At 44.4% G+C, this 57,671-nt stretch carries 51 protein-coding genes, 1 tRNA gene and 3 pseudogenes (1 of these 55 running past the window's edge); 40 read left to right on the forward strand and 15 right to left on the reverse strand.

Annotated features, from left to right (window positions below; translation table 11 throughout):
• Positions 1 to 75: 75 nt before the first annotated feature.
• From AWH66_RS24155 to AWH66_RS24180, 6 genes are all read left to right on the forward strand, one after another.
• A tRNA-Gly gene (locus AWH66_RS24155) sits at positions 76 to 151 on the forward strand.
• A gap of 122 nt (positions 152 to 273) precedes the next feature.
• A complete protein-coding gene (locus tag AWH66_RS24160) occupies positions 274 to 996 on the forward strand; it encodes a riboflavin synthase (protein ID WP_063603743.1) in 723 nt (240 codons plus the stop codon).
• A gap of 502 nt (positions 997 to 1,498) precedes the next feature.
• Positions 1,499 to 4,396 carry a pyridoxal phosphate-dependent class III aminotransferase gene (locus tag AWH66_RS24165; RefSeq protein WP_063603744.1) on the forward strand — a complete coding sequence of 966 codons (2,898 nt, stop codon included), beginning with the start codon at positions 1,499 to 1,501 and terminating at the stop codon, positions 4,394 to 4,396.
• A gap of 25 nt (positions 4,397 to 4,421) precedes the next feature.
• Positions 4,422 to 5,666, forward strand: coding sequence for a carboxynorspermidine synthase (locus tag AWH66_RS24170; RefSeq protein ID WP_063603745.1), 1,245 nt, complete (start codon positions 4,422 to 4,424; stop codon positions 5,664 to 5,666).
• A 51-nt stretch (positions 5,667 to 5,717) separates the two neighbouring features.
• Positions 5,718 to 6,851, forward strand: a complete 1,134-nt coding sequence (gene nspC, locus AWH66_RS24175) for a carboxynorspermidine decarboxylase (RefSeq protein ID WP_063603746.1) — start codon at positions 5,718 to 5,720, stop codon at positions 6,849 to 6,851.
• 125 nt (positions 6,852 to 6,976) lie between these two features.
• Positions 6,977 to 7,534, forward strand: coding sequence for a YceB family lipoprotein (locus tag AWH66_RS24180; RefSeq protein WP_063603747.1), 558 nt, complete (start codon positions 6,977 to 6,979; stop codon positions 7,532 to 7,534).
• 57 nt (positions 7,535 to 7,591) lie between these two features.
• On the opposite strand, the gene AWH66_RS24185 is transcribed toward AWH66_RS24180, so the two are convergent.
• From AWH66_RS24185 to AWH66_RS24195, 3 genes are all read right to left on the reverse strand, one after another.
• Positions 7,592 to 8,605: a LacI family DNA-binding transcriptional regulator gene (locus tag AWH66_RS24185; RefSeq protein WP_063603748.1), complete on the reverse strand. Its 1,014-nt coding sequence runs from the start codon at positions 8,603 to 8,605 to the stop codon at positions 7,592 to 7,594.
• Positions 8,606 to 8,623: 18 nt separating this feature from the next.
• On the reverse strand, positions 8,624 to 10,027 hold the full coding sequence (locus AWH66_RS24190; protein ID WP_167360990.1) for a glycoside hydrolase family 32 protein: 1,404 nt from the start codon (positions 10,025 to 10,027) through the stop codon (positions 8,624 to 8,626).
• 146 nt (positions 10,028 to 10,173) lie between these two features.
• Positions 10,174 to 11,547 carry a PTS transporter subunit EIIC gene (locus AWH66_RS24195; RefSeq protein ID WP_063603750.1) on the reverse strand — a complete coding sequence of 458 codons (1,374 nt, stop codon included), beginning with the start codon at positions 11,545 to 11,547 and terminating at the stop codon, positions 10,174 to 10,176.
• Positions 11,548 to 11,862: 315 nt separating this feature from the next.
• Here AWH66_RS24195 and AWH66_RS24200 point away from each other — a divergent pair, with 315 nt between their 5' ends.
• Entirely contained in the window at positions 11,863 to 12,804 is a 942-nt protein-coding gene (locus tag AWH66_RS24200; protein ID WP_063603751.1) for a DUF3179 domain-containing protein, read from the forward strand.
• A gap of 70 nt (positions 12,805 to 12,874) precedes the next feature.
• Here AWH66_RS24200 and AWH66_RS24205 read toward each other — a convergent pair whose 3' ends face one another.
• The gene (locus AWH66_RS24205; RefSeq protein WP_063603752.1) at positions 12,875 to 13,546 is read right to left on the reverse strand and encodes a type 1 glutamine amidotransferase domain-containing protein; all 672 of its coding nucleotides are present in this window, start codon (positions 13,544 to 13,546) and stop codon (positions 12,875 to 12,877) included.
• Positions 13,547 to 13,665: 119 nt separating this feature from the next.
• Here AWH66_RS24205 and AWH66_RS24210 point away from each other — a divergent pair, with 119 nt between their 5' ends.
• The 4 genes from AWH66_RS24210 to AWH66_RS24225 all read left to right on the forward strand — a co-directional run bounded on the left by AWH66_RS24210 (position 13,666) and on the right by AWH66_RS24225 (position 17,141).
• Positions 13,666 to 14,550 carry a LysR family transcriptional regulator gene (locus AWH66_RS24210; protein WP_063603753.1) on the forward strand — a complete coding sequence of 295 codons (885 nt, stop codon included), beginning with the start codon at positions 13,666 to 13,668 and terminating at the stop codon, positions 14,548 to 14,550.
• Positions 14,551 to 14,629: 79 nt separating this feature from the next.
• A complete protein-coding gene (locus AWH66_RS24215) occupies positions 14,630 to 14,881 on the forward strand; it encodes a DUF2999 family protein (RefSeq protein WP_031497056.1) in 252 nt (83 codons plus the stop codon).
• Between the two features lie 203 nt (positions 14,882 to 15,084).
• Positions 15,085 to 16,533 (forward strand): winged helix-turn-helix domain-containing protein, encoded by a 1,449-nt coding sequence (locus tag AWH66_RS24220; protein ID WP_063603754.1) that lies wholly within the window; start codon positions 15,085 to 15,087, stop codon positions 16,531 to 16,533.
• Positions 16,534 to 16,664: 131 nt separating this feature from the next.
• Positions 16,665 to 17,141: a hypothetical protein gene (locus AWH66_RS24225; protein WP_063603755.1), complete on the forward strand. Its 477-nt coding sequence runs from the start codon at positions 16,665 to 16,667 to the stop codon at positions 17,139 to 17,141.
• A gap of 114 nt (positions 17,142 to 17,255) precedes the next feature.
• Here AWH66_RS24225 and AWH66_RS24230 read toward each other — a convergent pair whose 3' ends face one another.
• Positions 17,256 to 17,903 carry a glutathione S-transferase family protein gene (locus AWH66_RS24230; RefSeq protein ID WP_063603756.1) on the reverse strand — a complete coding sequence of 216 codons (648 nt, stop codon included), beginning with the start codon at positions 17,901 to 17,903 and terminating at the stop codon, positions 17,256 to 17,258.
• A gap of 107 nt (positions 17,904 to 18,010) precedes the next feature.
• Between AWH66_RS24230 and AWH66_RS24235 the strand changes: the two genes are divergently transcribed.
• The 6 genes and pseudogenes from AWH66_RS24235 (at position 18,011) to AWH66_RS24260 (ending at position 22,549) form a co-directional block, all read left to right on the forward strand.
• Complete coding sequence (locus tag AWH66_RS24235) at positions 18,011 to 18,823, forward strand: LysR family transcriptional regulator (protein WP_063603868.1); 813 nt, start codon at positions 18,011 to 18,013, stop codon at positions 18,821 to 18,823.
• Positions 18,824 to 18,915: 92 nt separating this feature from the next.
• Positions 18,916 to 19,809, forward strand: a pseudogene (locus tag AWH66_RS24240) (molybdopterin dinucleotide binding domain-containing protein); the annotation flags it as partial.
• 10 nt (positions 19,810 to 19,819) lie between these two features.
• Positions 19,820 to 20,434: a DMSO/selenate family reductase complex B subunit gene (locus tag AWH66_RS24245; protein WP_063603757.1), complete on the forward strand. Its 615-nt coding sequence runs from the start codon at positions 19,820 to 19,822 to the stop codon at positions 20,432 to 20,434.
• A 1-nt stretch (position 20,435) separates the two neighbouring features.
• Positions 20,436 to 21,278: a DmsC/YnfH family molybdoenzyme membrane anchor subunit gene (locus tag AWH66_RS24250; protein ID WP_063603758.1), complete on the forward strand. Its 843-nt coding sequence runs from the start codon at positions 20,436 to 20,438 to the stop codon at positions 21,276 to 21,278.
• 68 nt (positions 21,279 to 21,346) lie between these two features.
• Entirely contained in the window at positions 21,347 to 21,955 is a 609-nt protein-coding gene (locus AWH66_RS24255) for a molecular chaperone TorD family protein (protein WP_063603759.1), read from the forward strand.
• 15 nt (positions 21,956 to 21,970) lie between these two features.
• Entirely contained in the window at positions 21,971 to 22,549 is a 579-nt protein-coding gene (locus AWH66_RS24260) for a 4Fe-4S binding protein (protein WP_063603760.1), read from the forward strand.
• Positions 22,550 to 22,606: 57 nt separating this feature from the next.
• On the opposite strand, the gene dbpA is transcribed toward AWH66_RS24260, so the two are convergent.
• Both dbpA and AWH66_RS24270 read right to left on the reverse strand, forming a co-directional pair.
• Positions 22,607 to 23,989, reverse strand: a complete 1,383-nt coding sequence (dbpA, locus tag AWH66_RS24265) for an ATP-dependent RNA helicase DbpA (RefSeq protein ID WP_063603761.1) — start codon at positions 23,987 to 23,989, stop codon at positions 22,607 to 22,609.
• Positions 23,990 to 24,097: 108 nt separating this feature from the next.
• Positions 24,098 to 24,574: a WbuC family cupin fold metalloprotein gene (locus AWH66_RS24270; protein WP_063603762.1), complete on the reverse strand. Its 477-nt coding sequence runs from the start codon at positions 24,572 to 24,574 to the stop codon at positions 24,098 to 24,100.
• 229 nt (positions 24,575 to 24,803) lie between these two features.
• On the opposite strand from AWH66_RS24270, the gene AWH66_RS26045 reads away from it, so the two are divergent.
• The 9 genes from AWH66_RS26045 (at position 24,804) to AWH66_RS24310 (ending at position 33,973) form a co-directional block, all read left to right on the forward strand.
• Positions 24,804 to 24,977, forward strand: a complete 174-nt coding sequence (locus AWH66_RS26045; protein WP_167360991.1) for a hypothetical protein — start codon at positions 24,804 to 24,806, stop codon at positions 24,975 to 24,977.
• A 176-nt stretch (positions 24,978 to 25,153) separates the two neighbouring features.
• Positions 25,154 to 25,801, forward strand: coding sequence for a GTP cyclohydrolase II (locus AWH66_RS24275; RefSeq protein ID WP_006074877.1), 648 nt, complete (start codon positions 25,154 to 25,156; stop codon positions 25,799 to 25,801).
• Between the two features lie 182 nt (positions 25,802 to 25,983).
• Positions 25,984 to 27,243 (forward strand): imelysin family protein, encoded by a 1,260-nt coding sequence (locus tag AWH66_RS24280; RefSeq protein WP_063603763.1) that lies wholly within the window; start codon positions 25,984 to 25,986, stop codon positions 27,241 to 27,243.
• Between the two features lie 65 nt (positions 27,244 to 27,308).
• Entirely contained in the window at positions 27,309 to 28,706 is a 1,398-nt protein-coding gene (locus tag AWH66_RS24285; RefSeq protein ID WP_063603764.1) for a di-heme oxidoreductase family protein, read from the forward strand.
• A 10-nt stretch (positions 28,707 to 28,716) separates the two neighbouring features.
• Positions 28,717 to 29,748 (forward strand): imelysin family protein, encoded by a 1,032-nt coding sequence (locus AWH66_RS24290; RefSeq protein ID WP_063603765.1) that lies wholly within the window; start codon positions 28,717 to 28,719, stop codon positions 29,746 to 29,748.
• Positions 29,729 to 30,817, forward strand: coding sequence for a DUF1513 domain-containing protein (locus tag AWH66_RS24295; RefSeq protein ID WP_063603766.1), 1,089 nt, complete (start codon positions 29,729 to 29,731; stop codon positions 30,815 to 30,817). Before AWH66_RS24290 ends, AWH66_RS24295 begins: the two co-directional genes overlap by 20 nt.
• Before the next feature lie 91 nt (positions 30,818 to 30,908).
• On the forward strand, positions 30,909 to 32,555 hold the full coding sequence (locus tag AWH66_RS24300) for a L,D-transpeptidase family protein (RefSeq protein WP_063603767.1): 1,647 nt from the start codon (positions 30,909 to 30,911) through the stop codon (positions 32,553 to 32,555).
• Between the two features lie 155 nt (positions 32,556 to 32,710).
• Positions 32,711 to 33,256 carry a peptidoglycan L,D-endopeptidase MepK gene (gene mepK / locus AWH66_RS24305; protein ID WP_063603768.1) on the forward strand — a complete coding sequence of 182 codons (546 nt, stop codon included), beginning with the start codon at positions 32,711 to 32,713 and terminating at the stop codon, positions 33,254 to 33,256.
• Positions 33,257 to 33,319: 63 nt separating this feature from the next.
• Entirely contained in the window at positions 33,320 to 33,973 is a 654-nt protein-coding gene (locus tag AWH66_RS24310; RefSeq protein ID WP_063603769.1) for an MBL fold metallo-hydrolase, read from the forward strand.
• Positions 33,974 to 34,025: 52 nt separating this feature from the next.
• Here AWH66_RS24310 and AWH66_RS24315 read toward each other — a convergent pair whose 3' ends face one another.
• Positions 34,026 to 34,688, reverse strand: coding sequence for a DUF2982 domain-containing protein (locus AWH66_RS24315; protein ID WP_063603770.1), 663 nt, complete (start codon positions 34,686 to 34,688; stop codon positions 34,026 to 34,028).
• A 210-nt stretch (positions 34,689 to 34,898) separates the two neighbouring features.
• Between AWH66_RS24315 and AWH66_RS24320 the strand changes: the two genes are divergently transcribed.
• The 8 genes from AWH66_RS24320 to AWH66_RS24355 all read left to right on the forward strand — a co-directional run bounded on the left by AWH66_RS24320 (position 34,899) and on the right by AWH66_RS24355 (position 43,321).
• A complete protein-coding gene (locus tag AWH66_RS24320) occupies positions 34,899 to 35,261 on the forward strand; it encodes a MarR family transcriptional regulator (RefSeq protein ID WP_038225886.1) in 363 nt (120 codons plus the stop codon).
• A gap of 388 nt (positions 35,262 to 35,649) precedes the next feature.
• Positions 35,650 to 36,744 carry a TRAP transporter substrate-binding protein gene (locus tag AWH66_RS24325; RefSeq protein ID WP_006073745.1) on the forward strand — a complete coding sequence of 365 codons (1,095 nt, stop codon included), beginning with the start codon at positions 35,650 to 35,652 and terminating at the stop codon, positions 36,742 to 36,744.
• Positions 36,745 to 36,850: 106 nt separating this feature from the next.
• Entirely contained in the window at positions 36,851 to 37,393 is a 543-nt protein-coding gene (locus AWH66_RS24330) for a TRAP transporter small permease subunit (RefSeq protein WP_062457260.1), read from the forward strand.
• Between the two features lie 10 nt (positions 37,394 to 37,403).
• On the forward strand, positions 37,404 to 38,687 hold the full coding sequence (locus AWH66_RS24335; RefSeq protein WP_063603771.1) for a TRAP transporter large permease: 1,284 nt from the start codon (positions 37,404 to 37,406) through the stop codon (positions 38,685 to 38,687).
• 110 nt (positions 38,688 to 38,797) lie between these two features.
• Positions 38,798 to 40,147, forward strand: coding sequence for a cache domain-containing protein (locus tag AWH66_RS24340; RefSeq protein WP_063603772.1), 1,350 nt, complete (start codon positions 38,798 to 38,800; stop codon positions 40,145 to 40,147).
• Positions 40,147 to 40,782, forward strand: a complete 636-nt coding sequence (locus tag AWH66_RS24345; protein WP_063603773.1) for a response regulator transcription factor — start codon at positions 40,147 to 40,149, stop codon at positions 40,780 to 40,782. The genes AWH66_RS24340 and AWH66_RS24345 overlap by 1 nt, the downstream gene beginning before the upstream one ends.
• A gap of 195 nt (positions 40,783 to 40,977) precedes the next feature.
• On the forward strand, positions 40,978 to 41,454 hold the full coding sequence (locus AWH66_RS24350; RefSeq protein ID WP_063603774.1) for a MarR family winged helix-turn-helix transcriptional regulator: 477 nt from the start codon (positions 40,978 to 40,980) through the stop codon (positions 41,452 to 41,454).
• Between the two features lie 295 nt (positions 41,455 to 41,749).
• A complete protein-coding gene (locus tag AWH66_RS24355; protein ID WP_006073732.1) occupies positions 41,750 to 43,321 on the forward strand; it encodes a BCCT family transporter in 1,572 nt (523 codons plus the stop codon).
• A gap of 76 nt (positions 43,322 to 43,397) precedes the next feature.
• Here the strand turns inward: AWH66_RS24355 and AWH66_RS24360 are convergent, their stop codons facing one another.
• On the reverse strand, positions 43,398 to 44,030 hold the full coding sequence (locus tag AWH66_RS24360; protein ID WP_063603775.1) for a CatB-related O-acetyltransferase: 633 nt from the start codon (positions 44,028 to 44,030) through the stop codon (positions 43,398 to 43,400).
• A 460-nt stretch (positions 44,031 to 44,490) separates the two neighbouring features.
• Between AWH66_RS24360 and AWH66_RS26335 the strand changes: the two are divergent.
• Both AWH66_RS26335 and AWH66_RS26340 read left to right on the forward strand, forming a co-directional pair.
• Positions 44,491 to 45,147 (forward strand): annotated as a pseudogene (locus tag AWH66_RS26335) (cache domain-containing protein); the annotation flags it as partial.
• A pseudogene (locus AWH66_RS26340) lies at positions 45,148 to 46,317 on the forward strand (methyl-accepting chemotaxis protein); the annotation flags it as partial.
• A 45-nt stretch (positions 46,318 to 46,362) separates the two neighbouring features.
• Here the strand turns inward: AWH66_RS26340 and AWH66_RS24370 are convergent.
• The 6 genes from AWH66_RS24370 to AWH66_RS24395 all read right to left on the reverse strand — a co-directional run bounded on the left by AWH66_RS24370 (position 46,363) and on the right by AWH66_RS24395 (position 54,229).
• Positions 46,363 to 47,079 (reverse strand): 3'-5' exonuclease, encoded by a 717-nt coding sequence (locus tag AWH66_RS24370; RefSeq protein ID WP_063603869.1) that lies wholly within the window; start codon positions 47,077 to 47,079, stop codon positions 46,363 to 46,365.
• Between the two features lie 9 nt (positions 47,080 to 47,088).
• On the reverse strand, positions 47,089 to 48,978 hold the full coding sequence (locus AWH66_RS24375) for a putative nucleotidyltransferase substrate binding domain-containing protein (RefSeq protein WP_063603777.1): 1,890 nt from the start codon (positions 48,976 to 48,978) through the stop codon (positions 47,089 to 47,091).
• A 134-nt stretch (positions 48,979 to 49,112) separates the two neighbouring features.
• Positions 49,113 to 50,303 (reverse strand): amino acid aminotransferase, encoded by a 1,191-nt coding sequence (locus AWH66_RS24380; RefSeq protein ID WP_063603778.1) that lies wholly within the window; start codon positions 50,301 to 50,303, stop codon positions 49,113 to 49,115.
• A gap of 264 nt (positions 50,304 to 50,567) precedes the next feature.
• On the reverse strand, positions 50,568 to 50,876 hold the full coding sequence (locus AWH66_RS24385; RefSeq protein ID WP_063603870.1) for a hypothetical protein: 309 nt from the start codon (positions 50,874 to 50,876) through the stop codon (positions 50,568 to 50,570).
• A gap of 208 nt (positions 50,877 to 51,084) precedes the next feature.
• Entirely contained in the window at positions 51,085 to 52,485 is a 1,401-nt protein-coding gene (gene asnS, locus AWH66_RS24390; RefSeq protein WP_063603779.1) for an asparagine--tRNA ligase, read from the reverse strand.
• Positions 52,486 to 52,609: 124 nt separating this feature from the next.
• A complete protein-coding gene (locus tag AWH66_RS24395) occupies positions 52,610 to 54,229 on the reverse strand; it encodes a methyl-accepting chemotaxis protein (protein WP_038225872.1) in 1,620 nt (539 codons plus the stop codon).
• 334 nt (positions 54,230 to 54,563) lie between these two features.
• On the opposite strand from AWH66_RS24395, the gene AWH66_RS24400 reads away from it, so the two are divergent.
• The 4 genes in view from AWH66_RS24400 to queD are tightly spaced (at most 59 nt apart) and all read left to right on the forward strand, a layout consistent with a single transcriptional unit that may run on beyond the window.
• Positions 54,564 to 55,178 carry a hypothetical protein gene (locus AWH66_RS24400; RefSeq protein ID WP_063603780.1) on the forward strand — a complete coding sequence of 205 codons (615 nt, stop codon included), beginning with the start codon at positions 54,564 to 54,566 and terminating at the stop codon, positions 55,176 to 55,178.
• Positions 55,168 to 56,193: a glycosyltransferase family 2 protein gene (locus AWH66_RS24405; RefSeq protein WP_063603781.1), complete on the forward strand. Its 1,026-nt coding sequence runs from the start codon at positions 55,168 to 55,170 to the stop codon at positions 56,191 to 56,193. Before AWH66_RS24400 ends, AWH66_RS24405 begins: the two co-directional genes overlap by 11 nt.
• Positions 56,186 to 57,319: a hypothetical protein gene (locus AWH66_RS24410; RefSeq protein WP_063603782.1), complete on the forward strand. Its 1,134-nt coding sequence runs from the start codon at positions 56,186 to 56,188 to the stop codon at positions 57,317 to 57,319. Before AWH66_RS24405 ends, AWH66_RS24410 begins: the two co-directional genes overlap by 8 nt.
• 59 nt (positions 57,320 to 57,378) lie before the next feature.
• Positions 57,379 to 57,671 carry the 5' portion of a 6-carboxytetrahydropterin synthase QueD gene (queD, locus tag AWH66_RS24415; RefSeq protein WP_006073712.1) on the forward strand. 70 nt of this gene lie beyond the right edge of the window, so the window shows 293 of its 363 coding nt (coding positions 1-293); it begins with the start codon at positions 57,379 to 57,381; its stop codon lies off the right edge, out of view.

Below are 57,671 nucleotides of genomic sequence, written 5' to 3' on the forward strand. Positions count from 1 at the left end.
ATCCCTCGGCGTTCGCGCTGTGCCGGTTCAAGTCCGGCCCGGGGCACCATCTCAAATTAGTCTGAAAAGACAAATGCGACACTAGCTCAGTTGGTAGAGCGCAACCTTGCCAAGGTTGAGGTCACGAGTTCGAACCTCGTGTGTCGCTCCAAACAAGAAAGCCCAGCATAATGCTGGGCTTTTTCGTTTTTCCTTTCTACTCTCTTTATCTTCTTGATTCTTTTTGTAATGATGTCCGTACTAAAGGCACTTCACTAGTGAAATGAGGCATCTATGTTTACGGGAATTATCCAATCTGTCGCGACAATCGACAAAATTACTGATCTTAACGGTATTCGTACCTTTGAGATCGATTTTGAATCTGGGTTTTGTACCGATGTTGAAATTGGTGCCAGTATCGCTGTGGATGGGGTATGTTTAACGGTCACTGAAATCCAGAGTGAGACGCGTCTCTCTTTCGACGTCATGCTTCAGAGTCTGAACATCACGACATTGAGTACGTTTGAAGAAGGCCAAAGAATCAATGTGGAACGTGCGGCAAAAGATGGCGCAGAGATTGGCGGTCATCCGCTTTCAGGACATGTGGACTTCAAAACACCATTGGTGGCTATTCATCAGCAAGAAGATAACTACCGTATACAATTTCAGTTGCCAAAAGAGTGGAAACCATACGTGTTCCCTAAAGGCTACATCGCTATAAACGGAGCAAGCTTGACGGTTTCAGAAGTCGATAAACAAGAAGGGTGGTTTGATGTGTGGCTGATTCCAGAAACTCGCCGTATGACGACGTTTGAAGGCAAGCTGGTGGGTGATGAGGTTAATATCGAGATTGAGCGTGGTACTCAAGTTGTTGTTGATACTGTGCGCGATACAATTGCTGACACTTTAGGCCCACTGTTACCGATGTTTGAAAAATTCTTGGAACAAAACGGCGTTGATGTAGATACTATTGGCCAAGCGACCACCAAACGCCTAAGCGATCAAAAAGATAAGTAGCAAAATAAAATATCGCCGCCTCCCACGAGGCGGTTTTTTTATCTAACCGATTTCATATTTTTGGTCGTTGTTTCCATAAGTTAGACAAAACGTTACTGGAGAAAACGGTTGCGATGATAATGAGTTCTATGTTACTTTCCCGCGCAATCTCGGAATGAATCTGGGGGAGACGCGTTGTGACCATTCAAGCTGATTGTGACACAACGTAGGGTAGGTACTGGTTATGCCAATAACCAGTAGACGGGATACTGATGCCTAGAAGGGCATGTTAATGGGAAACCCAACATTGAAACAGATTAACTCACACTCAAAAATCAGCTTTGTACTTCCAAACTGTGTATTGCGCTTAAACCGTAGTATCACAGAGCCTTGATTTCAAAACGCTAATACCTTTCTAAATGAAGCAGTTCATTTAGGCTTTTGTCACATCTGAAATACGGTGGGACTTGTTTTGCTATGCGCGTAGCGAGTGATTTCGCACGCCTAATCTAGGTTACAAAAAATGAGTACAGCATTCGAATTTGATTCCAAAGAATTCGCGTCTTCAATTTCGGTACACGTTCCACACGTTGAAGGCACTTATGACCTGACACCTGATCAGGTTCTACTTGACCAAGCGGAGCACGAATCAGAAGTTCGTTCCTATCCACGTCGTCTGCCTATCGCCATCAAGCGAGCGTTTGGTGCTTTGGTGGAAGACACTCGTGGGCAAATCTTTCTTGATTGTCTTGCTGGAGCAGGCACGCTTGCGATGGGTTACAACCATCCTGAAATCAATCAAGCTCTCAAAGAGCAGCTTGACTCAGGTTTGCCTTACCAAACTCTTGATATTACGACAGCAGCGAAAGATCGTTTTATCAAACGAGTGAAAGCGTTCTTACCGCAAGAGTTCGCTGAACAATCGGTGATTCAGTTTTGTGGCCCTTCGGGTGCCGACGCTGTTGAAGCCGCTATCAAATTGGCGAAGCAAACCACGGGTAGAAATACTATGTTTGCCTTCCGCGGTGCTTATCATGGTATGACGAATGGTACCATGGGCATGATGGGCAACCTTGGCACCAAAGCGCGTCGCACAGGTTTGATGTCTGATGTGCATTTTATGCCATTCCCCTACAGTCTTCGTTGTCCGTTTGGTCTCGGTGGTGATGCAGGCGCGAAACAAAGCATTCGTTATATCGAAAGACTATTGAACGATGATGAAGCAGGTATCATGAAACCAGCTGCCATTATTGTTGAGCCAGTTCAGGGAGAAGGTGGCGTTATCCCTGCTCCTGCGTTTTGGCTCAAAGAACTACGCAGACTCTGCGATGAGCATGAGATCTTGCTTATTTTGGATGAAATCCAGTGCGGCGTAGGCAAAACAGGTTACCGTTTTGCGTTTGAAGAAGCGGGGATTAGTCCAGATATTCTCTGTTTATCCAAAGCGATTGGCGGCGGCCTACCGATGTCGCTACTGGTATTTAACAAAAAAGTGGATACGTGGAACGCAGGTGAGCACACGGGCACATTCCGCGGTAATCAACTTGCCATGGTTTCGGGTGAGAAAGCGCTTGAGATCATCGAGCGCGACAACCTTGTTGAGCATGCCAGAGTTGCCGGAGAGTATTTACGTCTTGGCCTCAACAAAATAAAGCAACGTGTAAACTGTATTGCTGAGGTTCGCGGCAAGGGATTGATGTTGGGCGTCGAAATTGTCAAACCAACGAGTGAACACAATAAGTTTGGTGAACCTGTTGCCGATGGTCAACTTACACTCGACATACAACGTGCCGCGCTAGAGCGTGGTTTGATGGTCGAAAAAGGCGGGCGCGATGGTGCCGTTATTCGCTTTCTTCCTCCACTCATTATCAGCCTTGAGCAGATCGACTTTGCATTACGCACCATTGAAGAGGCTATCGTTGTAGCTGGTGGCGGGCAAAAGTCACAGCAAGATGAGAAAGCAAGTTCGTGGAAAAAGCACTTCATCCACACGGGTGTGCAAGGTGCGACCGAATTTTCTCAGGTAATGAATCACACTACTCAAACTATGAAAGAAGTGTTTGAGGGTGTCTCGAAACCGTATTCCGGATTAGATCCAAAAGTGCTTGAATCGGCAATTAACAATGTCAATCTTGACGGCAGTCATCACGATCTACAACGTGTTGTTGATGAGACAGCAAGTTTGGTCGCAGACCATTCAATATTCACTCAGCACCCTAATTGTATTGCTCATTTGCATACGCCACCTTTAATGCCAGCTGTAGCTGCTGAGGCGATGATCGCGGCGTTGAATCAATCTATGGATTCTTGGGATCAAGCATCAGCAGCGACTTATGTTGAGCAGAAAGTATTGGATTGGCTTTGCGAGCGCTATGAGCTTGGTGAGTCAGCTGATGGTATTTTCACCAGTGGTGGCACACAGAGCAATTTAATGGGTCTTCTGCTGGCACGTGACCGAATTGCGGATGTGATGGATGGTCATTCTATCCAAAAGCAAGGCCTTCCGAGTTATGCCGATAAGCTTCGCATTGTCTGTTCCGACAAGTCGCACTTTACGGTTCAAAAGTCAGCCTCATTGTTGGGCTTGGGTGAAAAAGCCGTGCACTGCGTTGCTACCAACGACAACGGTACCATCAAAACTGATGCGCTTGTCGCTGACTTACAAACGATGAGAGCAGAAGGCTTAATACCTTTTGCTTTAGTCGGTACAGCAGGAACGACAGATCACGGGGCTATCGATGATCTCAACTCTCTCGCCACCATTGCTGCCGAAAACCAGCTTTGGTTCCACGTTGATGGTGCTTACGGTGGCGCACTTATTCTAAGCAGTCACAAACACAAGCTTAATGGTATTGAGAAAGCGGACTCCGTCAGTGTCGATTTCCATAAATTGTTCTATCAAACAATCAGTTGTGGCTCGTTGCTGGTAAAAGATCGCAGTAACTTTAAGTACCTGCTTCATCATGCTGATTACCTCAATCGAGAGCACGATGAGCTGCCAAACTTGGTCGATAAATCCATTGCTACAACCAAACGTTTCGACGCTCTAAAAGTCTTTATGACGATGCAAAACGTTGGCCCAGAGGCACTGGGTGATATGTATGACCATCTGATGGCACAAACGCAAGAGGTGGCAAAACTTGTTCAAGTGCATGAGCGATTTGAGCTATTGGCACAGCCATCATTATCAACGGTCTTATTGCGCGTCACTAATCATGACGTCAACGATTTGAATGAGCTGAATAAAGCGATTCGTTTACAAGCCCTAACACGTGGCGTTGCGGTGTTAGGGGAAACGGTAGTGAACGGTCAGTCGGCACTGAAGTTCACCATTCTAAATCCATGCTTAACGCTCTCAGATTTCAAGAGCCTACTGAATAACATTGATCAGTTAGCACTTGAGCTAGCTAACTCGTACTAACCGATAAACAGAATAAGGAAAGAAAATGGCAGTTTTACAGATTGGCGCAGGTGGTGTTGGTTGGGTAGTCGCGCACAAAGCGGCTCAGAATAACGACGTATTGGGTGATATTACGATTGCGTCACGCACTGTCGCGAAGTGTGAAAAAATCATTGAATCCATTAAAGGTAAAAGCAACTTAAAAGACGCGACTAAAAAGCTAGACGCTCGTGCCGTTGATGCTGACGATGTTGAAGCGCTGGTTGCTCTGATCAATGAAGTGAAGCCAGACCTAGTAATTAACGCGGGTCCTCCTTGGGTAAACATCACTATCATGGAAGCGTGTCTGCAAGCGAAAGTCTCTTATTTAGATACTTCTGTAGCTGTCGATCTATGCTCGGAAGGTCAGCAAGTTCCTCAAGCTTATGATTGGCAATGGGGTTTCCGTGACAAATTCAAAGAGGCAGGCATAACGGGTATTTTAGGCGCAGGTTTTGATCCTGGTGTGGTAAGCGTATTTGCAGCTTACGCAGTGAAGCATTTATTCGATGAAATCGACACCATCGATGTTATGGATGTCAATGCTGGCGACCACGGTAAAAAGTTTGCCACTAACTTTGACCCAGAAACCAATATGCTAGAAATTCAAGGTGACTCTTTCTATTGGGAAAACGGTGAATGGAAACAAGTTGAATGTCACACTCGTATGCTTGAGTTCGATTTCCCATTAGTCGGCAAACACAAAGTTTACTCAATGGCACATGATGAAGTTCGTTCTATGCAAGAGTTCATCCCTGCAAAGCGCATCGAGTTCTGGATGGGCTTTGGCGATAAATACTTGAACTACTTCAATTGCATGCGCGATATTGGTCTACTTAGCCCTGACCCTCTAACTCTACATGATGGCACTGTGGTTCAGCCACTACATGTCTTAAAAGCACTGCTTCCTGACCCAACTTCTTTGGCACCAGGTTACACAGGTAAAACTTGTATCGGGACTTGGGTTCAAGGTAAGAAAGACGGTAAACAACGTTCAGTATTTATCTACAATAATGCAGATCATGAAGTGGCTTACGAAGATGTAGAGCATCAAGCGATTTCTTATACAACGGGTGTTCCAGCCATCACGGCGGCACTGCAATACTTCCGCGGTCAATGGGCAGACGCAGGCGTGTTCAATATGGAGCAATTGGACCCTGATCCGTTCCTAGAAACCATGCCTGAAATCGGTTTAGATTGGCATGTTCAAGAGTTGGAAGTCGGTGCTCCGGATATCAAGATTCTTAAATAAAGTGACAGACCCTAGGTAACTACCTAGGGTCTTTAAACTTAGGTCTACAAAATGATTAAAAACGAACTCAAAACTCCATACTTCATGATTAATGAAGACAAACTGGTTGAGAACCTAGAGAAAGCAAAACACCTCAAAGAGGTGTCTGGTGTAAAGCTAGTACTGGCTCTTAAATGTTTCTCGACTTGGGGTGTGTTTGACATTATTAAACCATACTTAGATGGCTCAACCAGCAGTGGTCCATTTGAGGTAAAACTTGGCTACGAGACGTTTGGTGGTGAAACGCACGCATACAGTGTTGGTTATACCGAAGACGACGTACGCGAAGTGGCTGATATTTGTGACAAGATGATCTTCAACTCGCAGTCTCAATTAGCCGCTTATCGTCATATCGTTGAAGGCAAAGTGTCCATTGGTTTACGTCTTAATCCGGGGGTGAGCTATGCAGGACAGGACTTGGCCAACCCTGCTAGACCGTACTCTCGCCTTGGGGTGCAAGCCGATCATATTGACCCAACGATCTTCGATTCAATCGATGGTGTCATGTTTCACATGAATTGTGAAAATAAAGATGTGGATGCATTTATCGGTTTGCTTGATGCTATTTCAGAGCGATTTGGTCCCCATCTAGATAAGCTTGATTGGGTTAGTATGGGGGGCGGTGTGTTCTTTACGTGGCCTGGTTATGATATCGATAAACTTGGTGCTGCATTGAGTGCGTTTTCGAAAAAGCATGGTGTGCAGCTCTACCTAGAGCCAGGTGAAGCGATCATAACTAAAACGACTGACCTTGTTGTTACCGTTGTGGACATTGTCGAAAATGAGAAAAAGACGGCGATTGTAAATTCTGCGACGGAAGCGCATCGTCTGGACACGCTCATATACGATGAACCCGCTTCGATTTTAGAAGCCAATTCAGAAGGTGATCATGAATACGTCATTGGCTCATGTTCATGTTTGGCTGGTGACCAATTCTGTGAGGCCAAGTTTGATGAGCCGTTAGAGGTGGGGCAACGACTGCATATTATGGATAGTGCTGGCTATACCATGGTGAAACTCAATTGGTTTAATGGTCTGAAGATGCCGTCAATCTACTGTGAGCGTTCAAACGGTCAGATCGAAAAGCTTAACGAGTTTGGCTACGATGACTTTAAGAGCTCATTGTCACGGTGGTCGATTAGCTGAGTTATTCTGACTAAGTTAACACTTGCCTGTGACACAATAACACCCTACATTTTAATAAGATAAAGCAGACTCAAAGGTCTGCTTTATTTTTCTCTTATTCCGATATTCTGAGAGTGCTACCCGTTATGAAAAACAGATTCGCCAAACTTCTCTGGGCTTCATCAGTGCTGTTGTTATTATCAGGTTGTGTGAGTTACAGCATCACTGAACAAGAAATGACGAACTATCTCAATGACAACCTACAGCTAAACCAATCTGTCGGCGTTGAAAACGTCATGTATGCCAAACTTTCAGTCGATGATCTTCAGGTCAAAATAGGACGTTCTGACGCTGATCGTGTAGCGGTATTTGCCAACACTAAGGCTCAGCTACAGTTGTTGGATGAACAAGATATTAACCTTGATTTGGATATAGAATTCAGTGCTATACCTAAATACGAACAAGAAAGTGGTGAGATTTTTCTACAATCGCTCCGTTTAGAAAAAATTGACCAAGAAGGGCAACTGCTAACACCACAAATCAAAAAGCTGATTAAGCCAGCAGTAAGTATGATTGGTGCTGCTATGTCTACCTATCCTGTTTACAAACTCGATAGCAATACAGTTAAAGAGGCGCTATTAAAGTCCTCTAATCCTGAAGTTGTGATTAAGAACAACCAGTTAGTAATAGAGTTTTTCGAATAGTTATTGATAGCTTATCTAATGATCACTCGTTAAATGACAATCAAATATCGATGTGCTTTAACTTAGTTTAGGCGCAGTACTGTCTCGTACTTCGAGATGGTAGGGAATAAAGCTTACGTGATCGGTCAAATCCAGATCGGGCTTTTCAATCAGCATATGCAGTAAATGTGCACTGGTTTTTCCGGACTCCTCAAAGTCATAAACCAGCGAGGTAATCTTAGGGTTGTAGTAACGAGACATATTACCACCACCAACGCCACACACGCTGACATCCTCTGGAACCTTAAACCCATGTTCAAGTAAGTAGGTAATCGCACCTATAGCCATTTTGTCATTGGCAGCAAAAATAGCGTCTGGGCGCTGCATTCGCTCTTCATAAAGTTCCTGACAGGCGGTATAGCCACTTTCTACTGAGAACTCACCATTGACCATCATATCGGCAGAAATAGGTAATCCATGCTTTTCTAAACTATTTAAATAACCTTGCTTTCGTTTCACACCCACAGATACGTCACTTTCAGATACACCGATAAGCGCGATATGGCGATGTTGCGACGCTACAAGATAGTCAATGATCTCTTCCACCGCTGTCACTTCGTCAAACAACACACAAGGTGTTCCGTCGGTGGTGGATTGCCCCATAACCACAACGGGTTTGCCTACCTTTCTGATTTTTTCTTTGTGTTCACTCGTAATCGTAGTAGCGATTAGGATGATGCCATCGACTTGCTTTTCTGCAAATAAATCGAGAAATTCTAGCTCGCTTTTTATGCTGTGGTTGGTGTTACCTAAGATGATACTGTAGCCGTTATTGGCAAAGTATTGATCAATGCCAGCGATGTTGTCACCAGAGGAAGTGGCGTTTATTTTTGGAAGAATAACCCCGATAGTCTGACTGCGTTTTGAATGCAGTGCTTTGGCCAAGGCGTTGGGGCGATAGCCCGTTTCATCAAGCACTTTTTGAATGCGCTTTCGAACGGGCTCACTGACATAACCAGAACTGTTTAAGACACGGGAAACACTTGAAATTGAAGTTTCTGCTAACTTGGCTATTTCTTTAATTGTCGCCATTTCCCGTTAATCCTTTGGTCAGTAATCGTATTTAATAAAGCGCTTGATTATACATGACTTTCCAGTTTCAAGTGTGATTTTTGACTGTTCGGCTTGCGGGAACACGCGAGATGTAAACACGGCTTCACCATGATTGATGAAGACTTCAACAATAGACTGATCAAAGAAAATCTGCAGGTTGAGGGATTGCTCACTGTCTACTTTGCACTGTCGTTTCCCCGGTAAATAATCCGAGTTTGAACGATCTAAAGTGACTACGCCAGTCTTTGCTTGATAGTTTAAGGCCAGCCAACGGTCACCTTCGTCTGCTAACTTGATCGTGACATCATCAGCAATATGCTCGATATCCAGATTCAATTCAAAACAGTGGTTGCTGTCCAGAGATAAGTGATTCTGATTGGTAAGTTGCACCTCGTCAAACGAAGACATCGCACCGCGCAAAGATTCATGCTCGTGAGCGGGTTTTTGATGCACCTTCCCATCAACGACGGAAAGCTCTCGCACCAATGATAAGGCGTGAATCCAGTCATTGGTAACGCTAGGTTGTTCATCTTCCTCAGGAATACCAACCCAAGCACTCATCAGGCGGCGTCCATCCGTCGATTCGGTGGTTTGCGGAGCATAAAACTCAAATCCATGATCGAGTGGCTCAAAGTTGCCGTGTGTATAGCACGTATTTAGGTAATCCATCTTACCTACAAAATAGCCATTATTGTGGCGATTTTGGAAGCTTAACCCGTTGGGCTTAATTCCTTGGGGGCAACCTATCAAAACATCAGTGTTGTCTAGATGGAACAGATCTGGGCATTCGAACATATAACCAAAGTCGCGAAGTCCGTTGATCTGGTTGCCGGCAATTGGACCGAGAAACGTCCAGTTAGAAGCATCTTTTGAGCTGAAAAGAAGCACCTGACCAAGTTCATCATTTGTCTGAGCGCCAAGCACGCAATACCAAGTGCCATCGTGTTGCCAAATCTTAGGGTCGCGAAAGTGTGCCGTGTATCCCTCAGGTTGTTTTGGGATGACCGGGCCTATTTTCTCGAAATGAATATTGCCGCTATCAATAGATTTGGCAAGACATTGAGTAGAAAGACGAACGCCGTCGTCGGTTTTTACATTTCCGGTATAGAAAAGATGAAGTTGCTCATCCAATACGAACGCACTGCCTGAATAGCAGCCGTGGCGATCGTAGCTTTCGTCTGGGACTAAGGCTTGACCTTTCAGTGTCCAGTTTACTAGATCCTGACTGGTGCTGTGTCCCCAATATTTTGCCCCATGCTCACAAGCGTGCGGGTTCCATTGGAAAAACAGATGATACTGTCCATCGTATTCAATAAAGCCGTTTGGGTCATTAATCAGTCCGTACGGTGCAGTTAAGTGAAACCGTGGGCGCAAGTGGTCAGTGTTTGGTTGGTGTGACACTGAAGATTCGCTTTGTGAACACAGTTCTGTTGAAGTCATTGCTATTAATACACTCTGTAGTTGGACTTGTGGCTAACATTGAATGATTCAATGTTGTAAAACGAACGGTGGCGGTGACCTTAAGGGACACCGCCACGAGGGGAAGATTACTTATCTAGAGCAACCGCCATCTTTGCTTCGTTGCTGGTTGGTTTTACTAGTAATTTAGTTAGCATTGCTGCGCTACCCATACCAATAACAATCATAACTAGGTACATACCAAGACCATTACCTAAGTAGGCAGGAATAGCTGGAATGAAAGTAACACCCATGACTGATGGTGCGATATGCATGATAGTTGCGAATGCACCTGCAATGGCACCGCCGATGATACCTGATGCAAATACACGACTATTGGTTAGCGTCACACCAAACAGCAGTGGTTCAGTGATGCCGAAGAAACACGGTACGATTGAAGAGTAGTTAAGCGCTTTTTGTTTCTTATCTTTCATCGACATGGTATAGGCAATCGCTGCGCCTGCTTGACCTGCCATTGATGCAGTAATCAGTGCATTTAATGGGTTGATCTTGATTGTCGATAGGAAGTTAAGCTCTACAACCATTAAGCTGTGGTGAAGACCCGTTACAGTTAGAACCTGTTGTAGACCGCCAAAGATTGCACCGCCGATGCCCATTGGTAAGTTAATAATAGATTCGGTAGAAACCATTACACCATGTTCAACAATGTTGAATACCGGACCAATAATGAATAGACCCGCTAGCATACCAATAGTGATCGTCAAGAACGGAGTAAAGATCAGCGAAACCACTGATGGCATCCACGAGTTAATCCAACGCTCTAGGTTTGCGCCCAAGATACCTACGATTAGAGCTGGAATAATGGTGCCTTGAAAGCCTTGGATCTTAAACATACCAATGCTCAGCATTTCGGCATTGCCGCTAGCCACATCCCATGCGTTTGGCAGCATTGGTGCGATAAGCATTAGGCCCAGCACCATGCCGATAACAGGCGTACCACCAAAGCGTTTAAATGCAGACCACACGACAAGCGCTGGTAGGAATATGAACACCGTATCAGTTACCACTTGTGTCATGGTGAGCAGCTCAGGTGAGAACTCAAAACCCAACTGCTGGGCGAATCCGCGTAAACCCATGAACAGACCCGTTGCAACCAGCACTGGAATCAAAGGAATGAATACGTCTGCCAAAGAACGCAGGGCTTTTTGGAATGGGCTCATATTTTCATATGCCGCACCCTTCGTGCTCTCAAGTTCGCCATCTAGCTCTTGCTGGATAAGGGCGAAGATTTTGTTGACTAAGCCCGTGCCAAGTATGATTTGGTGCTGACCTGATTGGAAGAAGTAACCAGCTACATTATCCGTTGATTTGATTTGGTCGACATCGATAAGCGCGTCATCTTTTACAACAACACGAAGTCGTGTTGCGCAATGTTCTAGGGCACGAATATTATCTTTTCCGCCGAGAGCCGCAAGCAAGCGGACCGCGATTTTCTTATTCATTTGTTCTATCCTGATACGTTTTAAGAAAAGGTTTTCACATAACATGAAAAGGTTTTCATGTTTTAATGTGGTAAGGTTTTCACATTTGCATCATTCGATCAACTTGATCATTCGGATTAAGTATAGTTTTTATTTATGGTTTTGAAGTTTGTCACAAATGTAGAGCTGCTCAACTCAGCGTTTGTTATGTCGAATAAGCACTATGGAGCTATGCGTATTAATGCAAATTGTTACTTTTGTTCTAGAGGATAATTGAAAGCATCGCTGTTGTTGGCGGGTCTATATGACCAGTATTCTTGGTTGGAGGAGAAGCAAATGCAGCTGCGATTAACTCTTTTGGTCTTCATATTATTGTCGTTTCCGATATCACTATTGGCTAAGGTGCTCAATGGATTCAACATCGACAATGCTTCTGTGCCTTCGCATTTCATTCAAAAAGGCGGGCCACCTAAAGATGGTATTCCGGCACTCAATCAGCCCGAGTTTATTAAAGGCAACGATGCAAAATTCATGCGTGCACAGGATATTGTATTGGGGTTGCAGGTTGGTGAGGTGGTTAAGGCGTATCCGATTCGAATTCTCAATTGGCATGAAATCGTTAATGACCAATTCAGCGGAACACGTTACGTCATTAGTTATTGCCCATTATGCGGTAGCGGAATGGCATTTCTTAGCCAGCCAATAGGGGAGCGTGAAGCTCTGGACTTTGGGGTTTCTGGTTTGTTGTATAACTCAGACGTACTTATGTACGACCGCAAAACCGAATCGTTATGGTCACAAATTCATGGAGAGGCTATAGCTGGAGCATTAGTTGGCCGTAAACTCAAACAAGTGCCGCTTACACTTAGTCGTTGGTCGAATTGGCTAGCTCGTCACCCTGACTCGCTAGTTCTCTCCACCAACACAGGTTATCAACGCGATTACCAGAGCGATCCTTATGCAGGTTATGGAAAAAATGCTGCCATCTACTTTCCTGTAGCAAATCAAGCTCCCAATGAGTATCACCCGAAAGAGATGGTATTAGGGTTTAACGTGGAGCAAGCAACTATCGCGTTTCCATTTAGTGAGATATCCCAGCTAGCAACTCAGCAGCAAAGCTTTGAATTGAACGGGGCTCGCTATTATGTTCACTGGGATAGCAGCAACCAGTCAGCTTGGATAACTGATGAGAAGGGTGAAACCCAACCGTCAACCTTACTATTTTGGTTCGCGTGGTATGCTTTTTATCCAGAGACCAAAGTCTATAAATGGCAATAGACAACAACACGTGTCGTGAGAACGTTGGGTTACGTTTACACGACACGGACGATTACAGCTGTGACAGAAGTTAGGATAAAGCCGCTACGATCGCTTTACCTACAGCCTGTGCGCTGGTTGGGTTTTGGCCTGTGATGACACGTTCGTCAACAATCACAAACTCTTGCCATGGTTGTACTTTGCTGTACTGAGCTGCGGTGCGTGCCAGTGACTCCTCAAGTAAGAATGGAATAGCGCCGATAGTGCCAAAGTCGATTTCTTCTTCTCGAGTAAATCCAGTGACTGACTTCGATGCCAGTAATTTGTCGCCATTGCTTAGAGTAATGGGTAGAAGAGCACCGGGGCCGTGACAAACTGCTGCAATTACACCACCTTGTTCATAATGAGTAGCTGCAAGCGCAGCGAAGTCTTCGTTACTTGATAGATCGGATAGCAATCCAAACCCTCCCGGATAAAAAATGGCATCGTAATCATCGATATTGATTTGCGAGACAGGAATGGTGTTGTTAATACGATTCTGAAACGCCTCGTCCGTTAGGATTTCCGTATTGACACTGTCACCCTCGATGTCAGTACCGTAAAGTGGCGCTTTACCACCTTTAATGGATGCGATGTCATAGTCATAACCTGCCGACTGGATTTCACGTAAAGCGTGAGTGAGTTCTGGGGCGTAAGTTCCGTTTGCTTGGTCTGTCTCGCCTAATGTTGCATGGTTAGTGACGGGAATAAGTACCTTTTTCATCGTTATGTCCTTCTGGCTGATTCGTTGTTGTAATTACCTTAGTTATACTAATTGTTAACTGATTTGGTGATAATATGGCGAAATGACAAAATATTATTGCTATATGGCAAAGGTGAGATGTGGATAGCTTTGAAGGAATCAACGAGTTTGTAGCGGTAGCAGAAAGCCATGGTTTTTCTGCGGCGGCTAAGCAACTTGGTTGCAGCACTAGTCATGTGAGTCGGCAGGTATCGCGCTTAGAAGAACGCTTAGGCGTTGCTTTGCTTGCTCGTTCTACTCGAATGGTGAATCTCACACAGGCGGGGCAGGTGTATTATCAGCAATGCAAAGACTTAGTTATTGGACTTCAACAAGCTAACGAGCAGCTTAGTTCAGAGCAAATACAGCTTAATGGCACGTTAAGGGTGAGTGCTGCTGGCGCGTTTGCCGAAAACTACGTTGCTCCAGCATTAATGGAATTTGCAAAAGGTTACCCTGAACTTACTGTTGAGATGGATTTTGATACTCGAATGGTCAATTTCATCGAAGATGGTATCGATTTTGCGATTCGATACGGCCGATTAAGTGATTCGGGATTAGTCGCGCGGAAACTGGTGGACAGGCCGATGGCAGCGGCGGCCAGTCCTGAGTATCTTGAACGATACGGAGTGCCAACTCATCCTGATCAACTTAGACACCATAGCTGTATCATCGCGAATAATGACCATTGGGTATTTGAAGATAATGGCAAACCGATGGGGAGTATTCGAGTAGATGGACGTTGGCGCAGCAATAACTCCGGTGCTGTGGTTAATGCTTGTGAACAAGGGTTAGGCATTGTCTATATGCCAAAAAGCAGTTTTAGTGACGCTTTCCATGAGGGACGACTGGTTCCCGTCTTAACCCCTTATTGGGGCAAAGGCTCCAGTAGCTGGATTGTTTACCAGAATCGACGGTTTTTGCCTATGCGGGCACGTTTAGCGATAGATTACTTGGTTTCGCATTTCGCCAACTGGCAGGAGTGATGGTATCGGGTAGTACCCAGTTAAGGTCTCAAATGGTAAACTGCGGGCAATTTCATTGGATATTGAGAAAGGTAGAGAAATGAATCCAATTATTGCAATGCTAAAAGAGAACAACATCAGTGACGAGCAAATTAGTGAAATCTTTGAAGTGTTGACACAGAACCCTCTTGCAGCAATGGCAACAATCAGCCAGCTTGGTTTGCCACAAGAGCAGCTTCAAGCGCTAATGGGTCAAGTTATGCAAAACCCTGCGTTGATCAAAGAAGCAGTTGAAGAGCTAGGGCTTGATTTCGCAAAAGTTGAAGCGGCAAAAGAGCAACTTCAAAAGTAATCGTTTGAGATTCTCCGTCGCCGTTTCAGGGCCAGTAGGCTCTTAAATGGCGGCTTGACTCACAAAGCGCCCCTCGACATCCTTTTCCCTACCGATCCATTTCGCCTGCGTCTTTGTCCATACTTAACAATACAAAATCTCGGTTGCTTCTGTGAAATGAAATTAATACCCTTTTAGGGTTATTTCTTACCCTTGTAGCCACTATGGACTCTATTAAATACTACGTATTGCAGCTCGAATCTCCGATTATTTTTTATCCAAGCAAAAATAAGCTTGAAGTCGATGGTGCAGAACTGCATTTAGAACCATTACAATCTCGTTTGTTGAAGTATTTTGTTGAAAACCAAGGGCAAGTCCTGACGACTCAACAAATCGCAGACAATGTTTGGCAACGTAATCATGTGTCGGACAATCTGGTTCGCCAAGTGATTAGCTCGTTAAGAGGTCAGCTTAAAGATAAAACGCGGCCTTACCGTACGATCAAGACTATCCCAAAGAAAGGGTACCTATTTGATCTTGAAGTGATTGCTCACATTGAAAAAACGCCGCAAGTCATTGCGGTTGAAGTCGATGATGTTGAGGAGCCACAAGATTCAGAAAAGAGCGGGCGCAAAGGCGGTAACAACAAGCTCTGGGCTACCCTTGCTGGGTGTTTAGCGGTATTGGCAATGGCGTCATGGATTGTCACTTATATTGTTGAAGAGAACACAGACATAGTGGCAGAAAATACCAATCCACTTGGTACTGTGCCGGTTTATATCCATGATATTACTTCAGATTCGATGCAAGACTATCAACTGTCGGAAAGCGTCTACAACTATCTATTCTATGGCCTCAACTCGTCGAGAGCGTTAACTGGGTATCACTTTTCACAGTTGTCTAAAGAGAGCAAAGCGGCATTAAAGCAGCAAGGTATCGAGCTCAAAGGCTGGCTTAAAAAGAGCGGCGAGAGTGAGTTTTTACTTACTTTGATGATTCAGAACAACCAATTACCATCCAAGAATCAACGCATTGAAAAAACCTTCAACAAAGAAGACTTTTTCACCGCTATTGGCGATGTAGTATTGGAAATTAAGGCGTTGGTAGAACCTAAAGAAGACGGGTATGAAGTGACCAGTCATCGTGTGAGTGCCATTAATAACTACGATGATTGGGAAGTGATTTCAGACGGTATTTCTCAGTTCTACTTAGGTGGCGGAAACGATGCCTTTGTAAAGCTCTCTCCTATGCTAGAGAATATTCAATCTCAAGGTCGCGGCAACTATTTAGTCAGTGCGTTACTCTCTTACTCAGCCTCCGTTGATTATTTGCAATCAGGTGATGAGCAGACGCGCGTTGAGGGTCTTAAATTGGGACAAAAAGCGTTCGAGCTTAACCCTCGTTGTGATATAGCGAACCTGACATTGGGGCTCGCCTTGCTGTTAAACCAACGAGCTGACCAAGCTATTCCATACCTTTTCTATGCTGCAGAGAGTACGCCAACACCCATTGGCTACTACTTATTAAGTGTGGCTGACAAACAAGTCGGCAATCTAAAAGGTGCCGATTATAACTACCAGCACTATGTCGCGATGAAGAAAGAGAGTGGCGGACAACTCTATGATTTAATTGAATCTTTACAAAAATCAAATCTAATTCAAACCTTGCCATAGTTCATAGGGCTACGGAGAGTGGTTTATTTGAATTTACTTTGTAATTAACGCCGATTGCCTTGCATCAAGCGTCTTTAATAAGGGTAAACTCATAATTGTTCTCGTGTTATTTATGCTAACAGGAACAAAAAATGTTAAAGAAGCTCGCGTTTCAAATCATTCCAGTGCAAATCTTCTTGTTTGTATTCTGGTTTAAGAATGGCTTTATCGACAAAGTAATGGGCGTACTACTCGGAGCCGTCACTCCAGAGACGGCCTATGCGGGTGATACTTGGGCTGGATGGAAAGGTTATATTGTAGGGACATGGGATAAAAGTCAGGTTGGTCATGCTTTGTTAAGTCCAACATTCGACTTCATGTTTCCGATTCTGATTGCGTTGCAATGCCTACCTTTTATCCTCATTATTCGTTCGGTATTGAATCTAGAATTTATGACTGATAGAGAACGTCCTTGGTTGCTTTATTCAGCAATCGCCTCTCTTTTTGTCGCAGGTTGTATGGCATTCACTCAAACGATTTCGGGTGCTAGTGATGGTCAGTACCTATGGCAATTTATGGGCTTTAGTATGGTCGCGATTATGTATATCCGAAATGAGCAAAAGCGTTAAACTAATCGAATAATGATCTGATAGAGCAGTCAATGTACTGCGGTTTTGAATTCACGGCTTGCCATAACGAAACGTTTGGCAAGCCTTTGTTATTTTGTCAAACCGATGCGTTGGCTAGCGCTCAACTCCCGCCTCGTCTTCAATAATGATGTCTTGCTCATGACTTGCTTGTTTTAGCCACGTTTTTATCGAGTCACTATTTAGCACTTTTTGTTGATACTGCTGCGCTAAAGGTGACAATTCAATGCCATAGGTTCGGAAACGAAGTACAACAGGAGCAAACATTGCGTCGGCAATGGACCAGTCGCCAAACAACCATTGACCATCGTGTTTTAACATTTGCTCTACCCATAAGCTGTCAATCCGTTGGATATCTTTTCTTGCTTCTGCAGAAAGTACGACCTGACGCTTAGCTCGGCAGTTCATTGGTAATTCATTGCGTAGGGCCAAGAATCCAGAGTGCATTTCACAGGCTACTGCTCTTGCCTTGGCTTTTCTCAAGCTGTCATTTGGCCAGCAGCAACCATTAAGATATTGCTCATTGACATATTCTAATATCGCAAGAGAATCCCAAACCGTGGTTTCGTCATCAATGAGTGTAGGAACCTTGGCTGTTGGCGTCAGCGCTTCGAGTGTTTGATAAAACTCGGTTGAAAACAGTGTGAGTTTCTCTACTTCGACTTCTAGCTGGTATTGCTCAAAGATGAGCCACGCACGTAATGACCAACTCGAGTAATTCTGATTTCCAATATACAGTTTCATATTTGCCTCCTTTGCCAGTTTGATTTTGATACTAATCAATGGTGAGATGGGTGACTAACGCAAAATTTGAATGTATTTCATCAATGAAATCGATGGATGGGGGCGATATGGATATCGATGCGCTGAGGAGTCTTCTCGCTTTTTCCGAGACTGGGAGCTTTACGCGAGCAGCAAAGCAAATAAACCGAACTCAATCTGCGTTTAGTGCGCAGATGAAAAAGTTAGAAGCCGAAATTGGGGCTGTATTGTTTGAGCGTGACGGCCGGAACATGGTGCTAAGTGAAGCTGGACTATCATTGAAGGCACACGCAGAGCGCATACTCTCCTTACATGATGCCGCCTTGCACCAGGTGAAACGCTATCAAAACAAAACGGCTTTGAGGCTTGGTTGCCCTGAAGACTACAACGACACCGTGCTACCGAAAGTGGTGGCGGCAATTAACGAAGTTGAGCCTACGTGTTCAGTGCAAATATTCAGTCAGCCCAGTGTTATGCTGAGAGAGTGGTTAGACGAGGGGAAGTTAGACGCAGCGATTGTGACGCGAGCGCCTGACAGTGAAGAAGGTTATTGGTTAGAGTCAGACAAGGGCGTTTGGATTGCCGGGCATGATTTTGATACCGACATCACCCCATTGCCGTTGGTACTGTTTCAAACTGACTGTAAGTATCACGCTGCGGCGTTGGATAGTTTGACCAAGCGTGGGATCGCTCATCGACTACTTGCTTGTTGCAATACCGCTTCAGCTCAGCGAGCATTAGTGGCTAAAGGAATGGGCGTCGGCGCGATGGGGCGTCTAAGTACTAATAAAGACGTTGAGATATTAAACGGAATGCCACCACTCCCTAGTGTGGATATTGTACTGTTGACTGGCACTAATCCCCACCCAACGTTGGCGAATGTGTTTATTAAACACCAATAAATCGTATTTTCTTTGAGATTAAATGATGTTGATATTCATTTATAAAATGGAATGCCTATCGATACGATAATTTGTTTTTCGATTAAATGGTAAAGTACGCTGACATCATTCTGCCTGACCTAACTACTTCAGAGCAGGCGGACTTCTGTATGGATGGCAAAGCGGCGAACATGCCTTACTTTATCTTCGCTGACAAAGCGATTGAACCTCAATTTGAAGCGCGCAGCATCTATCAAATCTGTTCTGATTTGGCTGAGCGCATGGGTGTGGGGCAAGCATTTACCGAAGGTCGTGACCAAGAAGGTTGGCTGCGTCACTTGTATGCTGAAACATTGAAGTTAGACCCGACTTTGCCAGATTTCGAGACGGTACGTCAGCAAGGTATCGTTAAACGTAGCGATCCTAATGGTCACTATGTCGCTTACCAAGCTTTCCGTGCAGATCCGGTGAATAACCCGCTTAACACACCTTCAGGCAAAGTAGAGATCTACTCGGAAGAGCTAGCTCGTATTGCCGCTGAGTGGGAGCTGCCAGAAGGTGATGTAATTCATCCTCTACCTATTTACGTGAGTACATCAGAAGGCTGGGATTCACCGAAACGCGATAAGTATCCATTACAGCTAACGGGTTTCCACTTTAAAGCACGTTGTCACTCAACTTACGGTAACGTGGATGTATTGAAGCAGGCCGCACAACAAGAAATGTGGATCAACCCTGTAGATGCTGAACGTCGCGGAATTAACAATGGTGACCGAATTAAGATCTTCAACGACCGTGGTGAAGTTCGAATTAACGCTAAAGTCACGCCAAGAATGATGCCGGGAGTTGTAGCTCTTGGAGAGGGGGCATGGTACGCACCGGACGGCAATAAAGTTGACCATAATGGGTCAATCAACGTTCTGACGTCTCAACACCCGAGCCCGCTGGCAAAAGGTAACCCTCAACACACTAACTTAGTAGAAGTTCAACTGGCAAATAAGGCGTAAGGACTAACTCATGAAACAATACGGTTTTTATATCGATTCGAGTAAGTGTACTGGCTGCAAAACCTGCCAGTTAGCTTGCAAAGACTTTAAGGATCTTGGTGTTGATCGCAGCTTCCGTCGAGTTTACGAATACGCTGGTGGTAACTGGATCGAAGATAACGGCACTTACCGTCAAGATGTGTTTGCCTATTACACCTCTATTGCATGCAATCACTGTGACGAACCAGCTTGTGCAAAAGTGTGTCCGTCGGGTGCAATGCACAAACGTGAAGATGGCTTTGTGGTCGTGGATGAGAAGGTGTGTATTGGCTGTAAACACTGCGCTAACGCTTGCCCTTACGGTGCGCCACAGTACAGCAAAGAAAAGGGTCACATGACGAAATGTGATGGTTGTTTTGAGCGCGTAGCAGAAGGTTTTGAGCCAATCTGTGTCGGTTCTTGTCCACTTCGTGCGTTGGAGTTCGGCCCTATTGCTGAGCTTCGTGCCAAGTATGGAACCAACGCTGACGTAGCACCACTTCCATCATCAACGTTAACGAAACCAAACATCGTGATCAAACCAAATCGTCATGCGCGTCCAACGAATGACACCACTGGTCACCTAGCAAACCCTAAGGAGGTTTAACATGGGATGGCATGAATGGCCTCTGATTTTCTTTACTGTATTTGCTCAAACAGCAGTCGGTGCGTTTATCGTAATGGGCTTAATCACATTGTTTGGTAAGGCGGATGCACACGTTAAGACAGCGATAACTCGTAATATGTTCTTTATTTGGGTGTTCATGGGACTGGGCTTTATGGCGTCAACCATGCACTTAGGTAGCCCAATGCGTGCAATCAATGCGTTAAACCAAATTGGAACGTCTTGGTTATCACGTGAGATCCTATTTGGTTCAATGTTCTTTGGTTTAGGTGGTTTATATTGGCTATTGTCTGTCATCAATAAAGGCAGTGAATCGATTCGTAAAGGGTTGATGGTAGCGGCAATGGTGATCGGCGTGGTCTTTATGGTCGCGATGACTAACGTTTACATCATCGATACGGTTCCGACGTGGGATACACCGTTTACGGGTCAATCATTTACGCTCACAGCTGTCATTTGTGGCGTTATGCTGTCACTTATTTTGATGCGTGGCGCTAACTTGGAATGCCCACGTTTAGGTAAAGTCACGGCGATTGTGGCAAGCGTAGCCGCAGTGACAATGGCAATGGTCACTATGTCAATGGTCGCTGACTTGCCTAATATTCATTCTGCGATTGTTGCAGCCAGTGAGTTAGTGCCAAACATGGCAGAGATTCAAAACTTACGCTTTGTCCTAGTGTTCGTTGGTCTAGCGGCGTGGATGTGGGCGATGCGTTCTGAGTCTCGTTCTATGCCGATTGCCGTCATTGGCTTTGCGATGGTGTTAGTTGCGGAACTCATCGGACGCAGTGTGTTCTTTGGTCTGCATATGACAGCAGGTATGTAGCAAAGATAAGAGCAGGCTGACCGGCCTGCTCTCGTTCAATTTAGTCATTTTTGAAATTTGGTAAATTCATGTCAGAAAATCAATCTATCGATCTACTTAGTCTACAAACCATGGCAAAGGTATTCGGTTCACTGTTTTATTTCCCGCTTACCGGCAGCAACAACCAGACCTTATTGACAGCGTTGCTACAAGATGAAAACGTGAAAGACAGTGATCTTCAGGCATGGTGTCATCAGGTTAAAGGCGAAAGCAGCGAAGCACTAAATCAAGACTTCTTCTTACTTTTTGAAGGAGGAGAGGCGATGCTGGCACCACCGTGGGGCTCAGTCTACATGGATAGAGAAGAGGTGATTTTTGGAGATACTACAGTAGCGTACCGTCAGTTCCTTCGAGATCATGACATTGCTTTAGATACTGGGATGAGAGAGCCAGAAGATCAGGTTGGCTTAATGTTATTTGCAGTGAGTCAATTGGTGGAACAAGAACAAGACATTGAGTCGGTCAAGGCGCTGTTTTCACAACATCTGTTGACTTGGTGTTACCGTTATTTCGAGTTGGTTGAGAAGCATGCTTCAACTCAAAGCTACAAACAACTAGCGGCCTTGGTCTCGCAATGGTGTGAAGCCGTTCAGGAGCTGTTAAATATTACGCCACTTGCCGTGAAACTGTATCGTTAGGGTTGGTAAGCGCTCATGACCAGAGATGAAAAATACTACAAAGCGTATATGGAGCACAAAACCATAAGTCGTCGTGGTCTTTTTCGCGCTTTGGCGAATGGCAGTACGCGGAATTCACCTGTAACGGCCAATGATGGCTCATTCGCTGCTAAGTTAGATTGCCACGAAGTATCACGAACAATCCCTAGACCACCAAAAGCTGTTGATGAGTTGCTCTATCAACAGATTTGCAATGCTTGTGGAGATTGCGCCAAGGCTTGTCCTGAGCAGGTTATTGCTATTGAAGATGAACTTGCCCGGCTTGTACTTGATTATGGGTACTGTAGCCAATGTGGAGAATGTAGCCAAGTATGCCCAACAGGTGCATTGCATGGACAGGACAACGATACTGGTTTAATTCCGCAGTTCTCGGATGGATGTCAAAATGCACTGTTTAGTGATTGCCACTTATGCCAAGAAGCCTGCCCAAAACAGGCGATAAGTATCACGTCGTACAGCCTACCGGAGTTGGATAAGAAAGCTTGTGATGGCTGCGGGCGTTGTAAGCAGGGATGTCCTTTTTCCGCCGTATCTATGGCGTTATCCATGCAGTAGCGAATACAAAAACAGCTCTATGTATTAACTAAGAGCTGTTTTTGATGGAGTTGAAGGTTAAGCTTTGATGATTCGCGCGCGGAAGTTACGGCCCTTCATCTTGCCATTGGTAATCTTACCTAACGCTTGCTTAGCTATCGCTTTCTCGACCGCCACATAAGCACTCATCGGGAACATATTGATCTTACCAATTTGATTGCCGGAGAGTGTTTTATCACCGGTTAGCGCCCCCAAAATATCACCAGGGCGCAATTTTTGCTTCTTACCGCCTTGAATTTGAATCGTCACCATTTTTGCTTGAAATGGTTGGTTGCTTGACTTTGCAGGCAATTCGCTTGGTTCAATCGGCATATCCATGTACTCATCGATACGCGCTACACGATAGAACTCTTTCTCGCTATAGAAGCTAAAGGCTAAACCTTTATTACCGGCGCGCCCAGTACGACCAATGCGATGTACGTGTACTTCTGGGTCGCGAGACAGATCATAGTTGAATACTGCATCGAGGTTATCGACATCGAGACCACGAGCTGCAACATCCGTTGCCACTAAAATAGAAACACTTTTATTGGCGAACTGTACGAGTGCTTGGTCACGATCTCTTTGCTCTAAATCACCGTGGATATCAATCACGCTAAAGCCACGATGATGCAGTTCATCCGCAACGTTCTGAACTTCTTTTTTAGTATTACAGAACACCACAGCAGACTCCGGTTGGTGAGTCAGAAGCAAGTTTTCAAGTGCATTATCACGTTCTTCGAGAGTGTTAGTTTGATAGAAGAACTGTTTGATGCTTGAGTGATCGTGCTTACTCTCTACCTTCACCACTTCTGGTTGCTTCATAACTCGAGCAGCAATGGTTTGGATTTGCTCAGGGAATGTAGCGCTGAAAAGCAGCGTTTGTCGCTCCTTTGGAGCTTGGTCGATAATAGCGTCCAAGGCATCTTTGAAACCCATATCTAGCATACGGTCCGCTTCATCAAGTACCAGAGTATTCAGTTCGCTTAGGTTGATACGACCTTTTTCTAGATGATCAAGGATGCGACCAGGCGTTCCCACTAGAATATGCGCACCGTGTTCCAAAGAACCAATTTGTGGTCCCATTGGCATACCGCCACACAGTGTTAGTACTTTGATATTGTGAATACCACGAGCTAGAGTGCGAATCTCTTTTGCAACTTGGTCCGCAAGCTCACGAGTTGGGCAGAGAACAAGAGACTGCACACGGAAACGCTTTACTCTTAAGTTGCTAAGCACGCCGAGAGAGAAGGCTGCGGTTTTTCCTGAACCTGTTTTTCCTTGGCCGATAATGTCCTTACCCGCCAAAATTTTTGGTAGTGCCTCGGCTTGGATTGGCGTCATGGAAGCGTAACCAAGACTGTCTAATGTGCCGAGTAATTCAGATGGTAAGTTTAAGGTAGAAAAGGCTGGAGTGTTCAAGAGCTGTCCTCAGTCGGTATGCAGAGCGGGTATTATCAACATTCCCGCTCTAGATGCTACTTTTATCTACGCTTTTGTAGATTTAGTAGTGAGGATAGCAGCTAAAGATCATTTTGCCGTTGGTTGTGCTGTACTCATCCAATCGCGATATTCATTGGCACCGTCTTCACCTTCTGCAGGAGACCAAGGTGCGAAATCTTCTTGAGGAGTAGGGATGTATGCGCCTTCTTTGATTTCAAGACCGACCGTGCCCGGTTGCATACAAGCATAACCATGCCAAGTACCTGGTGGGATTTCGATAGCACGGTTAGTTTCTGGTGACAGACTGTGACGCTCTGTGAGATTGCCTTCATCATCAAAAATCAATAAATCCAGTTGCCCTTTAAGAACAAGGAACAATTCCCATTTGTGCTCTTCAGTATGACGGTGAGGGCGCATGTAGGTTTCTGGCTCTGTTGAGATGAACAAACGTTGAACGCCAGCGTCTAATTGCTCGTGTAGGTTATGATGACTGCGTTTGCGTGGTGCTTCTTTTGCGTTTTGCGCAAATGTATCGAAGTCTTGGTTGCTGATGATTTTTAACATGACATTGTTCTTTGAAGTGTAAAGTGTCGATATTCTACCGCCTCAACAAAAAAGTTCAGTAACAAATTGCCGCCTTCGTCCGCTGTGCGATAAAGTTTAGAAAATTCTAGGTAAAAACCCGTTAGATTGTGATGGCAGTTCCAGAAATGTTTGAAAAAGCTGTACGATCTGATCAGAGTGGTATTATCGCATTGTTTAGGAAATAATCCGTAAGTAAGGTGGTACAGCAGTGGAAGCAGTCATCAGCCAACTCAAAAAAGACTTTTATGCACACCTTAACTCTGCCAATGGTGCGAGCTCGGGTGAGTCTTCCCAGACCATCTCTCTATTAACAAAAGAAGAGCTAGCGGAACTGGAAAATGTGTGGGTCCAACTCGCTGTATGGAAACAAAAACAAGCGTAAGACCTATCTTTTTATCGCCTAACTAAATGATTTTTATGAGCCTCGAGTATTGATACTTGGGGCTTTTTTAGTTTCTTATAAATAGTAATTGTTATAATATAACAATTACTATATTGATCTTATTGTTGAAAAGTCGAGTACTAGCCCCCATAGTTCACTTTATGGAGAATAGAGCGATGGCTGAGATAAGTTCATTACTAGCCTCAGATAATCTAGTGAGAGAGACTATGGCGGAAGTACGTGCCAGAATACAATTAAAAGTCGGTTCCAGGAGTGATATAGACGCAGAGATGCTGTCGTTTCGTGGACTCAAGACAGATAAAGAACATGTAGCGATTATTTTTAAATCATCTGACAAGACCCAATCTTTACCTCTGGTAAGGATGCACTCAGAGTGCCTTACCGGTGATGTTTTCCACTCGTCACGTTGCGATTGTGGTGAGCAATTGGAAGAAACCATTCAGAAAATGGGTGAAGAAGGCGGCATCATCCTGTATCTACGTCAGGAAGGGCGAGGAATCGGTCTTTACAATAAACTAGACGCGTACAAGCTTCAGTCTGATGGTATGAATACGTATGAAGCCAATAACCATTTAGGGTTTGGCGATGACTTACGTGACTTTACTGAAGCCGCCCAAATGCTTAAAGCGCTGGACGTGCACTCTATTCGTCTGGTCACTAACAATCCTAAAAAAGTGCGCGAACTTCGCGAGCACGGTATCAATATTGAAGAAGTTGTGAATACGCACGCTCATATCAAAGATGGCAATGAAAACTACCTTAAAGCGAAGGTCTCTCACGGTAAGCACTACCTCAAGCTTTAGCCAGTAATCCAGATCACCAATCATAAAATTGTTAGTAAAATGATAGAAAAGCCTCACTTTTGTGAGGCTTTTTTGTATTTATTCTTGAAAATAAATTGTAACTGAGTATTATCGCATTTCGTAGTATAAATGATAATAATTCGCACTACTAATAACTATTAAGCTCAACAAGGATGCTTTTCATGAATGTAACAACCATGGTGAAGGGTGCAGTGGCAGCCTCTCTTGTAATGACTTCAAGCGCTGCGTTTTCTGCAGTTACTAAAGACCAAGTGGTCGAACACTATGCTGATCTGGCTCACGCGGTATTCGCAGATGCACTGATTACAGCAAAAGATTTAGACATATCTATTAACACATTCTTGGCAAACCCTTCTGAGAAAGGTCTGGTCGATGTGCAACAAGCATGGCTAGCATCCCGCGTACCTTATCAGCAGACGGAAGTATTCCGTTTTGGTAATGCTATCGTTGATGATTGGGAAGGACAGCTTAATGCATGGCCACTTGATGAAGGTCTTATCGACTATGTGAGTGCGGATTATCAATATGAACTAGGTAATGAAGGCGCACAAGCAAACATTGTTGCTAACAAGAGCCTACAAATCGGTGCTACAACTCTTGATGTTAAAGAAATCACACCTGAAGTCATTGCTAACCTTAATGAAGTTGGTGGCTCTGAAGCGAACGTAGCATCAGGTTATCATGCGATTGAGTTCTTATTGTGGGGACAAGATCTTAACGGCACTAATGCAGGTGCTGGTGAACGTCCTTACACTGACTATGTCATCGGTGAAGGCTGTACTAACGGTAACTGTGAGCGTCGTGCGCAGTATCTTCAAGCTGCATCGAAACTGTTGATTCAAGATCTTCAATGGATGGAGAAACAATGGTCAGCGGCGGAGAAAGGTAATTACCGCTCTGAACTACTTGCTGACAAAGCTGACAACGGCATTCGTAAGATACTATTTGGCATGGGTTCACTTTCTCTAGGTGAACTTGCAGGTGAGCGCATGAAAGTGGCTCTAGAGGCCAATTCTACTGAAGATGAGCACGATTGTTTCTCTGACAACACGCATAACTCTCACTACTACAACGAGCAAGGTATCTATAACGTTTACACGGGCACTTACGTTCGCGCTGATGGAACATTAGTTGACGGTCCAAGTATCGCTAACCTTGTTGAAGCAAAAGACAAAACAGCAGCGAAAGAGATTCAAAAGCAATTTGATCTTGCACGCGCGCAAGTTGGCAAACTTGTTACCTCGGCAGAAAAAGACAACCAACACTTTGACCAGTTGATCGCATCGAATAATCCTCAGGGTAACAAACTAGTGAATGAGACCATTGTTGCACTTGTCGCGCAAACTGGTTCAATTGAGCGTGCCGCTGGCATCATCGGTATCGATAGCCTAAATCCAGATACTGCTGACCACGAATTCTAAGCACAATAACCATAATGAATAGGGGGCTACTGCCCCCCTTTTGTCGATCTTTTTGTGAGCGCTGTATGTCAAGATCTTATCCTTTTTTAGCCACACTACTATTCCTTTTTGTCGGCTCGGTGTTTGCCGGGTCTGAGTCTTCTCATCTGTCGGGCGGTAAAACAACGGTAAAAAAAGAGGGGCCTAATGCTTACTCAATGCCTGCTGCCAACTTGCCTATGTCAAAGCGACTAGATTTTAGCGTAGGTAACAGTTTTTTTAGAAATCCATGGGTTCAAGCTCCTGCTTCCACAGATGCAAGGGATGGGCTTGGACCACTATTTAATACCAATGGTTGCCAAAACTGCCATATCAAAGACGGTCGTGGTCATCCTCCTGAAGAAAATGATCAACATGCCGTATCCATGTTGGTTAGGTTGAGTATTCCGGCTGTGACTGCGCAGCAGAAAGCGGCCTATGAGCTTGACGGTGTAATACCTGAGCCAACATATGGTGGTCAGTTGCAAGATTTTGCTTTGCCGAACATGCAGCCAGAAGGACAAATTGATATTACTTATGATGAGGTTGCGGTAAGTTTTAAAGATGGAACGGTCGTCATGTTACGCAAGCCTAACCTTAAGATTGTCGAACTAGCCTACGGCGATATGCACCCTGAGGTTTTAATGTCGGCACGAGTTGCTCCGCCAATGATTGGCTTAGGGTTGCTCGAATCGATTCCAGAATCGACGATCTTAGCATTTGCTGAAGCGCAAAAAGAGGACAACTCATCAGTAACAGGAAAGCCTAACTACGTGATGGATGTGCGCACTCAAAAGATGGCATTGGGTCGCTTTGGATGGAAAGCAGGCCAGCCTAATCTGATGCAGCAAAATGCGGCTGCGTTCAATGGTGATGTAGGCTTAACAAGTTCGCTGTTTCCGAGTGAGAACTGTACCAGTAATCAGGGTGTTTGTACGGCTCAGCACAGTGGCGGAGACCCTGAGGTGAGCGACAAAATTCTCAACTTCGTCGAGTTTTATACTCAGCATTTAGCGGTGCCTCAACGACGTAATATCGATGATCCATTGGTAATTGCAGGTGAGAAGCTATTCAACAATGTCGGTTGCCAAAACTGCCATAGAACAGGTATTCAAACCGGTACACAAGAAGGGTTGCCTGCCATTTCGAACCAGACGATTCACCCTTATACGGATATGCTGTTACATGACATGGGGAAGGGGCTATCAGACAATCGACCAGAATACGCGGCTTCGGGCCGTGAGTGGCGCACAGCTCCATTATGGGGAATTGGTTATACCGAAGAAGTTAATGGTCACACATATTTTCTTCATGACGGACGAGCGAGAAACCTCACCGAAGCGATTTTATGGCATGGTGGTGAAGCAGAAGCCGCAAAACAAAACGTGTTAGCCCTATCTAAATCAGAACGTGATGCGCTACTGGCGTTTCTAAATTCACTGTAAGGAGAGCAGCGTGAATTACAAACTTTCATCTATAGCGTTGAGCTTGCTTTTTTTAACAGCTTGTCAATCGAGTAGTGTGACCCAATCCTCTAAGCCAGAAGCCACAACACACCTTAGTCAAGCTGTATATGAAGTTGAATTCGACTCTGCGTTGAAGTTCAAAACGGCAATGATGAACTTACAATCGCAAACTGCACAGTTTTGCCAAGGGGAATCGGAGCTGACGCAGGTGTCTGCAGCATGGCAACAAGGAATGTCCCGTTGGATGTGGTTGCAAGGGCAAGAGCGAGGTCCTGCTATGGCACTGGAGCAGAATTGGAATGTTCAATTCTGGCCAGATAAGAAGAACACCACCGGTAGGAAGATGTCACAAGCGGTTAAAACCGACGCGTGGACCATGGAGTCAGTACAATTGCAAAGTGTCACCATTCAGGGACTAGGAGCAATTGAATGGCTGCTTTATGATAATGCTTCAACACTAGCAAAGGGCTCACGAGGGCATTGCTCATTGGCGACCGCCATTACCACTTCTCTTACCGATCGCGCTGACACTATATTTATGGCGTGGCAAACCAATCCGTGGTCCACTTTAGACAAAGAGGCGTGGGAGTCAGAGTATCTGGCTTTGCTGTCTAACCAGCTGGATTACAGCATGAAAAAATTGTCTCGTCCGTTAGCGAAAATCGGTGCCCCGCGGCCTTATTTCTCTGAGTCTTGGCGCTCGGAAACATCAATGAGCAATCTAAAAACTAACGTAGAAGCGATGCAAGCACTCTATCTGGCGAAAGGAAAGGGGCTAGATAAGATTTTGCGCGATGAAGGTCATGCAAGACTGGCGGACAGTATCGTTCACCAATTTGAAGATACGTTAGAAACTTGGCCGAGTGAAGCCAGTCTGTTTGCGTTATTGCAATCTAAACAAGGATATCGAACAGTGCTGTCGCAATTCAACAAGCTTGAACAACTTAAGTATCTTATCAATGAAGAGGCTTCGGTTCAGTTGGGAGTAGTAATAGGATTTAATGCGACTGATGGCGATTGATATTTCTCGACGCAACTTCACAAAGTTGGCAGGCATCATGGTGATGTCGCCTTCTTTGCTCACGGCTTGCGCATCCACGACGAAAATGGCTCAGGAAACCTTGATAGGCGGCTCGGTTCGCAACAAGGGTGACTATGAAGTTATTGTTTCTGCCGAAAATGCTACTGCTATGCATCGACTGCCTCTACCAGACCGTGGTCATGGCATTGCTGTATCGCCCAAGACTCATCATGCGGTGATGTTTGCGCGAAGGCCTGGTAGCTATGCCATGGTGTTTGATTATCGTGAAGGACAAGTAGTAAAGCTCATTTTAGCGCCAAATAACCGACATTTTTATGGGCATGGCGTGTATTCAAATGATGGTCGATGGCTGTACGCTACGGAAGGCGAGCGGTCGAGCAGTCGTGGAATCATTGGCGTTTATGATGTTGCTAATGACTATAGAAAAATAGAAGAGTTTACCGGTTTCGGGCTAGGTCCTCATGAAGTGATCGTGATGGTAGACGATTCGTTAGTCGTTGGAGTCGGCGGCGTACATACCAATGGCAGGCAACCTAAAAATCTTGCAACCATGCAACCTAGCTTAAGTTATCTTTCTCCTCAGGGAGAGCTTCTTGAGCAAGCAACACTTGGCGACCATCATAAGAGTATTCGCCATCTTGCTCATGACGGTGACACTACGGTGTTAACGGGTCAGCAATATCGGGGCGAAGCGGAGGACTACGTACCACTAGTCGCCATTCACCAGAGAGGTTCGGTGATGGAAGAGCTGGGTGGAGAGCCTGAACAGTGGGCAAGATTTAATCACTATATTGCCAGTATTGCAGCGACAGAAACGCATATTCTGGCTACCTCACCGAGAGGAAGTTGCTACGGAATTTGGGACAAGGTAACACGTGAATTACTGGAAATTAATGCACTCCCAGATGCTTCAGGAGTGGTGGTCAGGAATGGGGACTTTCATGTGAGTTCTGGTGCGGGGCAAGTAATTAAAATTAATCCACAACTAGATAAACAGCGCTTTTATTCTGGAATTCAGTGGGATAATCATTGGAGTGCCATCACATAAATGAGACGGTAGCTGGTTTAGTTTAAAATTGTCCGGTTGATAGTGTGATTTCTGCCATACTTAAGATCCTTGTTTGAAAGGAGGTTGGTAGATGCGAAACTGGCTACTCTCATTGTCTGTTGGTTTATTCTCTCTAGCTACAGCTGGTTTGACGGTTGCTGCGCCAGATCAGCTTGTCTCAAATTCGACCGAGCTAGCCTCTTATTCTGTAAAACACATCAAGCCAATTCTTCAGCAGGATAATACAAAAGGCTCAACTGAGCTTATAGATAGGACTCAAGACGCGCTTCTCTATCCTTCGTTAGTTGACTACTTATATTCCAGACTGGATGTTGAACGTATATGGAATGGCAACGAGCTTAACGCTCAGCTAAATCTGCAACTAGATATGATGAAGCTTGCGGGCTTTAGTCCGCTGTTCCAATCAAGAGTAGAACTCCTGCAACAGTATTATCAGCAAGGCGAGGTGGATCGTTATGATAGAGTCGCAACAGATACTTTCTTACTTTATTTAAGCTATGTTGCAGCGTCTCAAGAGCTTGGTAAAGAGTGGTTTTTTACTGCTGATCTAGTTGAGCCTCTTCCGCGTCCTTCGGCAACTGAAGTTGATCTAATGGTAAAAGCTTTCGAAGCGCAAGAAGCGCTGGCTTACACCACCTCGTTTGCGTCGCCAATGTTACAGCAAGATGGATTTGAGAATGCATACATCGACCTAGTGTCGAAATCGCAAATGACCAAGATTGAGTATCAGCAAGTTGGGCTCATGAGACTCGGTGATACGTTACCTCAAGAAGCATACTTAATTCTTATTGAAAGGCTGTCCGAATCCAATGTCTTTGTTACGGCAAGGGAAGATCATTATTTCGACGAATCACTCGACTTTGCCATTAGAGAGTTCCAGACCATATACGGGTTAAACGATGACGGTATTATAGGTCCCAATACCATCGAATGGTTGAACAAATCCGCGTCCGATAAACTGCGTATTTTGGCACTCAACTCAGAGCGTTCTCGCTTGTGGCCACAGCAGCGCGAAAACATCATTGTCGTCAATGTGCCGAACTTTCAGCTTGAATATTGGGATGAAGGAGAGGAACGATTTGAGTCGCGAGTAATTGTAGGCAGAGCCTCGCGTCAAACGCCTTTACTGGAAACTAAAATGGATTCGCTCATCCTAAATCCTACTTGGAATGTGCCTTGGAAAATTATGGTTAAAGACATCATTCCTAAAGTAAAACAGAATCCAACTTACCTATTTTCACAGCGAATTGAAATTTTAGATGATTGGAACAATCAGGCACGTATCGACCCTACGATGATTGATTGGCAAGAGGTCAATGCGCGACGCTTCCCGTATCGTATGCGTCAACAAGCAGGGGAGTTAAACGCGCTGGGTCAGTACAAGTTCAACACACCCAACGCGCAAGCCATCTTTCTACACGATACACCTAGTAAGCATCTGTTTGATGAGAGTTTACGTGCATTCAGCTCTGGTTGTGTGAGAGTGGAACACGCTGACCAGTTCGCTCAAGTGTTACTCGAAGCACAAGGGAAAACATTAGAAGATGTTGCAACGGAACGCCCAAATAAAGCGATAGCCCTTAAGCAGCGAATTCCGGTTCATATCATTTATCAAACCGCTTGGATGTCTGACGGAAAGGCACACTTCCGTGGTGACGTATACCAATACGATGCCAAACGAGAAAGTATGAACAGTGCGGCTTTTTCAAAAAATTGACACAAATTTGAACAATCTAAAAAACGCTTTCTGCTCAAAGGTTAACCACTGCTGGCTGCAGAAATAAGCGCGTTTTGCTAATTTCTGCATTTGAACTAGGCTCGAGAAACACGTATCTTGCGCCGCAATTACGTAGTTTCCTTTCTTTGAGTAGTATGATCCAAACAAACATTTCTAGACGAGACGCCCTCAAACTTGCTTTGTGTGGTGCAACGGCGTCATTGGTGCCTTCGCTATCTTTCGCTATGCCTTCTTCTGCACCAAGAACATTAGCAATGAATAACTTACACACAGGAGAGAGTCTAGAAAGTCGCTACTTTGACGGTGCTAAGTATATCCAAGCTGAACTTGCTCGCCTCAATACACTTTGTCGAGATCATCGACGCAATGAAACCCACAACATGGATAAGCGTTTGTTTGATCAGATATCAGAGATTCAAAGCCTATTAGGTGTAAAATCAGAGGTGTTGATCATTTCTGGCTACCGATCTCCAGAGACCAATGCTTCATTGCGTTCAGGCTCTAATGGGGTAGCGAAAAAAAGTCTTCATATGTTAGGTCAGGCCATCGACTTTAGATTAGACGGAGTAAAACTCAGTCATCTTCACGAGGCGGCGCTAACCATCAAGGCTGGTGGAGTGGGTTATTATCCAAGAAGCCAGTTCGTCCATATTGATACGGGCCCAGTGAGAAACTGGTAACACTTGTCATTCCGCTAGCGTGATGTCATAGTCCCGCTAATTGCAAAATTAATAGGGTTTATGATGAGTCTTCAATATCAAGTAGTGCCTGTCACTTCATTTGCGCAAAACTGTTCTATCGTTTGGTGTGACGAAACCATGAAAGGTGTGGTTGTTGATCCTGGCGGTGATGTAAAACAGCTAGAAATGTTGATCAAAGAACTTGGAGTACAAGTTGAACAACTAGTACTCACCCATGGACATTTAGATCACGTTGGCGGAACTGAGCCACTTGCAGAAGCGCTTGATGCCAACATTGTTGGTCCTCATAAAGCCGATAACTTTTGGCTACAAGGGTTAGAAAACCAAAGCCAAATGTTTGGTTTTCCTTTAACTAAAGCGTTTGAACCCAATCAATGGTTAGATGATGGTGATACTGTAGAGTTTGGTAATCAAACTCTTAACGTCATTCATACTCCGGGTCACACTCCAGGTCACGTAGTGCTGTTTAATGAGGAATCAAAAGTCGCTTTTGTTGGCGATGTTCTCTTTAATGGTGGTATTGGACGCACAGATTTTCCTCAAGGTGACTACGCTACTTTGATTAACTCGATTAAGACCAAGTTGTGGCCGCTCGGTAATGACGTAACATTTGTACCGGGTCATGGTCCACAGTCGACCTTTGGCCATGAGCGAGCATCCAATCCGTTTGTTGCCGATGAGATGCCGCTTTACTGATAGTCGTCTAAGAGAACAGTGAGTGATTACAAGTAATGCTTCTCTAGAGCACCTATCTATCCGCCGCAGCTAAATAGCGGCGGGTAAGACCCACAAACTCGTCGGCAGACCTGTCTAGGTCAGCCTCGGCTACAAATACATCAAATCCATAAAACTCTCGCTGATAACGCATTCGATTTGCCAACATGGCGAGAAGCCCTCTGTACTCTTTCCCCTCATTGGTAACGTAAGTTTCAGAGTCCAACACAATATCTTCAAAATTAAGTGCTGGTGAGGTTTGCTGGGCACCAAGATAAAGCAACGCACGTTGGCTTAGCAAAAGGTCGGTAGCCACTCTAGGGCAAATACCATCCAAGTAAGGTTGATAGTGTTTGAGTCTGATTCCAATCCAAGGCAGTGGTTTATGCCAACCGTCTTGGTGATGTGTACATACTCCGATTCGTTCAATATTACTCCATTTAACGACCCAGCCACCTTTGAAGACGTGTTGCTGGAAATGAGTTGCTGTCAGTGTGAAGGTGACACGGCTTTTGACAAGCATAAAGTAAGCAAAGGTCATGACCGCAGCGACGAGCGTAATGAACACCAACGCTTGCTGCCAATTGGGGGAAAGTAGAAGAAAACTAAAACAGGCCAACCCGCCGACCGCTGCAACGACTTTAATGGTCGGAGATTGCCATGTGTAATTATGATTGCTGAAATGTAATGTATCCATAGTGACGACTGATTTTTACCCTATCTGGTTCTTTATACCGATGAAGCGATAATAAAGTTTATTGTTTAAATAATAGCCATAAACGTCCTAGGTCTGCATTTTTGACGCCACTTTGTGTCAATCCTCTACAAAAGCTATCAAAATTTTGGTATAAAACGCGCTTCAAATTTTGACCACTGTCTTGGTGCAGTGAATTGGAGAGAAAACTAAATGAGACTTGCTCATAAGCGCAAAGTGCAATCTAAGTTGCAAAAGCGCGTTAAAGCGGTAGTTGCCAACACAGCAGCTGCAACAAAAACAGAAAAGCCTGTTGTAGCGAAAGCGCCTGTAGTTGAAACCGCAACTGCGACAAAAAAAGTTGATGTAGCCTTAACTCCTAAGCAGCAACAAGTGCTAGACATCGTTGCTAAAAATGCTGACGGTATCAATCCAAAAGGCATCGGCCTAGAAGCTGGCCAAGAAGAAGCGAAAGCAGCATCTTGGGCGACTGGCGCACTTAAGAAGCTTCTAGAAGAAGGCTTAGTGGCTAAAGAACAGCTTGCGGGCAATAAAGTGATCTATAAAGCGCTTTAAGCGCTCACTTTACCCATTCTCAAAAAGACCCCTTACCTAGGGGTCTTTTTGATCCAGAAGACTAAAACGCACTAATGTTAGCGACTGATGTCACAAAAGTAGCGATTGTGTAATTCGTGCCTGATAATAAATGCCTAAGTATTTCTCCAATCTCCTTTCCAATCCTGTCTTCTTAATTTATTGATTTATAGCTATTTAGATCTCTATTGTGGTTATTTCCTACGTATTTATACGTAATACCAAGGTCTGACAACGCTAATTAATGGTTTTATCACTGCGTGCTCTCACTAATACCCGTTATTCAGAATTGCATCCATAGTTGTGTGGAATGTGAAACTTGGAGTTACGACAGTGACTTCAACAGGGAACCTACTCAAGGAACTGAATAATGAGTCTAATCAAGAAATCAGTAACACGTGTCATGAAGAGCACGGCGATTGTTGCAGCAACGTGTTTAGCGTTTGTTGCAGGTACCGCGAATGCAGCGGATAAAGTTTATCGTCTAAAGTTAGCCGAGACATGGGGGCCAAACTTCCCTATCTTTGGTGACGCAACGAAGAACATGGCGAAAATGGCAGAAGAAATGTCAAACGGTCGTTTACAGATCCGTATTGACTCTTCGAACAAGCATAAAGCGCCTTTCGGCGTGTTTGATATGGTTAAATCTGGTCAATATGACATGGGTCACTCAGCGTCGTATTACTGGAAAGGTAAAGTGCCAAATACCCTCTACTTTACGACAATGCCTTTTGGTATGACGGCACCAGAACAGTACGCTTGGTTCTATCACGGTGGTGGTATGGAGCTAATGGAGAAAGTGTATGCGCCGCATAACATGATGTCTTTCCCAGGTGGTAACACTGACGTTCAGATGGGTGGATGGTTCCAAAAAGAGATCAACAGCGTAGATGACCTGCAAGGTTTGAAAATGCGTATTCCGGGCTTTGCTGGTGAAATCCTAGCAGAGGTTGGTGCTAAGCCAACTAACATCGCTTCAGGTGAACTGTATACTTCTTTAGAACGTCGTACTATAGACGCACTAGAGTGGGTAGGACCATCACTAGACCTTCGTATGGGCTTCCACAAAATTGCACCTTATTACTACACTGGTTGGCATGAGCCAGCAACAGAGCTGCAGTTCCTAGTAAACAAACGTACTTGGAACAAACTTCCTGACGATTTGAAAGCAATTCTACAAATCGCTATGAAGACAGCTGCGTACGACATGTACATCCAATCGACTCACGAAAGTGGCAAGAACTGGGCAACGATACAAACAGATTACCCAGATGTGAAAGTTAAAGACTTCCCACGTGAAGTAATGGATGCACTGCGTGATGCGAATGACAAGTTGCTAAAAGAGCACGCAGCTAAAGATGAGATGGCAAAAGAAATTCAAGCTTCCCAAGCCGCTTATCTACAGCAAGTACGTTCTTGGACTGATATTGCCTCTAAAGCTTACCTAAACAAGTTCGACAATTAATACCCCCTTTAAGTGGCGCGGCTCCTGCGCCACTTTTTCCCAAAAAATGGTCATACGCCCTTAACTAAAACAATGAACTAAATATGGCGGATAGGCGGAAAGTTGTATGCGTAGTTTAATTTACATTGAAAGACTGTTTAACAAGGTAGCGGATTTGCTAGGTTGGTTATCCAGTATTTTGTTTTTGCTCTTATTGGTGAATGTTGTTTATGACGTAGTGATGCGCTACGTATTTAATGATGTTTCTATCGCCTTCCAAGAAATGGAATGGCATTTGTTCTCGGCAGTGTTTTTACTGGGTGTTCCATACGCAATTAAAGCGGGCGGACATGTACGAGTAGACGTGTTCTACGAGCGCTTATCTATTAAAGCTCAAGCCATCATCGACCTATTAGGCACTTTTGTTTTTCTATTCCCATTTTGCTTATTGGTCGCGTGGTTTGGTATCGATTTTGCCAAAGAAAGTTACGCGCTAGGAGAAACCTCTGGTGACCCTGGTGGCTTACCTTATCGCTGGATCATCAAAGCGATGATTCCTCTTTCATTCTTCTTTATGGCGATTGCTGGTGTTGGCTTAGTTCTGCACTCATTGAACAAACTGTTCAATCCACACCTCATTTACGCTAAGTCTTCCGGCTCAAACGAATAAGGACATTCTCATGATCGGTATTGTGATGTTTTTTGTAGCCTTATTCGCGCTACTACTCGGTTTTCCTGTTGCTTTCACTTTTGGCGGCATTGCGCTGATCTTCGGTGTGTGGGCTGAAGGGATAGAAATGTTTGCGTTTATGCCATATCGCATACAGTCCATTATGGAAAACACGGTATTAATGGCTGTACCTCTGTTTGTTTTTATGGGGTTAGTTTTACAAAAGACTCGGCTAGCTGAACAGCTTCTTGAGTCGATGGGGCGTCTGTTTGGTGGTGTTCGTGGTGGTATTGCGATTTCAACAGTACTCGTGGGTGCATTGCTTGCAGCATCAACGGGTGTTGTAGGAGCATCCGTCGTTGCCATGGGGCTTATCTCTCTACCAGTGATGCTCAAGTACAACTATGATAAAGGGTTAGCCTGCGGCACCATTTGTGCGTCGGGTACTCTAGGGCAAATTATCCCACCATCCATCGTGCTTATTCTTTTGGGTGACGTGTTAGGTGTACCAGTAGGGGATTTATTCCAAGCTGCGTTATGGCCGGGCTTTGTCTTAGTTGGCGCTTATGTCGCGTACATACTCATTTATGCAAAGTTAAATCCAGAGAGTGCTCAACCGATTCCAAGAGATGAAACTATTTCACGCTCAGAGGAAGTAAAAACGGCGCTGAAAGCGATTATTCCGCCGTTAGCACTGATAGTTGTGGTATTAGGCTCTATCTTTGCCGGTATTGCGACGCCGACGGAGTCTGCTGCTCTCGGTGGAGCGGGTGCAATTGTTCTATCACTTATGTATCGTCAATTCAGTTGGGGCATGCTCTATGATGCGTCCAAAGAGACGGTGAAAGTGACGGCAATGGTATTTGCTATTTTGCTCGGTGCAACCGCGTTCTCAATGGCGTTTACCTATACTGGCGGTGATATGCTGGTTGAAGAATGGATGCTAGAATTACCGGGTGAGAAATGGGGCTTCCTCATCATTACCATGTTGGTTATCTTGATTCTGGGCTTCTTTATCGATTTTGTAGAAATCTGTTTCATCATCGTACCAATGATTGCTCCAGTGGCAGAACTTATGGGTATTAATATGACGTGGTTTGCGATTTTGATTGCGATGAACCTACAAACGTCATTCTTAACCCCACCATTTGGCTTTAGCTTGTTCTATCTTAAAGGTGTTGCTCCTAACGGTGTAACGACAAGAGATATTTACCGAGGTGTGATGCCATTTATCGCGATTCAAATTGTAGTATTGGCCTCAATTCTTATTTTCCCAGAATTTTATGGAATGTGATCGGAGCTGCGTTAGCTCGGCATAGTAGTTCATTTCTATTTTAGACATTGTTACTGTTTACAATAGGAAACAATAAGCTACATCCAATGCAGCTTAGAAAAAGGACTTCTATGCCGCTCAAAGCAAAACTTATCTTACTGACACTCATCCCACTTATCATTGTGACGGCGAGTGTCAGTTGGATAACTCTTCATCAAGCAAAAGCGCTCGGAGAAAATGAAATTAACATTTTCCGAGAGAGCCTTATTCGTTCAAAGGAATCTGCTCTTAAAGACAGCGTCGAAATGGCTTTTGATGCTATTGAGCAGGACTACAACAACTCTTCATTAACTGAAACCGAAGCCAAAAATCAGGTCAAAGAAACGCTCAATCGTCTGCGTTACGGCACTGATGGCTACTTTTTTGCCTACGACAAAAATGGTACCAACCTCGTCCACCCAATTCTTCCGCAGCTTGTTGGTCGAAACTTGTTAAAGCTTCAAGATCAAGATGGTGATTACCTCATTGAAGCTTTGTTGTTTCAGGCGCAGTCAGGAGGGGGCTATCATCAGTACTTATGGCAAAAACCGTCTACAGGAGAAACGGTCACCAAACTTAGTTATGCAGCTTGGCTGGATAAGTGGGATTGGATGATAGGGACCGGACTGTACATTGAAGATGTAGCTCAAGAAGTGGCGATATTAAGGGCTGCTATTGATAACAATATTGAGACCACGATATTTTCTATCGTGACAATTTTCGCAGTGACAGTAGCGGTGATTATTGTACTGACCTTAGCGGTGAATTGGCATGAACATAAATTGGCTGACAAAAATCTGAAAGAGCTCGCCCATAAAACGGTTATGTTTCAGGAGGACGAACGTAAGCATTTAGCTAGAGAGCTTCATGATGGGGTAAATCAATTGCTGGTGTCGAGTAAATGCCATCTAGAGTTGATGGATACCAGAAGCGTTGATGATCGTTCGATGGGACACCTGCAGCAATCTCAATCTTCGTTGTCAGAAGCGATAATGGAAGTTCGTCGAATTTCCCATCATCTACGTCCCAGTGCTTTGGATGATATAGGTTTGGAAGCAGCGATTACCACTCTCTTGCAAGATTTTAAAACTTACTCCATGGCGAGTACAGAATTGGTTTTAGATTCTAACGCCTCGAAGCTCAAATCTGAAGTGGCGACTACACTCTATAGAGTTGTTCAAGAGTCTCTCAATAATATCGAAAAGCATGCACAGGCAACCAAAGTCACTGTGTTCTTGAAGCAATTTGGCGGTGTTCTGCAGCTGATCGTTACCGATGATGGAGTCGGATTTGATGTTGGAAATGCGATGAATAGCCGTGGGATTGGATTGAGAAACATGCGTGAACGAGTGGAATTTATCGGTGGTGAGTTCGAGCTCATTAGTGAGTATGGAAAGGGAACAGAAATTACCGTGTTGTTAAAGGTAGAGGAGACAGTGTAATGGATGGCAAGATCCGAGTCGTCATTGTCGATGATCATCAAGTTGTTCTTGAAGGTTTTATGGCTAGATTAGAGCGGGAACCGGAAATTGATGTGGTCGCAACCGCAAGCAATGGCGTAGAGGCTATTGAAGTCGTCAAAAGTACCCAGCCGGATGTGGTTTTAATGGATGTAAGTATGCCGATAATGAACGGCATCGAGTCCACGCAAGTTCTTAAAGAAGAACTCCCCAATATTCGAGTCTTAATGTTAACGATGCATGATAATCGTGAATACATAATGAAGGTAATGCAAGCGGGAGCGGTAGGGTACATGTTAAAGGAAATCTCCGCAGAGAAAATGGTGCAGGCAATTAAGACCGTCCATCAAGGGTCTACCTACTTTTGTGAATCAGTCACTCAAACGTTATTTTCTCAAGAGATTACCCCAGTCGTTGCTAAGACTAACCCATTGAGTCGACGTGAAGAGTCCGTGCTCAAGCTCGTGGCTCAGGGTTGTAGTAGTAAAAAAATAGCCCAGATGTTAGACATCTCCTATCGAACGGTGGAGACTCATCGTCAAAACATCAAGCATAAATTGGATCTGCATTCGACGGCAGAGCTGGCAAAATACGCTCTGGAAAATGGCTTGTCCTAAAGTGTTCAAATGATCTGGTTTACTGCGCCTTTTACGAGAATAAAAATAGGTGTCGAACCTTGCGGCGAAGGGACTTCAGCTGTTTAATTGGACGAAAGCTGTGATCAATTGAGACTTTTACCAAAATCACTACACATTCTGTTTCGCGTTCTGTTATAAAGAGCGCGCTAACTCTTTGAAAGACTGGATTGGAAATTGGAAAAACACGAAGAAGTATTGGTGGCGCTACGCCAGATTATCCGCGCGATTGACCTACACTCTAAAAAGCTAAAGAAAGAGTGCGGTTTGACGGGCCCCCAGCTTATCTTGATGAAAGCTATCAAAGATATGGGTGATGTGACAATTCGTGAGCTATCAAACTCAACCAATATTAGCCAAGCAACGGCAACAACGATCATTGACCGTCTTGAAGCTCAAGATTATGTCCAACGTATTCGTAGTCAACAAGATAAACGTAAAGTTCATGCAACATTGACTGAGAAAGGGGAGGAAGTATTAAAAGACTCGCCTTTACCATTGCAGGATAGTTTTGTTCAGAAATTCCAGCGCCTAGAAAACTGGGAGCAAACTTTGTTGCTGTCGTCGATTCAGCGTATTTCTTTAATGATGAATGCCGACGATATTGACGCGTCTCCGGTTCTACAGCTCGACAGTAATATTTCGAAGAACTAGTACGTTTATAAAGCGACGGCCTCAGCAAAATGGGGCCAAAAATTTATTCCACTTCCTTTCTTAACTTCTCGTTACCGTCGATTTAATTTGAGCTCTAATCGTTAATTGTCTCATTCCTATTTGGTACGAATTGTCTGATGTTTCTAACATTATGTGAAATTCCGCTTATAATTTGGTAAAATACAACGTTTGCAAAGCAGGTATCGTTAAAGGTCAGCTGTTCGTTGTAGTCCAGCATTCATAGTTTTGACCTAAAATGCTTTGAGTTAAAAGGAATGGGTCATAGAGAGGATTAATGACAAAGGGTATTGATAAGTACAGTATTGATAGTACTGACTACACTATTGGGCAAGATAATGTCCAGAAATGGGGGTTTGATGTTCACAACCCTGTCTTCGGGATTAGTGCGGGATTTATAGCACTGCTTCTCTTACTAACCGTCATTGTTGACGCGGATACCGCAAAATCTGCTCTTGATGGTATCAAACTAGCAATCATTGATAAATTTGATTGGCTATTCATGTGGTCTGGGAACATATTTGTTGTTTTCTGTCTAGCATTGATAGTGTCCCCATACGGTAAAATCCGCCTTGGTGGTAAAGATGCGGTCGCGGATTATTCGTTTATGTCATGGCTTGCCATGTTGTTCGCTGCTGGTATGGGTATTGGTTTAATGTTCTGGAGTGTAGCTGAGCCAGTGGCTTATTTTACTGGCTGGTTTGAAACTCCACTAGGTGTAGAGCCAAACACTGCGGCGGCAAGAGAGCTTGCAATGGGTGCTACTATGTTCCATTGGGGTCTACACCCATGGGCAATCTACGGCGTTGTTGCTCTTTCACTTGCCTTTTTTGCCTACAACAAAGGTTTACCTTTGTCGATGCGTTCAATTTTCTATCCGATTCTTGGCGACAGAGCTTGGGGTTGGGCAGGTCACATCGTTGATATTCTTGCGGTATTGGCGACATTGTTCGGCTTAGCAACATCTCTTGGTTTAGGTGCGCAGCAAGCAGCGAGTGGTATTCATCACGTGTTTGGTGTTGAGTCAGGAATGACTTTGCAAATAGTCGTTATTGCGGTCGTAACATTATTAGCGGTTGTTTCTGTATTACGCGGTATTGATGGCGGTGTTAAGGTTATTAGTAATATCAACATGATCATCGCCTTCTTGTTGCTTATATTAGTTGCTTTTATTGGTTATGCCGTTACATTTGCCGCGATTCCTGAGACGTTGTTTGCATATATAAAGAACATTATTCCATTAAGCAACCCTCATGGACGCGAAGATGAAGTATGGATGCACGGTTGGACTGTGTTCTACTGGGCGTGGTGGATTTCATGGTCCCCATTCGTAGGTATGTTTATCGCGCGTGTATCGAAAGGTCGTACTGTTCGCCAGTTTATTACAGCAGTACTTATCGTACCTACCGCAGTGACCGTGGTGTGGATGTCAGTATTTGGTGGCATGGCTATTGATCAAGTGATTAATCAAGTTGGCTCACTGGGTACTAATGGCTTAGGTGATGTTCCATTGGCGATGTTTGAAATGTTCGATGAATTGCCTATGGGTACGATGCTCTCTATCGTTGCTGTTGTGCTTGTTTTGGTGTTCTTTATTACGTCGTCAGACTCAGGCTCTTTGGTAATCGATAGTATTACAGCGGGCGGTAAAGTCGATGCACCAGTTATTCAGCGCGTATTCTGGGCGTTTATGGAAGGTGCTATCGCAGTTGCGCTACTTTGGATTGGTGGTAATGAGGCGATTGCAGCACTGCAAGCCGGTGCGATTTCATCTGCATTACCGTTCACCATCATTTTGCTGATGATGTGTGTGAGCCTATTGCTTGGTATGAGAACTGAAAAATACTGATTGCAATTTAAGCAGATAGGAAAGAGCGGCTAATTAGCCGCTCTTTTTGTTTATCGATGTTCAATTATGATTGCCATTAACGGCTTTCATAGAGTGTGTGAGCACTTTCGAGTGCATCGATATCGCTGGCGCAAATGAGGTGTCGTAGCGCCTCGAATTTTTCTTCACTCCATTGATAGATATTGAGTGTTAGCAAACGCTTTATGCTGTCGGCATCAAACCTATGCTTAATGACCTTTGCTGGGTTACCGCCAACAATTGAATAAGGTGCTACATCTTTCGTCACCACGCTATTCGCCGCAACTACTGCCCCTTCACCAATAGACACTCCTGGCATGATCATCGTTCGCATGCCAATCCATGCACCATCAGAAATAATGGTATCGCCTTTCGATTGATAAGCTTGTTCGACATTGTCCAAAAATGGATAGAGTGAAAACCAATCGAGTCGATGAGTGTGGTTGCCGCCCATAAGTATTACTGCTTCCGCTCCGATACAGACATAATCGCCTATATACAGTTGGTCAATGTCCCATGGAGGCGACTTATGTCGAGTTTGCTCGTCGCCATGCAGGTAGCGGACGACAGACGACTCGAAACCATTGTCGTAAGCGTCGCTGTAATAACTATGCGTACCTTTAACGTGGATATTAGGGTTAGTCACAGTTTGATGAAGTAGTTCAAACCGAGTCCAATGTTTGGAGTTCATAGTGAACCTCTAAAATTAGCCAAATTGAATGTTGAGGAAATTCTCCCGAGTTTTGAGTGCTGTCAGCACAAAAATCAACATTAGCTAATGAATGTGAGGTTGCTTCAAGTAAGCAATGGCCTCGACAATCGGAAATTGCCTTTGGTAGAACTTTAACATGTCGAGCCCTAAAGAAATGGAGTGATCAGCCGATTATAGTGGAGTTGATTAAATCTCCAGCATAATACAAACGAAAACAATGTTTGTAAAATTAGTGGGGTCAATGAAATGTCACTATAAAGTGCTTATAAGTCAATATATTGGCGCTCGATTTTGCTGCTGAATATGTATATTATTCGCACGCCACGTAGTGGTTAACAATAAAAATAACAACCAAAATCCGACAAAGACAGAATAATAAACTATGAACTTATCATTAAGACAAAAGCTTATTGCTGCCACACTCAGTGCGGTGGTGCTCATGGCGGTCGCGTTGACCATTCTTGCCGCTAATCAATTATCCTCGCAAACTAATGCTGCAATCAGTGCACGTGCGAACAATGTCTCGTACGCTGCTGTAGAAGGCATTAAAAACTGGGTCGATATTCGCAAAACTATCGCCACTGCGTTCAACGGTTTTGTTGAACAAGAGGACAAAGTTCCATATTTACAGCAAGCTCGCATAGCGGGTGGCTTTGACGACATTTTCTTTGGCACTCCGGCTGGTGAAATGTTCCGCTCTCACCCTGAGCGTAATCGTGCTGATTACGATCCTCGTACCCGTCCTTGGTATCAAGAGGCTCAGGCTGCGAATAAACAGATTATTACGGAGGCCTATCAAGATGCCATTACCAACGCACTATTGGTGACAATTGCAGAGCCAGTAAAACAGCACGGCCAACTTATGGGGGTCGTAGGGGCTGATGTTCTCATTGACCAGTTAGTTAACGATGTAATCAGCTTAAACGTCGGTAATAATGCGACAGCAATGCTCATTGATCTGACTAACGGCACTTTCTTAGCACATCCTAACAAATCACTACTTCTAAAGCCTGTGACGACATTGGGTCAGAGTTTTAATATCCAAACCATTCAGCAAAAAGCGTCCGATAACACAATGCTGGAGCTTAAACTAAACGGTACAGAGAAGCTGATGTTCTTCTCGAAGGTTCCCGGAACAAACTGGGTGTTTGCGGTTGAACTTGATAAAGCGACAGAACTAGCGGGTCATAAAACGGCATTAACTCAACTGATTATTACCTCACTGATTATTCTTGTTCTTGTTGGAATTGTGGCGTCGTGGTTGATGAGTTTCTTAGTGAATGACCTCGCGCGCGTGTCAAAAGCATTGAAAGAGATTGCTTCCGGCGAAGGTGACCTAACTCAGCGTTTAGAACCACGTAGCAAAGATGAAGTAGGGCAGTTGGCGAGAAACTTCAATACGTTCGTAAGCTACATGCATGAAACCGTGATGCACCTAAAAGATGTTTCTCTGGCGCTGTCAGAGCAAGCAAAAGATACGGCAACGCATGCCCGAGTACGTAGCCAGCGTATTCAAACTCAGCAAGATGAAATCAACATGGTTGCGACGGCGATTAACGAGATGGCTGCGGCCACTCAAGAGATTGCAAGTAATGCCGACATGACAGCATCTAATTCGTCAGAAGCGGTTGGTGCGAGTAATCACGGTGCAGGCCAAGTTTCTCAAACACAAGGCTCTATTCAAAATCTAGCGGCAGAAGTTCAAGTGGCGACAGGCGTAATTCAAGAGCTTGAGACGCACGGTAACAGCATCAATACCATTCTGTCGACTATCCAAGACATTGCTGAACAAACGAATTTGCTCGCTCTTAATGCAGCAATTGAAGCAGCACGTGCAGGAGAGCAAGGCCGTGGTTTTGCAGTTGTCGCGGATGAGGTTCGTGTTCTTAGTCAGCGTACTCATGCGTCGACTCAAGAAATCCAAAGTACGATTGAAACCTTACAAGCAACTACTGCAAAAGCGGTGGGTATTATGAACGATAGTCGTCAACTGGCGGACACCAGTGTCGATGATGCGAACTGTGCTGCTGCGAGCCTAACGCAAATTCATGCGGCCGTTGAACAAATCAGTGATATGGCTGCGCAAATAGCGACGGCAGCGGAAGAGCAAGCGTCTGTGACCTCTGAAATCACTCGAAATACCCAAGGTATTCGTGATGTGTCTGATGAGTTAGCCGAAGAAGCTCAGGAAGCTGCACAGCAAGCCGTTGACCTATCTAACTTATCACAGAAATTAGAAAAAGAGATTGGTCGCTTTAAGATCTAATCTTACCTCCCCTCTGAGCAAAAGCGGTCAGAGGGGAGTGCATATCTATAGCCAAATCTCGCTAATCGTATGTTTGCCGTCGTAATGATAAGCGAGCTGAGCTTGCAGCAGTTCTGCGGTCGCAATAGCGTCTGTCAGTGCATGATGAGGTGGGTAATCTGGTAAACCATATCTACGTCGGCTTTGACCAAGTCTTACTGAGTCCGCTCGCTTTCCCTTCAGCTTGTTGATGACTCCTCCCGTAAGTCTAGACTGATAATCTGACTCGATTTGCATGGTGTCGACCACTGGAAATTCGATTCCTTCTCCAATCATTCGTTTAAGTGCACTATTGAGAAAACCTCTTTCGATAGGGCGATAATGCACGACAATGATCTTGCCTGCCAATGCTGTTAGCACATCGCTTAATACTTCGTCTAGAGTCGGTGCATCTAGAATGTCGTTATGCGTGATACCGTGTATGACTACTGACTCTTCTTCGAGCTTGGCTTTAGGGCGAATTGTCCAATGTGCAGCTTGTTTAAGGCGAATGCGAGACGCGTTAAAGGGTACTAACCCGATAGATAAAATACCGTCTTTATCGGGATTAAGCCCTGTCGTTTCGAAATCCAGTGCAACGAACTCTATTTGCTCTAATGGAGTATCTGCATTGGGTAGCCCGCTGGCATAAAACGCTTTGAGTCGTTTGTCGGAGACTCTATCTGCTAAAGTCGCAAACTTGGCCTCCCACTGAACCGATGGCACCTGAAGTAATTTTTTGATCATAGTTTCCTACTTTAGTGCGTTATTAGCTTGATAGCGAAACTTTAGGAAGTTTTGACCATTACTTAAAATTTGGAATGCGTCTTTTAAGTTTCGACGTTCAAAATCCGATAAGTTCTCTGGCTCAATATTATTGTCTGGTTCAATTCCTTGTTCGACATCGATTGCTTGATGACTAATGCGAACCATCGAAATAAATTCTAGAGCATCTTTTAGATCACGAGCCCTACCCTTAGGCAATATTCCAGCTTCATGGATATCGTCTAATCTCTCAAAGGAATTGGTAGAACGTGAGCCAACCGCTAATGCGTGGACGCGAATTAAATCCACCAAAGGTGCAGTACCACGACGTTTGAGATTGATGGAGTTATTATGTTGACCATCCTTCTCCATAACAAAGTCTTTAAAGAAGCCGAGAGGTGGCTTTCTATTCAGTGCATTTCGGGCTAAGCAAGCGAGGAATCGATTATTGCGACGGGAACGTCTAACAATGAAACTATTAAGTTGCTCGGCCCATTTTAATTTTCCATATACACCGTCAAGATCAAAGAAGATCGAAGCATTGAGTAGCGCTTTAGGATTAGGGTTATCAATCCAATCGGAGAAGCAGGCTTCCCATTCCTTGCGTGTCATGCGCCACTCAGGGTTAGTAGCCATAATGTCACCAGTGCAGTAGGTATAACCGCAGTCAGCAAGAGCATCACAGATGAATTTTGCGAACGCCTCAAAGTATTTGCCGTGTTTCTCTGCATCATAGCTATCATCAAGGATAATGGCGTTATCCTGATCTGTGACGACAAGCTGTTCATCACGTCCCATTGAGCCAAGCGCTAAGAAACAATAGGGAATAGGGGCACTCCCCAGTTGCTCTTCAGCGAGCTCAATAATTCTCTGCTTAAAACTTCTACCAATTACCGACATAGCCGTACCCACCATGTGAGCATTGGCATCTTCGTTGACCAAACGTACAAAACTGTCTCTAACTTGCTCTGAAAGTGATTTCAGCTCTTCTATCGATTGCTGTTGGAAAATACTGCTGACTAATAAAAGTGAGTTTTGCGACTCATAACGCACGATATCAGTGGTTTCGATGATGCCAATGGGTTTTTTGTTTTTCAGAACAGGAAGATGATGTACGTTGTAGCGAAGCATAATGAGCATGGCTTCGTAAACATAAGCATTTTGATCAAGAGAAATCACATCGGTAGACATAACATTGCCTACTTCGTCTTGTGGGTCAAGACTCTCTGCTAGGACTCGAGTACATAAATCTCTATCGGTAATGATACCGAGAACCGGCGATGTGTCATCCTCGTCGTTTTCAACGACTTCTGGGTCGATGATCAATAGTGATGATACTTGCTCATCAGCCATCAATCGTGCTGCGCTCTGAATGCTACTCGAACGCTCAATAATAGGTGCATCGCGTGTGAGTAAAGTTCTTACTTTAGATGTGGTTAAGTCGTTCTCATTGGTGTTGTTAGAGACCGCTTGGCGCAATCGGACGGTATCCTCTACTTCTACAAAGTCGGCAAAAGAGTCAAATCCATCATAAAGTTCTTGGAAGATCTCCGCTGACAAACAGTAAACCAAGGTATCCTCGACAGCCTTTGCTGGAAAGCGGACTTTGTTGTTCGTTAGCAGTCCCATCTGCCCAAATAGGTCTCCTTCATCCAGGCGATTGTAGAGCTCTCCTTTACGACGGTAGATTTCAACCACACCACTGCGAACCATATAAAGGTCGTGAATATCATCACCAAAGTGGATGATGGGGGTATCTTGGCGGTAGTACGCGATTTCCATATGTTGTGAGACATAAAGTACGGTCTCTTCTGGAAGTTCGTCAAAAGGAGGGTGGGAGGCTAGGAAGTTTTGAATTTCCAAGATTTCTGCGTCCATGTGCGGCCTTAACTGTCGGTCAATGCTTTAATACTACACGCAGATACTAAAAAGGTCAGCCGAAGCTGACCTTTTATTTGTACCTGATAGTTGCATTTGTTCGATGCTAAGGTCTTGATTCTATGAGCTCGAGCTTATAGAACTGCGGCGATACCTTTACATAGTGGACCCATGTTTGACTTTGTCATACCAGCAACACTGATGCGGCCAGAACCAACAATGTAAATACCGAACTCTTCTTTTAAGCGGTTAACTTGCTCTTTAGTCAGGCCTGAGAAAGAGAACATGCCATTTTGGCGTTCGATAAAGCTGAAGTCTGCGTCTACGCCTTCGGCTTTAAGAGTCTCTACGAATAGTTCACGCATTTCTTGGATACGGTCGCGCATTTCTGCAACTTCCTGCTCCCATTCTGCGCGTAGAGCTTGGTCATTTAGGATGTGAGTTACTACTGCAGAACCGTGTGCTGGTGGGTTAGAGTAGATTGAACGGATGATGCTCTTAACTTGAGAGAAAGCCGTTGTTGCTACTTCTTCTGAAGTCGCAACCAATGTGAATGCACCAACACGCTCGTTATATAGACCAAAGTTCTTAGAGAAAGAACTCGCCACTAAAATCTCTTTATTGTGTTTAGCGAACGCACGTAGACCTTGAGCGTCTTCTTCTACACCTTTAGCAAAGCCTTGATAAGCAAAGTCAAATAATGGGATTAGGCCTTTTTCTGCAACAAGTTTAGCTAACTGCTCCCACTCATCGGCAGTAGGATCGATACCTGTTGGGTTATGACAACAACCATGTAGCAGAACAATATCACCGGCAGACGCTTGTTCAAGATCTGCAACCATGCCTGCAAAGTCTTTATCTTTAGTTTCAGCGTTGTAGTAACGATATTGCGCGGTTTCGATACCTGCAGCGCTGAATACGCCATTATGGTTCGCCCAAGTAGGGTTACTGATCCAAATTTTCACTTCACCAAGCTGACGCTTGATGAACTCACCAGCAACACGAAGTGCGCCGGTGCCACCTGGAGCTTGAGCTGTTTTGGCACGTTTTTCGGCAACGATCTCTGAATCAGCGCCGAAAAGCAGTTTTTGAACAGCTAGACCGTATTCAGCTGTCCCTTCAATAGTTAGATAAGATTTGGTTTTCTCAGTCTCCAGCAGTGCCGCTTCTGCTTTCTTAACAGTCGCTAGAACGGGAGTTTCACCTTGTTCATTCTTGTAGATACCAACACCTAGGTTAATTTTCTCAGCGCGAGCGTCTTTTTTAAACTCTTCTGTAAGACCAAGGATTGGATCGGCGGGTGCTGCAACAACTTTTTCAAACATATTCTTCATCCATGTTAATTGAAGGGGCAATCAAAACGTTTGTTAACAAACGACAACAGCCTATTTATACCTTTCAAGGCTATAGGAGACAACCACATTAAAGAAGAAAACAGAAAATTATTTTGATTTGAAACAGAAAAGGACACTAATTCATTGTTTGTGTATGTAAAGTTCTAGAAATAGTGTTTGAGTTGCTAGGTTAAGTTATAACTAACGTGCTCTTTATGCAGCAATGGAAAGCACGTTAGCTAAGATAGTTGACGATTAATCGTTCTTGCCTTTGAGCTCGTGTTCAGATTCTACTGCTTGAGTTTCTATATCTGGGTTTTGAGCTAACTTGTCTTTTAGCCATTCATTGAGATGTTTTACGATAGCCGTTGTTGCATGCTCTTTTGTTGCGCTTTCATTGTCATCTACTTCTAGCGCTTGTTTTGGGTGCAATCCGGTTTCATCTTCAGCAACATGCAGCCAATCAGGATGCCAGTAGTATGGTTGACCACTTGAAGCTTGCCATTTATGAACGCCGTCTGATTCACCATAGTATTCAATATCTTTTACTGTAAATTTTCCCATCATGAGACCTCGTTCTATATAAAGTTTACACTCTAAATGTAGTGCTAATAGGATGAATTACCAACTGAATATTCGATTCGAATTTGCAAAGTAAGCATTCAGTTATCCGCTCTTGAATTGGCATGTGATGAAACAAAAAAAGACCACCAAAAGCGGTGGTCTTTAAATTGGGTTCTATCTCTGCTCGTAAGAGCAAAATGAGTAAGAATTAGAAGTTTGCGCTGCGTGGTGCACGTGGGAATGGAATCACGTCGCGGATGTTTGCCATGCCAGTCACGTAAGATACTAGACGTTCAAAGCCTAGGCCAAATCCTGAGTGAGGCACAGTGCCATAGCGACGAAGATCGCGATACCAGTTCATGTGTTCTGGGTCGATCCCCATTTCTACCATGCGCTTGTCTAGCAGTTCTAGACGTTCTTCACGTTGAGAACCACCGATGATTTCACCAATGCCCGGTGCCAGTACGTCCATTGCCGCTACTGTTTTACCGTCGTCGTTCATACGCATGTAGAACGCTTTGATGTCTTTCGGGTAATTCTTAACAACAACGGGTGCGTTGAAGTGCTCTTCAGCAAGGTAGCGCTCGTGCTCAGAAGACATATCGATGCCCCATTCAACAGGGAACTCAAACTCTTTACCTGAATCAAGCAGAATTTGAATTGCGTCAGTGTAGTCTACTTGTGCGAAGTCAGATTCTACAAACTTCTCTAAACGAGTAATCGCTTCTTTGTTGATGCGTTGAGCAAAGAACTCAAGATCGTCACGACGTTCTTCCAATACCGCTTTGAACACATATTTCAGCATGTCTTCAGCTAGTTTCGCAGCGTCATCAAGGTCTGCAAATGCGACTTCAGGCTCAACCATCCAGAATTCCGCTAGGTGGCGGCTAGTATTTGAGTTTTCAGCACGGAAAGTTGGGCCAAATGTGTACACTTTGCTTAGAGCACAAGCATACGCTTCAGCGTTAAGCTGGCCAGATACCGTCAGGAATGTTTCTTTACCGAAGAAATCTTCGTTGAAGTCTACATCACCTTGCTCTGTCAATGGCAGGTTAGCCATATCTAGCGTAGAAACGCGGAACATCTCACCCGCACCTTCTGCATCAGAAGCCGTGATAAGTGGTGCAGACATCCAGAAATAGCCTTGCTCGTGATAAAAGCGATGGATAGCTTGAGATAGGCAGTTACGTACACGCGCAACAGCACCAATAACATTGGTACGTGGACGCAGGTGAGCAACTTCACGTAGATACTCGATTGAGTGACGTGTTTTTGCCATTGGATAAGTATCAGCATCTTCAACCCAACCAACAACCTTAACGTCTGTCGCTGCAAGTTCGAAGTCTTGACCTTTTGCTGGAGACTCTACGATGGTACCTGTTACTTCAACAGAGCAGCCTGTTGTTAGCTTCAGTACTTCATTCTCGTAATTATTAAGATTATTAGGGACCACGGCCTGAATCGGGTCGAAACAAGAGCCGTCGTAGATGGCAAGGAAAGAGATTCCAGCTTTGGAATCACGACGTGAACGGATCCAGCCGCGTACAGTGACTTCACTGTCAACAGCTAGCTTACCGCTTAGTACGTCAGTTACAGGCGCGTAAGTCATGTTATTAATCTTCTCCATGGAGGTAACAATACAACCCAATGACTTTGGCTAACATTTAGCCAATTCATTGGGTTGCTACTAAATTTCTTTTCAAAGGGACATATTACCTGTCAATTTTCACGGTTCAACCTTTATTGTGGTTATTCAGCATAAATTGATTCAGTAATGTATCGAGTTGGTGGGAGAGTTGCTGCAAATCCATGCTAATTTGGTGAGTGTGAGTCGCTGAGTCCGAAGCTTCGTTAGCGTGCTCACTAATTACGACGGTTTTTTGACCGACGCTTTCGCTGGTTTCTCGGTTAGCTTGGATTTGCTCTTGCACTTGGCTAGCGATGTCAGTCGTGGCCTCGATTTGAGATACTACGGTTTGCATTTTATCTGCCAGAGCTTGAACCTCATCCGCTCTTTGGTGGGCTGTTTCGGAGACGTTTCGAACCGCTTGAACGGAGTAGCTACTGCCTTGTTGGAATTTAGCAATGATCTCTTCAATATCATTAGTCGCTTGTGTGGTTCTGCTAGCAAGAGAGCGAACCTCATCTGCAACAACAGCAAATCCGCGCCCTTGCTCCCCAGCTCGCGCAGCCTCAATAGCAGCGTTGAGTGCAAGCAAGTTTGTTTGGTCTGCGATTCCTTTGATTGTCGACAGAATTGCTGAGACTTGCTCTGTCTGTTCATTAAGCTCAGAGATATGGGAGGAGACTTGAGTAATATCTTGTACCAATGATTCGATATCGTTACTTGCAGACTGAGCTTCGGTGCTACTCGCCTTTGTCAGTTCACACGTCTCTTGCATCAACTGCGATGCACGTTCGGTTGCGTCACTGACTGTAGCCTGTTGCTGTTTCAGCATCTGCATGTTGGATTCTACTGCTGCGGTTTCATCAAGCTGACGCTTTGCGACAGACTCGTTGCTTTCCGCAATATCTGTTAGTTTGTCGGCATTTGCGCTGACGGTTTGCGCTGTAGTTTGTACTTTAGTCAGGCTGTCTGAGACTGTGTCCAGAAATGCATTGATGTCATTGGTTAAATCACCGACTTCATCATTTTGTCTTTGCGATAATCTAATGGAGAGATCCTTGCTGCCACTAACACGAGTCATAAATTTGGACGTGGTCTGCACGGGTCCAACAATAAACCGACGAGCAATAAATATCGTTGCTAAGTAACCAAGAAACGCGATGGCGGCCATAATAGCGACAGCAATGGCGGTTCGCTTATTGATTAATCCATTGACTTGATTCAGGTTGTATTCGATGCGAATTGCTCCCAATACTTCGCCTTCTTCTGTCATGTGGCAGGTAACGCAATTTGTACCTCGATAGTTGGTGCTTGCTTCCATTGGCAGGGCAACGACTAGACCACTTCCCCAATCTGCTTTAAACGGTTCTATAACCGTTTCTCCATTGAGGGCACGTTTATCGATGTCATCGACCGCTACTTGGTTTTCTAAACCCTGTCCATAAAGCTTGGAAACAGCATCTCCTCTAAGAACACGAACGTTTTCAATATTCTCTTGAGCTAGCGCTTTATTTCTCAGCGTTTCTTTTTGAGCCATGGTACCGGTGAGCATCATCATGTTTAAACTATCGAAATAGTTACTTGCTTTGTCATGAAGTTGTTCACTGAGGACTGAATAGATGAGATCCCTTTGTTGGTTATATTGATAGGTTGTCGAGATAATAACCACTGTTCCAAAGACCAATATAAGCGCTATTAAAAGTTTATTTGTAATTGTTAGACGCATAGTTTTTATTGTTAATGATATGGGCTGACGGAGTGAATATTAAGTTAACTTGTCGGTGCTCTGGAAGGCATTTGTTGGTAAAACCTCGAAAAGCTCATGGTTTTTCATGCAACTAGTCTTGGAATTGAGAAATGAGACAAATATAAGTTGAGTTGGTATATGTCCGTATGAATTTAAATTGGCGGCGAAATAGAAAGTACGGATGAATGGTGGTTTGTATCCTATACTCAATTATCGGTTAATCAAATCTTAATAAGCTTCTGACTATATGTTGACAGTCTAGTCGTGGTGCAGGAGTAAAACATCATGAAATGTAACTAGTTGTAAATTAATTATGACCGAAAAAAATCTCGAAAACACGACGTCTAGAGGCAATGTTAAAGGTAAAAAATGTCGCCTTAGAATAGGTCTAATTGCCATTCTGATTACGTTGTCTGGCTACTATTTGTGGGTTTTATATTTAGCGGCAACACCTAATGTAACAGTGGGTTATCAAACGTATTACATTGATAAAGCGACGCTTTTTTGGGGCAAGGATAATAACAACTTAGTGCTGCCTTTATCGGGGATTATTGAGCCAGGAGAACAATCCCCTTTTATTAGTCGGGAAGGCTGGAACTACGATTTACACACCGAGCTTGAGCGGAATAAAAACGAAGGTAGGAGACTGGTTCATTCTGGCGGTGTGTATTTTAACTTTGACCAAAATCCATCTCATTCCGTGTATGTAAAAATCGATCTAGCTAAAAGCATTACAGAGCCTGTCTACGTCTCTATCGACGGTGAACATAAGACGCGATTGGAGCCTATCGGTCTGTTGTCTCTTGCTGCCACATTGCCCGCAACGAATATCGATGCGGCTCGTCCTATCCAATATATGCAATTTGAAACTCCAGCGAGTTTAACGGTTACCAAAATAACGATTAAGGACGGGGCTGATGAAAAGTAGTAACGAGTTTAGTTTATCCATATTAGTTCCGGTGTTTAATGAAGAAGAGTCGGTTAGGCCTTTTATTGATGCGCTGGATAGTGCCCTCAATGGAATGCGTCATCAATTGGATATTGTTTTCGTTAATGATGGTAGCTCTGATCGAACCCGCACGGTCATTGAAGAATTGATGGCCAAAGATAAACGGGTCACTTTAGTGAATTTGGCCCGAAATTTCGGTAAAGAAGCGGCGATGACGGCAGGTCTTGATCATGTTAGAGGTGATGCGTGTGTCATTATGGATGTTGATCTTCAAGACCCTCCTGAACTCATATTAGAATTTGTTAAGGAATGGCAGACTGGAGAGTGGGACACTATTTATGGCGTGCGTGAAGATAGAAGCAAAGATACGTGGATGAAGCGAGTCTCTGCTGGTGGTTTTTATCGAGTCTTCAATTGGCTCTCATCAGAAACAACCTTGCCGGAAAATGCAGGTGACTTTCGTTTGATTGACAGAGTAGTGATAGAGGCGATGCGTCAGCTTCCCGAGAGAAATCGCTTTATGAAAGGCTTGCTGGCTTGGGGTGCCTTTCGTTCCAAAGGGGTTACTTTTAGGCGTCCTGAAAGACATGCCGGAGAAACCAAATTTAACTACTGGAAATTATGGAATTTTGCAGTGGACGGTTTACTGAGTTTTACAGCATGGCCGCTACGAATATGGGGATTTGTCGGATGTGTGATTTCTCTACTCGCTTTTCTGTTTATGCTGAAGATAGTGATTGGCGCAACCTTCTTTGATATTAAGACTCCGGGATATGCCTCAACTATAAGTGTTGTACTTTTCTTAGGTGGTATTCAATTGATCTCGCTTGGCATTATCGGCGGCTATATAAGCAGAATGTATCGAGAGATGAAACAGAGACCAATTTACCTTGTAGAAGGAATATATGGTCAATATGACAAGGGAAGTAGCCCAAAACAACCCCCTCTATCCGGGACGCAGCAAGTCGAGAAAGTGAGTTCAGTTAATGCATAATCAAAACTCTTCAATAATGTTAACCAAAGATCAATGGATAACACTTTTGCTGGCAGTGATCACTAGTCGTATCGTTTTTGCCGCTTTTGGTTTAATAGGAACGTACTCATTCAACCCTGAAGCGGTCAAGGACGTTGATATTTGGCATCAAATTTGTCGCTTTGACTGTGTATGGTTTAGGCGAATAGCGGAAGATGGCTACGCGCTAGTGCCTAGCTATATGAGGCAAAGCAACGGGGCTAACTGGGCATTTATGCCTATGTCCCCTTATCTCGCGAAAACGGTGAATTACGTCGTTAATAACATCAACCTATCATTGGTCTTGGTGTCTAATGTGACCCTCATTGCTGGCACAGCTGCTTTAGTGATGGCATTGAAACAGATGAAACTTAGCAATAATGCGCAAGATACGGCAATATGGCTAATGTGCTTCTCACCTTATACGGTTTATTCATTAGCGGGCTATTCTGAGCCGCTGTATATTGCCTTGGTAGCGGGACTCTTCATTGCTTGCTATCGCCAGAATTGGTTGTTGGTCGCGGTATTAGGGATGCTAGCAGCGGTGACGCGTAACCTAGGTGTGATGCTGGTGTTCTCTGTACTCATTATTGGCATCCAGCATTATGGATTAAGTAGCTTTTATCGATTTAAAACTCGCGGTTTAGCGGTTATTGCGGCGATTTGGGTCATTCCATTAGGCTTCTTTACTTACATGGCTTATTTGTATTTCCATATGGGGGATGCATTGGCATTCGGTCATATTCAGGTGGCGTGGGGCAGAACCTTTAGTAATCCATTTGTTTGGTTGGACTATGGTTTTGAAAGAGGTGGTCCCAAACTCTACCTCACCATTGTTTCTTTACTTGGCTTCGCACTCAACGGCTATCTGATCTACAAAAAACGTTATGCTGAAGCGCTATTTATGTTTATCAACTTAGTGATACCTTTATCATCGGGTGTCAATGCGATGCCGCGCTACATCTTTGGTCTGTATCCTACTTACTTGGCGATTATCTTACTGCTTGAAGCTTACCCAAGAGCAAAAATGCCAGTATTGTTGTGCGGTGCAGCCATGTCGACATTTATATCTATCGGGTTTTTCTCGTCGTCGTTCTTTACGGTATAGCTTGAGATAGAGCTCGGTTTTCAGTAGGATTGCGTGTCATTTTTTAACAGAGATATCCTATGAAAACTGAGTTGTATAAAGAATTCATGTTCGAAGCTGCACATCATCTTCCGCATGTGCCAGAGGGCCATAAGTGCGGTCGTCTGCATGGACACTCTTTTTTAGTGCGTCTCTATGTTGAAGGTGAAGTCGATCCGCATACTGGTTGGGTAGTCGATTTTGCAGAGATCAAAGCAGCATTCAAACCAATTTACGATCGTTTAGACCACTACTACTTGAACGATATTGAGGGACTAGAGAACCCTACCAGTGAAGTACTGGCCAAATGGATTTGGGGGCAGCTTAAGCCTAA

This window comes from Vibrio barjaei, from assembly GCF_001639065.2.
Lineage (GTDB): Bacteria > Pseudomonadota > Gammaproteobacteria > Enterobacterales > Vibrionaceae > Vibrio > Vibrio barjaei.

Excerpts from the sequence above, each read along its gene's own strand:
- AWH66_RS24160 (WP_063603743.1), top strand. The coding sequence starts at position 274 with ATGTTTACGGGAATTATCCAATCTGTCGCGACAATCGACAAAATTACT.
- AWH66_RS24165 (WP_063603744.1), top strand. The coding sequence starts at position 1,499 with ATGAGTACAGCATTCGAATTTGATTCCAAAGAATTCGCGTCTTCAATT.
- AWH66_RS24170 (WP_063603745.1), top strand. The coding sequence starts at position 4,422 with ATGGCAGTTTTACAGATTGGCGCAGGTGGTGTTGGTTGGGTAGTCGCG.
- nspC (WP_063603746.1), top strand. The coding sequence starts at position 5,718 with ATGATTAAAAACGAACTCAAAACTCCATACTTCATGATTAATGAAGAC.
- AWH66_RS24180 (WP_063603747.1), top strand. The coding sequence starts at position 6,977 with ATGAAAAACAGATTCGCCAAACTTCTCTGGGCTTCATCAGTGCTGTTG.
- AWH66_RS24185 (WP_063603748.1), bottom strand. The coding sequence starts at position 8,605 with ATGGCGACAATTAAAGAAATAGCCAAGTTAGCAGAAACTTCAATTTCA.
- AWH66_RS24195 (WP_063603750.1), bottom strand. The coding sequence starts at position 11,547 with ATGAATAAGAAAATCGCGGTCCGCTTGCTTGCGGCTCTCGGCGGAAAA.
- AWH66_RS24200 (WP_063603751.1), top strand. The coding sequence starts at position 11,863 with ATGCAGCTGCGATTAACTCTTTTGGTCTTCATATTATTGTCGTTTCCG.
- AWH66_RS24205 (WP_063603752.1), bottom strand. The coding sequence starts at position 13,546 with ATGAAAAAGGTACTTATTCCCGTCACTAACCATGCAACATTAGGCGAG.
- AWH66_RS24215 (WP_031497056.1), top strand. The coding sequence starts at position 14,630 with ATGAATCCAATTATTGCAATGCTAAAAGAGAACAACATCAGTGACGAG.
- AWH66_RS24220 (WP_063603754.1), top strand. The coding sequence starts at position 15,085 with ATGGACTCTATTAAATACTACGTATTGCAGCTCGAATCTCCGATTATT.
- AWH66_RS24225 (WP_063603755.1), top strand. The coding sequence starts at position 16,665 with ATGTTAAAGAAGCTCGCGTTTCAAATCATTCCAGTGCAAATCTTCTTG.
- AWH66_RS24230 (WP_063603756.1), bottom strand. The coding sequence starts at position 17,903 with ATGAAACTGTATATTGGAAATCAGAATTACTCGAGTTGGTCATTACGT.
- AWH66_RS24235 (WP_063603868.1), top strand. The coding sequence starts at position 18,011 with ATGGATATCGATGCGCTGAGGAGTCTTCTCGCTTTTTCCGAGACTGGG.
- AWH66_RS24245 (WP_063603757.1), top strand. The coding sequence starts at position 19,820 with ATGAAACAATACGGTTTTTATATCGATTCGAGTAAGTGTACTGGCTGC.
- AWH66_RS24250 (WP_063603758.1), top strand. The coding sequence starts at position 20,436 with ATGGGATGGCATGAATGGCCTCTGATTTTCTTTACTGTATTTGCTCAA.
- AWH66_RS24255 (WP_063603759.1), top strand. The coding sequence starts at position 21,347 with ATGTCAGAAAATCAATCTATCGATCTACTTAGTCTACAAACCATGGCA.
- AWH66_RS24260 (WP_063603760.1), top strand. The coding sequence starts at position 21,971 with ATGACCAGAGATGAAAAATACTACAAAGCGTATATGGAGCACAAAACC.
- AWH66_RS24270 (WP_063603762.1), bottom strand. The coding sequence starts at position 24,574 with ATGTTAAAAATCATCAGCAACCAAGACTTCGATACATTTGCGCAAAAC.
- AWH66_RS24275 (WP_006074877.1), top strand. The coding sequence starts at position 25,154 with ATGGCTGAGATAAGTTCATTACTAGCCTCAGATAATCTAGTGAGAGAG.
- AWH66_RS24280 (WP_063603763.1), top strand. The coding sequence starts at position 25,984 with ATGAATGTAACAACCATGGTGAAGGGTGCAGTGGCAGCCTCTCTTGTA.
- AWH66_RS24285 (WP_063603764.1), top strand. The coding sequence starts at position 27,309 with ATGTCAAGATCTTATCCTTTTTTAGCCACACTACTATTCCTTTTTGTC.
- AWH66_RS24295 (WP_063603766.1), top strand. The coding sequence starts at position 29,729 with ATGCGACTGATGGCGATTGATATTTCTCGACGCAACTTCACAAAGTTG.
- AWH66_RS24300 (WP_063603767.1), top strand. The coding sequence starts at position 30,909 with ATGCGAAACTGGCTACTCTCATTGTCTGTTGGTTTATTCTCTCTAGCT.
- mepK (WP_063603768.1), top strand. The coding sequence starts at position 32,711 with ATGATCCAAACAAACATTTCTAGACGAGACGCCCTCAAACTTGCTTTG.
- AWH66_RS24310 (WP_063603769.1), top strand. The coding sequence starts at position 33,320 with ATGAGTCTTCAATATCAAGTAGTGCCTGTCACTTCATTTGCGCAAAAC.
- AWH66_RS24315 (WP_063603770.1), bottom strand. The coding sequence starts at position 34,688 with ATGGATACATTACATTTCAGCAATCATAATTACACATGGCAATCTCCG.
- AWH66_RS24320 (WP_038225886.1), top strand. The coding sequence starts at position 34,899 with ATGAGACTTGCTCATAAGCGCAAAGTGCAATCTAAGTTGCAAAAGCGC.
- AWH66_RS24325 (WP_006073745.1), top strand. The coding sequence starts at position 35,650 with ATGAGTCTAATCAAGAAATCAGTAACACGTGTCATGAAGAGCACGGCG.
- AWH66_RS24330 (WP_062457260.1), top strand. The coding sequence starts at position 36,851 with ATGCGTAGTTTAATTTACATTGAAAGACTGTTTAACAAGGTAGCGGAT.
- AWH66_RS24335 (WP_063603771.1), top strand. The coding sequence starts at position 37,404 with ATGATCGGTATTGTGATGTTTTTTGTAGCCTTATTCGCGCTACTACTC.
- AWH66_RS24340 (WP_063603772.1), top strand. The coding sequence starts at position 38,798 with ATGCCGCTCAAAGCAAAACTTATCTTACTGACACTCATCCCACTTATC.
- AWH66_RS24345 (WP_063603773.1), top strand. The coding sequence starts at position 40,147 with ATGGATGGCAAGATCCGAGTCGTCATTGTCGATGATCATCAAGTTGTT.
- AWH66_RS24355 (WP_006073732.1), top strand. The coding sequence starts at position 41,750 with ATGACAAAGGGTATTGATAAGTACAGTATTGATAGTACTGACTACACT.
- AWH66_RS24360 (WP_063603775.1), bottom strand. The coding sequence starts at position 44,030 with ATGAACTCCAAACATTGGACTCGGTTTGAACTACTTCATCAAACTGTG.
- AWH66_RS24375 (WP_063603777.1), bottom strand. The coding sequence starts at position 48,978 with ATGGACGCAGAAATCTTGGAAATTCAAAACTTCCTAGCCTCCCACCCT.
- AWH66_RS24380 (WP_063603778.1), bottom strand. The coding sequence starts at position 50,303 with ATGTTTGAAAAAGTTGTTGCAGCACCCGCCGATCCAATCCTTGGTCTT.
- AWH66_RS24385 (WP_063603870.1), bottom strand. The coding sequence starts at position 50,876 with ATGGGAAAATTTACAGTAAAAGATATTGAATACTATGGTGAATCAGAC.
- asnS (WP_063603779.1), bottom strand. The coding sequence starts at position 52,485 with ATGACTTACGCGCCTGTAACTGACGTACTAAGCGGTAAGCTAGCTGTT.
- AWH66_RS24395 (WP_038225872.1), bottom strand. The coding sequence starts at position 54,229 with ATGCGTCTAACAATTACAAATAAACTTTTAATAGCGCTTATATTGGTC.
- AWH66_RS24400 (WP_063603780.1), top strand. The coding sequence starts at position 54,564 with ATGACCGAAAAAAATCTCGAAAACACGACGTCTAGAGGCAATGTTAAA.
- AWH66_RS24405 (WP_063603781.1), top strand. The coding sequence starts at position 55,168 with ATGAAAAGTAGTAACGAGTTTAGTTTATCCATATTAGTTCCGGTGTTT.
- AWH66_RS24410 (WP_063603782.1), top strand. The coding sequence starts at position 56,186 with ATGCATAATCAAAACTCTTCAATAATGTTAACCAAAGATCAATGGATA.